The sequence below is a fragment of the Candidatus Nitrospira salsa genome (genome assembly GCF_965152625.1).
In genome coordinates this window covers 1,237,541-1,295,211 of the sequence record NZ_CBCUCO010000004.1, presented here as the reverse complement: position 1 = coordinate 1,295,211, position 57,671 = coordinate 1,237,541, and the positions used below count along the sequence as shown (strand labels likewise).

At 47.1% G+C, this 57,671-nt stretch carries 49 protein-coding genes, 1 tRNA gene and 1 pseudogene (1 of these 51 cut by a window edge); 17 read left to right on the top strand and 34 right to left on the bottom strand.

The features are described from left to right. Window positions 1–70 precede the first annotated feature (70 nt). Window positions 71–925, top strand: a complete 855-nt coding sequence (locus ACWQXP_RS20130) for an NAD(+)/NADH kinase (protein WP_454064628.1) — start codon at window positions 71–73, stop codon at window positions 923–925. Between the two features lie 52 nt (window positions 926–977). On the opposite strand, the gene ACWQXP_RS20125 is transcribed toward ACWQXP_RS20130, so the two are convergent. After that, complete coding sequence (locus tag ACWQXP_RS20125; protein WP_454064627.1) at window positions 978–2,483, bottom strand: class II fumarate hydratase; 1,506 nt, start codon at window positions 2,481–2,483, stop codon at window positions 978–980. Between the two features lie 264 nt (window positions 2,484–2,747). Next, the gene (locus tag ACWQXP_RS20120) at window positions 2,748–3,116 is read right to left on the bottom strand and encodes a hypothetical protein (protein WP_454064626.1); all 369 of its coding nucleotides are present in this window, start codon (window positions 3,114–3,116) and stop codon (window positions 2,748–2,750) included. A gap of 146 nt (window positions 3,117–3,262) precedes the next feature. On the opposite strand from ACWQXP_RS20120, the gene ACWQXP_RS20115 reads away from it, so the two are divergent. Next, complete coding sequence (locus ACWQXP_RS20115; RefSeq protein WP_454064625.1) at window positions 3,263–3,613, top strand: ArsC/Spx/MgsR family protein; 351 nt, start codon at window positions 3,263–3,265, stop codon at window positions 3,611–3,613. Between the two features lie 5 nt (window positions 3,614–3,618). On the opposite strand, the gene ACWQXP_RS20110 is transcribed toward ACWQXP_RS20115, so the two are convergent. Further along, window positions 3,619–4,284: a J domain-containing protein gene (locus ACWQXP_RS20110; RefSeq protein ID WP_454064624.1), complete on the bottom strand. Its 666-nt coding sequence runs from the start codon at window positions 4,282–4,284 to the stop codon at window positions 3,619–3,621. A 175-nt stretch (window positions 4,285–4,459) separates the two neighbouring features. Between ACWQXP_RS20110 and ACWQXP_RS20105 the strand changes: the two genes are divergently transcribed. Both ACWQXP_RS20105 and ACWQXP_RS20100 read left to right on the top strand, forming a co-directional pair. After that, complete coding sequence (locus ACWQXP_RS20105) at window positions 4,460–4,963, top strand: c-type cytochrome (protein ID WP_454064623.1); 504 nt, start codon at window positions 4,460–4,462, stop codon at window positions 4,961–4,963. 136 nt (window positions 4,964–5,099) lie between these two features. After that, window positions 5,100–8,795, top strand: a complete 3,696-nt coding sequence (locus ACWQXP_RS20100; RefSeq protein ID WP_454064622.1) for an aldo/keto reductase — start codon at window positions 5,100–5,102, stop codon at window positions 8,793–8,795. A 70-nt stretch (window positions 8,796–8,865) separates the two neighbouring features. Here the strand turns inward: ACWQXP_RS20100 and ACWQXP_RS20095 are convergent, their stop codons facing one another. The 13 genes from ACWQXP_RS20095 to ACWQXP_RS20035 all read right to left on the bottom strand — a co-directional run bounded on the left by ACWQXP_RS20095 (window position 8,866) and on the right by ACWQXP_RS20035 (window position 25,231). Further along, window positions 8,866–11,475, bottom strand: coding sequence for a DNA internalization-related competence protein ComEC/Rec2 (locus ACWQXP_RS20095; RefSeq protein WP_454064621.1), 2,610 nt, complete (start codon window positions 11,473–11,475; stop codon window positions 8,866–8,868). Beyond that, entirely contained in the window at window positions 11,450–12,799 is a 1,350-nt protein-coding gene (glmM, locus tag ACWQXP_RS20090; RefSeq protein ID WP_454064620.1) for a phosphoglucosamine mutase, read from the bottom strand. The genes ACWQXP_RS20095 and glmM overlap by 26 nt, the downstream gene beginning before the upstream one ends. Continuing rightward, window positions 12,796–13,749: a dihydropteroate synthase gene (folP, locus tag ACWQXP_RS20085; protein ID WP_454064619.1), complete on the bottom strand. Its 954-nt coding sequence runs from the start codon at window positions 13,747–13,749 to the stop codon at window positions 12,796–12,798. Before folP ends, glmM begins: the two co-directional genes overlap by 4 nt. A gap of 241 nt (window positions 13,750–13,990) precedes the next feature. Then, a complete protein-coding gene (gene ftsH / locus ACWQXP_RS20080; RefSeq protein ID WP_454064618.1) occupies window positions 13,991–15,805 on the bottom strand; it encodes an ATP-dependent zinc metalloprotease FtsH in 1,815 nt (604 codons plus the stop codon). 110 nt (window positions 15,806–15,915) lie between these two features. Further along, window positions 15,916–16,458 (bottom strand): hypoxanthine phosphoribosyltransferase, encoded by a 543-nt coding sequence (gene hpt / locus ACWQXP_RS20075; RefSeq protein ID WP_454064617.1) that lies wholly within the window; start codon window positions 16,456–16,458, stop codon window positions 15,916–15,918. After that, complete coding sequence (tilS, locus tag ACWQXP_RS20070; protein WP_454064616.1) at window positions 16,455–17,879, bottom strand: tRNA lysidine(34) synthetase TilS; 1,425 nt, start codon at window positions 17,877–17,879, stop codon at window positions 16,455–16,457. Before tilS ends, hpt begins: the two co-directional genes overlap by 4 nt. A 16-nt stretch (window positions 17,880–17,895) precedes the next feature. Next, window positions 17,896–18,879: a bifunctional riboflavin kinase/FAD synthetase gene (locus ACWQXP_RS20065; RefSeq protein WP_454064615.1), complete on the bottom strand. Its 984-nt coding sequence runs from the start codon at window positions 18,877–18,879 to the stop codon at window positions 17,896–17,898. After that, window positions 18,876–19,862, bottom strand: coding sequence for a porphobilinogen synthase (hemB, locus tag ACWQXP_RS20060; protein ID WP_454064614.1), 987 nt, complete (start codon window positions 19,860–19,862; stop codon window positions 18,876–18,878). Before hemB ends, ACWQXP_RS20065 begins: the two co-directional genes overlap by 4 nt. 102 nt (window positions 19,863–19,964) lie before the next feature. Then, entirely contained in the window at window positions 19,965–20,357 is a 393-nt protein-coding gene (locus tag ACWQXP_RS20055; RefSeq protein WP_454064613.1) for a CBS domain-containing protein, read from the bottom strand. Window positions 20,358–20,453: 96 nt separating this feature from the next. Beyond that, the gene (gene cobA, locus ACWQXP_RS20050; protein ID WP_454064612.1) at window positions 20,454–22,022 is read right to left on the bottom strand and encodes a uroporphyrinogen-III C-methyltransferase; all 1,569 of its coding nucleotides are present in this window, start codon (window positions 22,020–22,022) and stop codon (window positions 20,454–20,456) included. Continuing rightward, the gene (gene hemC, locus ACWQXP_RS20045; RefSeq protein ID WP_454064611.1) at window positions 22,019–22,966 is read right to left on the bottom strand and encodes a hydroxymethylbilane synthase; all 948 of its coding nucleotides are present in this window, start codon (window positions 22,964–22,966) and stop codon (window positions 22,019–22,021) included. The genes cobA and hemC overlap by 4 nt, the downstream gene beginning before the upstream one ends. A gap of 76 nt (window positions 22,967–23,042) precedes the next feature. Then, window positions 23,043–24,425, bottom strand: a complete 1,383-nt coding sequence (gene hemA / locus ACWQXP_RS20040) for a glutamyl-tRNA reductase (RefSeq protein ID WP_454064610.1) — start codon at window positions 24,423–24,425, stop codon at window positions 23,043–23,045. Then, window positions 24,422–25,231: a cytochrome C assembly family protein gene (locus ACWQXP_RS20035; protein WP_454064609.1), complete on the bottom strand. Its 810-nt coding sequence runs from the start codon at window positions 25,229–25,231 to the stop codon at window positions 24,422–24,424. The genes hemA and ACWQXP_RS20035 overlap by 4 nt, the downstream gene beginning before the upstream one ends. A gap of 665 nt (window positions 25,232–25,896) precedes the next feature. On the opposite strand from ACWQXP_RS20035, the gene rsmI reads away from it, so the two are divergent. Beyond that, on the top strand, window positions 25,897–26,595 hold the full coding sequence (rsmI, locus tag ACWQXP_RS20030) for a 16S rRNA (cytidine(1402)-2'-O)-methyltransferase (protein WP_454064608.1): 699 nt from the start codon (window positions 25,897–25,899) through the stop codon (window positions 26,593–26,595). Between the two features lie 13 nt (window positions 26,596–26,608). On the opposite strand, the gene ACWQXP_RS20025 is transcribed toward rsmI, so the two are convergent. From ACWQXP_RS20025 to recG, 4 genes are all read right to left on the bottom strand, one after another. Then, window positions 26,609–26,851 carry a sulfurtransferase TusA family protein gene (locus tag ACWQXP_RS20025; RefSeq protein WP_454064607.1) on the bottom strand — a complete coding sequence of 81 codons (243 nt, stop codon included), beginning with the start codon at window positions 26,849–26,851 and terminating at the stop codon, window positions 26,609–26,611. 427 nt (window positions 26,852–27,278) lie between these two features. Then, window positions 27,279–28,034 (bottom strand): hypothetical protein, encoded by a 756-nt coding sequence (locus ACWQXP_RS20020; RefSeq protein ID WP_454064606.1) that lies wholly within the window; start codon window positions 28,032–28,034, stop codon window positions 27,279–27,281. Between the two features lie 236 nt (window positions 28,035–28,270). Beyond that, window positions 28,271–28,357 (bottom strand) — tRNA-Leu (locus ACWQXP_RS20015). Between the two features lie 225 nt (window positions 28,358–28,582). After that, a complete protein-coding gene (gene recG, locus ACWQXP_RS20010) occupies window positions 28,583–31,213 on the bottom strand; it encodes an ATP-dependent DNA helicase RecG (protein WP_454064605.1) in 2,631 nt (876 codons plus the stop codon). A 132-nt stretch (window positions 31,214–31,345) separates the two neighbouring features. Here recG and rpmB point away from each other — a divergent pair, with 132 nt between their 5' ends. The 6 genes from rpmB to ACWQXP_RS19980 all read left to right on the top strand — a co-directional run bounded on the left by rpmB (window position 31,346) and on the right by ACWQXP_RS19980 (window position 38,078). After that, window positions 31,346–31,537: a 50S ribosomal protein L28 gene (rpmB, locus tag ACWQXP_RS20005; protein WP_454064604.1), complete on the top strand. Its 192-nt coding sequence runs from the start codon at window positions 31,346–31,348 to the stop codon at window positions 31,535–31,537. A gap of 263 nt (window positions 31,538–31,800) precedes the next feature. Continuing rightward, window positions 31,801–33,387, top strand: a complete 1,587-nt coding sequence (lnt, locus tag ACWQXP_RS20000) for an apolipoprotein N-acyltransferase (RefSeq protein WP_454064603.1) — start codon at window positions 31,801–31,803, stop codon at window positions 33,385–33,387. 28 nt (window positions 33,388–33,415) lie between these two features. Further along, window positions 33,416–34,523 (top strand): peptide chain release factor 2 gene (gene prfB / locus ACWQXP_RS19995; RefSeq protein WP_454064602.1). Its coding sequence is split into 2 segments (ribosomal slippage): window positions 33,416–33,484 and window positions 33,486–34,523, totalling 1,107 coding nucleotides; the frame shifts between segments, so codons are not numbered across the junction. Between the two features lie 75 nt (window positions 34,524–34,598). Beyond that, window positions 34,599–36,086 (top strand): lysine--tRNA ligase, encoded by a 1,488-nt coding sequence (gene lysS / locus ACWQXP_RS19990; RefSeq protein WP_454064601.1) that lies wholly within the window; start codon window positions 34,599–34,601, stop codon window positions 36,084–36,086. 2 nt (window positions 36,087–36,088) lie between these two features. Beyond that, window positions 36,089–37,366 (top strand): lipoprotein-releasing ABC transporter permease subunit, encoded by a 1,278-nt coding sequence (locus ACWQXP_RS19985; RefSeq protein ID WP_454064748.1) that lies wholly within the window; start codon window positions 36,089–36,091, stop codon window positions 37,364–37,366. After that, entirely contained in the window at window positions 37,359–38,078 is a 720-nt protein-coding gene (locus tag ACWQXP_RS19980) for an ABC transporter ATP-binding protein (protein WP_454064600.1), read from the top strand. Before ACWQXP_RS19985 ends, ACWQXP_RS19980 begins: the two co-directional genes overlap by 8 nt. Window positions 38,079–38,157: 79 nt before the next feature. Here the strand turns inward: ACWQXP_RS19980 and ACWQXP_RS19975 are convergent, their stop codons facing one another. The 6 genes from ACWQXP_RS19975 to ACWQXP_RS19950 form a co-directional block, all read right to left on the bottom strand. Continuing rightward, the gene (locus tag ACWQXP_RS19975; RefSeq protein WP_454064599.1) at window positions 38,158–38,886 is read right to left on the bottom strand and encodes a helix-hairpin-helix domain-containing protein; all 729 of its coding nucleotides are present in this window, start codon (window positions 38,884–38,886) and stop codon (window positions 38,158–38,160) included. Window positions 38,887–39,054: 168 nt separating this feature from the next. Then, window positions 39,055–39,846 (bottom strand): nitrilase-related carbon-nitrogen hydrolase, encoded by a 792-nt coding sequence (locus ACWQXP_RS19970; protein ID WP_454064598.1) that lies wholly within the window; start codon window positions 39,844–39,846, stop codon window positions 39,055–39,057. Between the two features lie 176 nt (window positions 39,847–40,022). Continuing rightward, window positions 40,023–40,379, bottom strand: coding sequence for a small metal-binding protein SmbP (smbP, locus tag ACWQXP_RS19965; RefSeq protein ID WP_454064597.1), 357 nt, complete (start codon window positions 40,377–40,379; stop codon window positions 40,023–40,025). A 76-nt stretch (window positions 40,380–40,455) separates the two neighbouring features. Next, window positions 40,456–41,325 carry a sulfurtransferase gene (locus tag ACWQXP_RS19960; RefSeq protein WP_454064596.1) on the bottom strand — a complete coding sequence of 290 codons (870 nt, stop codon included), beginning with the start codon at window positions 41,323–41,325 and terminating at the stop codon, window positions 40,456–40,458. Window positions 41,326–41,352: 27 nt separating this feature from the next. Continuing rightward, on the bottom strand, window positions 41,353–42,645 hold the full coding sequence (locus ACWQXP_RS19955; protein ID WP_454064595.1) for a hypothetical protein: 1,293 nt from the start codon (window positions 42,643–42,645) through the stop codon (window positions 41,353–41,355). 2 nt (window positions 42,646–42,647) lie between these two features. Beyond that, window positions 42,648–43,592 carry a histone deacetylase family protein gene (locus tag ACWQXP_RS19950; RefSeq protein WP_454064594.1) on the bottom strand — a complete coding sequence of 315 codons (945 nt, stop codon included), beginning with the start codon at window positions 43,590–43,592 and terminating at the stop codon, window positions 42,648–42,650. A 329-nt stretch (window positions 43,593–43,921) separates the two neighbouring features. Between ACWQXP_RS19950 and ACWQXP_RS19945 the strand changes: the two genes are divergently transcribed. Further along, window positions 43,922–44,236: a tetratricopeptide repeat protein gene (locus tag ACWQXP_RS19945; RefSeq protein WP_454064593.1), complete on the top strand. Its 315-nt coding sequence runs from the start codon at window positions 43,922–43,924 to the stop codon at window positions 44,234–44,236. A 33-nt stretch (window positions 44,237–44,269) separates the two neighbouring features. Here ACWQXP_RS19945 and ACWQXP_RS19940 read toward each other — a convergent pair whose 3' ends face one another. The 3 genes from ACWQXP_RS19940 to ACWQXP_RS19930 form a co-directional block, all read right to left on the bottom strand. Next, on the bottom strand, window positions 44,270–45,124 hold the full coding sequence (locus ACWQXP_RS19940) for a hypothetical protein (RefSeq protein WP_454064592.1): 855 nt from the start codon (window positions 45,122–45,124) through the stop codon (window positions 44,270–44,272). Window positions 45,125–45,450: 326 nt separating this feature from the next. Further along, the gene (locus tag ACWQXP_RS19935; protein WP_454064591.1) at window positions 45,451–46,122 is read right to left on the bottom strand and encodes a flavodoxin family protein; all 672 of its coding nucleotides are present in this window, start codon (window positions 46,120–46,122) and stop codon (window positions 45,451–45,453) included. An 84-nt stretch (window positions 46,123–46,206) separates the two neighbouring features. Further along, the gene (locus ACWQXP_RS19930; protein WP_454064590.1) at window positions 46,207–46,392 is read right to left on the bottom strand and encodes a hypothetical protein; all 186 of its coding nucleotides are present in this window, start codon (window positions 46,390–46,392) and stop codon (window positions 46,207–46,209) included. A 215-nt stretch (window positions 46,393–46,607) separates the two neighbouring features. On the opposite strand from ACWQXP_RS19930, the gene ACWQXP_RS19925 reads away from it, so the two are divergent. From ACWQXP_RS19925 to ACWQXP_RS19915, 3 genes and pseudogenes are all read left to right on the top strand, one after another. Beyond that, the gene (locus tag ACWQXP_RS19925) at window positions 46,608–47,558 is read left to right on the top strand and encodes a hypothetical protein (protein ID WP_454064589.1); all 951 of its coding nucleotides are present in this window, start codon (window positions 46,608–46,610) and stop codon (window positions 47,556–47,558) included. A gap of 231 nt (window positions 47,559–47,789) precedes the next feature. Then, window positions 47,790–48,002: a type II toxin-antitoxin system VapB family antitoxin gene (locus ACWQXP_RS19920; RefSeq protein WP_454064588.1), complete on the top strand. Its 213-nt coding sequence runs from the start codon at window positions 47,790–47,792 to the stop codon at window positions 48,000–48,002. An 83-nt stretch (window positions 48,003–48,085) separates the two neighbouring features. After that, a pseudogene (locus ACWQXP_RS19915) lies at window positions 48,086–48,403 on the top strand (PIN domain-containing protein); the annotation flags it as partial. 766 nt (window positions 48,404–49,169) lie between these two features. Here the strand turns inward: ACWQXP_RS19915 and ACWQXP_RS19910 are convergent. The 5 genes from ACWQXP_RS19910 to xerD form a co-directional block, all read right to left on the bottom strand. Next, complete coding sequence (locus tag ACWQXP_RS19910) at window positions 49,170–50,015, bottom strand: vWA domain-containing protein (protein ID WP_454064587.1); 846 nt, start codon at window positions 50,013–50,015, stop codon at window positions 49,170–49,172. 866 nt (window positions 50,016–50,881) lie between these two features. Further along, window positions 50,882–52,252, bottom strand: coding sequence for a M64 family metallopeptidase (locus ACWQXP_RS19905; RefSeq protein ID WP_454064586.1), 1,371 nt, complete (start codon window positions 52,250–52,252; stop codon window positions 50,882–50,884). 31 nt (window positions 52,253–52,283) lie between these two features. Then, window positions 52,284–52,778: a hypothetical protein gene (locus tag ACWQXP_RS19900; RefSeq protein WP_454064585.1), complete on the bottom strand. Its 495-nt coding sequence runs from the start codon at window positions 52,776–52,778 to the stop codon at window positions 52,284–52,286. A 340-nt stretch (window positions 52,779–53,118) separates the two neighbouring features. Next, entirely contained in the window at window positions 53,119–53,745 is a 627-nt protein-coding gene (locus ACWQXP_RS19895; protein ID WP_454064584.1) for a PEP-CTERM sorting domain-containing protein, read from the bottom strand. Window positions 53,746–54,492: 747 nt separating this feature from the next. Then, window positions 54,493–55,404: a site-specific tyrosine recombinase XerD gene (xerD, locus tag ACWQXP_RS19890; protein ID WP_454064583.1), complete on the bottom strand. Its 912-nt coding sequence runs from the start codon at window positions 55,402–55,404 to the stop codon at window positions 54,493–54,495. Between the two features lie 206 nt (window positions 55,405–55,610). Between xerD and ACWQXP_RS19885 the strand changes: the two genes are divergently transcribed. After that, window positions 55,611–57,542, top strand: coding sequence for a penicillin-binding protein activator (locus tag ACWQXP_RS19885; protein WP_454064582.1), 1,932 nt, complete (start codon window positions 55,611–55,613; stop codon window positions 57,540–57,542). Window positions 57,543–57,546: 4 nt separating this feature from the next. Then, window positions 57,547–57,671, top strand: the 5' portion of a protein-coding gene (locus ACWQXP_RS19880) for a site-2 protease family protein (protein WP_454064581.1). The gene runs 598 nt beyond the window's last position; 125 of the gene's 723 nt are visible here — the first part of the coding sequence; its start codon is at window positions 57,547–57,549; the stop codon falls past the right edge of the window.

Here is a 57,671-nt window from a genome sequence, read left to right as displayed (position 1 = left end):
CAACACAAATTACTACCATCACCGTCGATAGCACACCGACTATCAAACCATCTATATGTCAGGAAAATCTGTGAAGACAATCGGAATCCTCACGAAACCCCAATCGGACAATATCCAACCGGTCTTAAAAGATATTGTTGAATGGCTCAAAACTCACGACAAAAATGTCATACTTGATACACCCACCACAATAGAACTTCGGACCAACACACGAAACGCTCAACGAACTCAAATCGCCAATGAAGCCGACCTCTTAATCGTATTGGGAGGCGATGGCACGATGCTCCATGCCGCTCGCTTAGTCGAAAAGCGTGCTGTGCCCATTCTCGGCGTCAACATGGGCGGATTAGGGTTTCTAACGGAAACGACTGTCGATCATATTTATGACGCCCTGACCAAAATCTTTGCAGACGACTTCCTTATTGAAAAACGGGTCATGCTTCGGGCAAAGATCCATCGCGGACAACACGTGATAGGCGAAGGCCCAGCGTTAAATGATGTTGTAGTGAATAAAGGCCATCTCGCGAGAATGATCGCGATCAAAGTCTGCATCAACGGATCCTTTATGACCAATTTACGAGGCGATGGACTCATCATCGCCACACCGACTGGCTCGACAGGCTATTCGCTCTCAGCCAATGGTCCAATCCTTGATCCTTCGCTTGATGTGTTCACGCTAAATCCAATCTGCCCTCATACGCTCTCCCATCGTCCCTTTATTGTTCCAAGTCACGCTTCTATCTCTGTGACCCTGACCAGCCAAGAAAATGCCATGGCCACTCTGGATGGCCAAATTGGGTTTGAACTAACAGTTGATGACACCATCCAAATTTGTACCTCCAAACACCAAGCACACCTTATACGGTTTCCCGGAGGAAGCTATTACGATGTCCTTCGAAACAAGCTCAAATGGGGGGATGGGTGACGCATTGACCTCCCCTATATTCACGCCTTCGCCTCAATACCTACCTCCCCGCCTACTTCACTAACGTCGACGGTCCCGTCATACTCAATGAATCCAATGACTTTTGTAGTTGCTTGTCGGACAAGACTTGTCGTTGACGCGCAATCTCACGTACAGTTTTACCCGTTCGGTACGACTCTTTCGCAATGGCTGCTGCAGCTTCATACCCAATCATCGGCGCTAATGCCGTACACATTGCAAGACTATCCTCAATGTGTCGTTCACACGTCTTTTTATTGGCAACAATCCCCTCAATACAACGCACCGAAAAGTTTTTCGCTGCAGTACTCAAAAGTTCAATTGACTGTAAAAGGTTATAAGCCATAACCGGCAGCATCGCATTGAGTTCAAAATTTCCGGTTTGCCCAGCAATGGCAATCGTGGCATCATTGCCCATAACCTGTACCGCAACCATCGCGACCGATTCCGCAATCACCGGGTTGACCTTCCCAGGCATCATACTCGATCCAGGTTGAGTTTCTGGCAATGTAATTTCACCGAGTCCGCATCGTGGACCAGATCCCATCCACCGAACATCGTTCGCCACTTTCAGGAGACTCACTGCAATCGTCCGCAAACACCCGCTGGCCTCCAGTAATGAATCTTGAGCCGACTGCGCTTCAAAATGATTGACGGTCTCTCGTAGCGGACATCGAATTGTTTTGGAAACTTCCCGAATCACACGTTTAGCAAAAACGGGATGTGTATTGAGCCCAGTCCCTACGGCCGTCCCCCCCAACGCCAATTCAGTCAATACCTCTTGAGCCCGCTTGGCACGTGTAATACCCAACTCAATCTGCCTCGCATATCCCCCAAACTCCTGACCTAATCGAATAGGGGTCGCATCCTGTAGATGAGTGCGACCTATTTTGACTATCTTGTCAAATTGACGAGTTTTGTTCAGAAGTGAACGCTGGAGACGAATGAGTGCAGGAAGCAATTCTCGATGAATCTGTTCTATGGCCGCAATATGAATAGCTGAAGGGATCACATCATTACTCGATTGCCCGAGATTGACATGATCATGAGGATGAACCAGGTGACTTTCACGTGTGCCACCCAACAACTCTGACGCTCGACTCGCAAGCACTTCGTTGATATTCATGTTCGTTGAAGTCCCCGACCCTGTCTGGAAGATGTCAACCGGAAATTCGGAGTCCCATTTCCCTTGAATGACTTCTTCCGCTGCGTCTCGTATTGTAGATGCTAGCTTGCGGTCGAGCAGTCCTAACGAATGATTAATTTTGGCAGACGCCTGCTTAATGAGCCCGAGCGCACGAATAAATGATCGAGAAAACCGAAGTCCACTGATAGGAAAGTTTTGCATCGCTCGAGCAGTTTGCGCACCATAATAGACTTGAGCTGGCACCATGATCTCACCCAAGGAATCTCGCTCAACCCTGGTAAGCGTAGACTTCGCATAAGTTAAGCTCGCCTTTCGCTCAAGTGAAGAAGACTCATTCCTTTTAACACGTTGTTTCTTAATTGATTTATTTTTACTGGAGATAGACATCGGCATATTCGATTACCCCCATATTACAGATTAAACGAAGAAACCTTAGCACAGTGCCTTTAACAAGGATTGAAGAATGACCAAAGGAGAAATGAGCGGGATGGTAAGGAGAAAGACCGTGGACTCTTGCTAAGCTTTGGAGGGAAATCCAGAAATGGTTACGACTAACTTCTAGCGAAGAGACAGCCACGACCTGACAACAACGAAAGGGCCGTTTATCATAAATTCGGAATTACAGGATGACGACCATTATTGATTAATAGACCACGATTACAGCGCGCATTCCGGACAAGTTGTGGGTTCCTGTTCAGCCCAGAATTCCTTGGCAGTAAGAGGAAATACCTGGTCGCATTGTTCGCAATAACGAATTTCAAAGTACGCTTCACCATTTTCATGGATCTCACAGGGAAGCAGAAGATCCAATGGATCAAATCCTACAGACTTCCCATTAGCAAACTTGACGACCGCCAATCGGACATTAAAGGATTCGAAGACCCCTTCTTGCCCCTTGAACTGCTCATCATGCCCCAAAACATAGACCGGCTGCCCTTTACGTTTAACGCGTAAGTCTTTTAATGTACGCTGAGTTTCAGACGTACGGCCAAACTCACTATCTGAAACTGTTTCCGCAGTCGTCATAAATTACGCCAATGTATGAAGTTGATAATAAAGAACGAAAACACGTCATGCCTAAGTTTTGCTTGTAGCACGGTCTTTGAAAAGAGGTCAAGATTGATACCGGCTCATAAAGTGGTGAGAGTTTAACCCCTTAGTAAGGAGAAATAATGGAAAAAGTGATCATTTACCAAAAACCCACCTGTTCAACGTGTCGTCAAGTCATCAAACTTGCCGACGCAAGCGGCAAACCCTATGAAGCCATCAATTATTATGAAAAGCCGTTTTCCAAAACGAGGCTGAAAGAACTGTTAAAAAAGGGAGGAATCAAAGCCGCTGACATCCTGAGAACGAAAGAAGACGTCTACAGAACCCATAAGTCCAAAATTGCCAACATGAACAACGACGAGATTATCGACCTGATGATTCAACACCCTGACCTTATTCAACGGCCTCTCGTGGAAAAAGGCAAAACGGTCATACTCGCAAGACCACCAGAAACGGTGAATACGCTCCTTTAAGAAGACTACCCGCCCGACGTCGAAGGCTCTGATGGAAAAGCGGCATGGTCGTCTTTTAAAAACTGGTACGCCTCAATAATCTTACGCAGCTCAGGTTCAGAGCTGCGATCGCCCTTGCGCACATCAGGATGGATTTTCTTGATCTGCTGACGAAAAGCTCGTGTTACGGCTGACATAGGGCTCCCAAATTCTAAGCCTAAGGCCGAGTACGCTTCTCCGGCAGAGTTAATCTCGCCCTTTGCAGCCGTTGGATCCCCTCCCCCCCCTCCTGCCGCTTTAAAGAAATTAAAGAGATTGATTTTCTTGCGACGTCGACGGGGTCGCTGTCGAATTTCACTATCAAATTCATCAAACCGGTCTTCGATAAACTCCAAACGCGACTCCAAGCGTTCAGCCGCATGGAGTTCACGAGTTTCATCAATATCTTCCTCCACGACGTTTAACATTCGATCGACTTCGGCCAACCCTTCTTCTAACCGAAGATACGCCTCCACTCGTTCCTGAAACATCGTGTCGATCGCAAAATCCAAACTTTCCTCAGTTTTTACACGAAGTTCGGCTATCCGTCGATTCATGCCCGCTACAAACTTTTGACGATTTCTCTCATTTAAGGCCATACCGTGTTCACAGTCCCCAAGCTTTGACAGCTGAGATTCAGATTTGTTCAGCATCTTAACACATTCAATTTACGGCATTCTGCTTCAGGACAAAAAATCTTCCAGTATGTCAAGCCTTCAATTGCCCACGATCACATCACATGGTATTCTGCCGCGTCATAAAACAGCAGAGACATTCCTAAGTGATATTACCGTGACTTTTCCACACATGTGCTAAAAGGAGGGCTTCATGAAGACGGTCTTACTACTCTTTGGACTATGTGTTACAACTTCATTGATCAGCACTGATTTAGTCTTAGCCGTCAATCCAACTGGATACGGTCAAGCCGGAGGGGAATTTGATATTCGCGTGAAGCGTGTGCCAAAACCTGAACTCGCCGCAGCCAAAAAGATGAAATCACCCTTTGAGGCCACTCAAAAGATTCTCGACGAAGGGAAACAAATCTTCCTTGGCCGTGGAGGCTGCATTAGTTGCCATGGCGCAGAAGGAAAAGGTGATGGCGGAGCCGCAAATAATCTCCCCATCCAACCAAGAAATTTCACCAATCCCAAGTTCAAGAAGTATCGCACTGTGGGCGAACTCATGTGGGTGCTAAAGAATGGAAGCATGGGGCAGTCTGGGAAAGTTCCAGGAACTGGCATGCTCCCTGTCGTCCAACCCAAGGGATTCATTTCTGAAACAGATGGATGGAAAGTCCTCTTGTATGAACGAAGTTTAGGAGAGAAAAAATAATCACCTTATGCTGTCGGCGACGCTCCCTCTCCGCTACATGAAGGGGAAGCAAACACAACGCAAGCCGTTATTTCTCACCGCCTATTGAGCATCATGTCTTGTCTATCGTACTTTTTACAGAAGAAAGTCATTCCACATGAGTAATCCAACGTCAGAACGCAAGGCCAATCAGTTAATCCACGAAACCAGCCCCTATCTACTCCAACATGCGTATAACCCTGTCGACTGGCACCCATGGAATCCAGAGGCCTTGACTCGATCCAAGCAAGAAAACAAACCAATTCTTCTCTCCGTTGGCTATTCAGCATGCCATTGGTGTCATGTCATGGAGCATGAGTCGTTTGAAAACCATGACATCGCTAAACTCATGAATGACCACTTTATCAATATCAAGGTCGATCGCGAGGAACGACCTGACATCGATGAAATCTATATGCAAGCCACCGTGGCCATGAATCAGGGACATGGGGGATGGCCGATGACCGTCTTTTTGACCCCTGATCAAGAGCCAATCTTTGCGGGAACCTATTTCCCGCCAACCGACAAATGGGGTCGCCCTGGCTTTTCGACCGTACTCCAAAACATTGCGGCTGCTTGGGAAAAAGATCGTGAAAGCATTGTCAAACAAGCCACGCAGTTTACCAGTCGACTCCGTGAATCTATTAAAGTGACCTCTCCCATGGCCATTGGTCTATCAGAAATTCAGACGGCTGTTGAACAATATACTCAAGACTTTGACCCCACACACGGCGGGTTTGGGCAGGCTCCAAAATTTCCCCCGGCAACAGGACTCTCGTTTCTGCTCCGCCAGTATCATCAGACAAAAGATGACCCCACGCTCCGCATCGTTCGAAAAACCTTGGATGCCATGGCAGCCGGAGGAATCTACGACCACATCGGAGGAGGCTTCGCTCGCTATTCAACTGACGAGCGATGGCTCGTCCCGCATTTTGAGAAAATGCTGTACGACAACGCACTGTTAGCCCGAACCTATGTTGAAGCGTATCAAGTTACTCAGGATGAACACTATCGGCACATCGCCACAGAAACGCTCGATTACGTCATACGTGAAATGACCTCGGCAGAGGGAGGCTTCTACTCAGCCACCGATGCTGACTCCGAAGGGGTTGAGGGAAAATTCTTTGTCTGGACACCGCAACAGATTCGAACCATTGTTACTGACCAAGAAGAGGCCAAACGGTTTTGTGCATACTACGATATTACCGACGAAGGAAATTGGGAACATCACAGCATTCCCAATACTCCGAAAACATTAGAACAGGTCGCCGAAGACGTCGGCTGTTCCTCGGAAGAACTGTGGGCAACAATTGAACGAGTTCGCCCCCTCGTTTACCAAGCTCGCCTACAGCGCGTCCCGCCCAGCTTAGATGACAAAGTCATCACGGCATGGAATGGCATGATGATCGGGACGATGGCCGAAGCGGCACGGGTACTCGGAAACCAGCGGTATCTTGACGCAGCCCAGAGAGCGGCAGATTTCTTATTGACCACCCTTGCCCAGCCCGGTAATCGATTACTTCGAACGTATCGAGAAGGGAAAGCTCATCTTCAAGCTTGCCTAGAAGACTATGCGTACCTCGCTGAAGCTCTTATTGACTTGTATGAGGCTGGAGCATCAGAACGATACCTTCACGAAGCCGTGTCTCTGGCTGAACGGATTCTGGAAGATTTTTCAGATCGCGAGCACGGAGGATTTTTCACCACCGCCACCGACCACGAATCGCTCATTCTACGAAGTCGGGAAGGGCCAGATGGGGCGACACCTAGCGGGAATGCCGTAGCTTCGTCGGTACTGGCTCGACTGTCATTCCATTTCAATCGTGATGATTTTCGGGAGGCCGCCACCAACGCCATTCGCGCCTATGGCCACCAAATTTCCCAAATTCCTCGTGGGTACGCCAAAAGCTTGATGGCCGTTGACCTCTTACTCAATGGCCCAATTGAACTGGCACTGGTCGGTCAAGTTGGAGAATCACAGTATGAAGAGCTGCGCACAGAAGTTCATCAGCACTTCATTCCCAATCGAATCATCGCCCATCAGAATGACGAAGACGCCGAGACCACACATCCACTGCTCAGGGGGAAAACCCTGGTTGATGGGAAAGCGGCGCTGTATCTCTGCCGCAACTTTGCCTGTGAAGCTCCGATCACCTCCCCTCAATCTGTTGCTTCGGCCATCAATCAACAACTCACACCAGTAAAAAATGACGATGCTGAGACACTGCACACGCTCAAGTCTCGTGGGCTTTCCGGTCATGCAACTCCCGGTGGAACAGCCACCTATGTAGCCAGAATCCTGGCCAGTCCTTCTGCAACCCGCCCTATCGGCCAAGCCTACACCACCATGGGATCAACTGGACTGACCACCTCCCGGATCGGGTTTGGAGGATATCGTATAGATATCGCCGTTGATGAACATCGTCAGGCCTTAACCAAAGCCCTACGTGAAGGCTGCAACCTCATCGACACATCAACCAATTATGCCGATGGAGGCAGCGAACGGTTAGTGGGAAGCGTGCTTGGCGGATTAATCAACATGAACGAGCTGACGCGTGAAGAAGTCATCGTCGTTTCAAAAATTGGGTACGTGCAAGGCCAGAATCTGAAACGTGCCGAAGCCAGGGAGAAAGCCGGCCACCCATTTCCGGACATGGTGAAATACGGTGAAGGGATTTGGCACTGCCTACATCCTGAATTTCTTGAAGAGCAACTGACTCTCTCTCTCGATCGCTTAGGCTTAGCCACGCTGGATGTGTGTCTGCTGCACAATCCGGAATACTTCCTCTCAGATGTCAAAAATCGAAAGCTGTCCGTTGATGTCTCAGCCTTAAAAGACTTACGAATAACGTTTTACCAACGTCTTCAAGAGGCTTTTATTTACCTGGAAAAACAAGTGATGACAGGGAAGCTGCAATACTACGGGGTATCATCGAATACGTGTACCGCTCAAGCTGACGATCCTGAATCCACGTCTCTTTCACACATGCTTGAAGCCGCTCAAGCAGCAGCGAAAGCGCTTGGACAGTCCAATCATCATTTTCAAGTTCTGCAATTGCCAATGAATCTCTTTGAATCCGGCGCTCTGCTCACACCCAATACCGGAGCAGATGGCAAACACACAGTGTTGGAAGTTGCCCAAGAACACAACATGACCGTATTCATCAATCGGCCACTCAATGCCATACCAGCCAAACACGGGGGGATGATTCGCCTGGCAGATCCACAAGCCGAACCACCAGGGACGACATTTGACGAGCAACGACCAAAAGTCCGTGCCTTGGAAGAAGAATACGTGAAAGAGATCGCTCCACTCGTTCCTCATTCAAACAAAGGCATCTCCGCTCATGAGTTTTTCCAATGGGCTGATGAACTCGCACGACTTCGGCCTGATCTACAAAACCTGGAACATTGGGACCAAATCGAACATCAAATGATCGCTCCGCATGCCAATCAAGTCTTCCAAGTCCTGACCCGTCAATTGACGGGAGAAAAAGAAGCGGCTTGGGACGAATGGCGTCGACGGTATGTTCCAGAATTTCTGACGTTGTTACGTGTACTGAGAATGGAAGCAGCCGAAAAGAGTGCGAAAAAGATTCACGAATTGAAAGGAATCATCGACTCACTCCTCCCAGAAGCCCAACGCAGCGAACACTTTTCTCGCAAAGCCCTGTGGATTCCTGCCAGCACTCAGGGTGTCACCAGCGTGCTTACTGGCATGCGAAAACCCCAGTATGTCGAAGATTCTATGACCATCATGAGATGGGAACCGGCACCTGACCCTCGAAAGATCTTTGAGACGTTGTCGAATTAGATACGACAGAATAAGAGAGTTGATTCGCCCTGAAACTCAACTTCTTTGCTCGAGAATGACAATCAACCTATTACAGGATTCTCGCCCACATGCGCCATAGCCGCTGCCAGTTCTTCCATTCGTTTTCTAAAATATGTCCGTCAATTTGGATAGGCTGCAACCTCCGCTCCTCTGCGGTGTGAACAGTCAATTCCGAGGAATCCAGATTAGCGGTAATCCACACAGCCCCATCTTGATCCGTTCGATAGAATGGTATTCCCTTTTCCGAATACGCATTGACGACTGCTGGATAGGGGTGACCATATCGATTGTGTCTTCCGGCAGACACAACGGCGACCTCTGCATCTAGCCGATCAATCCACTCTCGGTATAACGAACTTTTGGCTCCATGATGCGGCACCTTTACCACACGGGCTGTGCGAACATCTGGCAAGTGATTGAGTTTCGAGAGCGCTCCCTTTTCAGCATCAGCCGTCAATAAAACAGAATGTTGTCCACAATCGAGCCGTGTGATAATCGAATAATTATTGAGCGCTGACCCACTGGCAGAAGAGACCTGGGCTTCAGGAGTATCTCCAGCCTTCAGTAATGGACTGATGGCTTTGAACGTACACGGACCAGCGCGTGTAATCTCCTGACCGTTCTCTTTCACGATTTGCTCCTTCAGACCAACTTCCTGAATCCTTTCTTGGAGTCGTTGATAGAATGCTTGCTCACGTGCAATCCCATTACTCCAATACTGCCCTACGTCAAAGGACTTGAGAACCCAAGGTAATCCCCCAACATGATCCCATTGCGGATGCGTCGCAATCACATGATCAATCCGTCGAATCCCTTGATCCCACAAATACGGCCCAATGACTGCTTGTCCCATATTCAGGCGTGTATACGCCGGCCCTCCATCAATTAGAATGGTTATTTCATCTGGAAGTTCGATCACGGTCGCATCGCCTTGCCCGACATCTAAGAAGGTGACCCGCATCGTATTTTGGTCAATATTCACGCGTGGGGACCATGCCCACCAGCAGAGAATCGCAAACACACTAACTCCGCAACTCACCTGTAATGTTGTCATGTGCGTACTGAGGACAATAGAGATGAGCAGACCATAAAACAGAAGGATCATCAATATACTCGGCGACGCGACATACCACTCCGCACCAGGGATATGAGCGAATATACTCACAATCTTCACTAAAGAATCTGCAATCGCTTGATGAAGAAACCCAAGCGGAAGCGTTTTTGATCCTGTCATCAAGACCCACACAACCGATACTAAACCGAGAGGAATGACCAAAAACCCAACAAACGGAACCACCACCAGGTTGCTGATTAATCCAAGCCAGGCTATTTGATTAAAGTAATACGCGACCAACGGCAACGTCGCAAGGGTCACGGCGAACGTCATCCACCATGCTTGCTTGGTCCGTTGCCATAGGCGCTCCACCAGTCCACTCGATTGCTCACCAACTTCTTGATCAATGTCAGCCTGACGTCGATTCATCTGAATGACTAAGGCTATCGCCAACACCGCGGAATAAGAAAGTTGAAACGAGGTGTCATATATCACCTCCGGATTTGCTAAAAGAGCCAAAATCGCGGCAATCCCCAATGCAGTTAAGAGATGTTTCTCACGTCCCGTCCACACGGCCAAAAGAAATAACAGAATCATCACCCACGATCGAACGGTCGCAATCTCAGCTCCGGCCAGCAGCGTGTAAAAGGAGACGACAGGAATCGTCATGAGCACAGCCAGACGTGTTACGGTGAGACGCAAGGAAAGCCACTCAAGCCAGTGCATGGGTAAACGTAATACGGCTTCTTTCACAAAAAAGAAGATGAGAAAGGCAATCAAGCCAAGGTGAGAGCCAGAAATTGAAATGATGTGTACGGTCCCCGTAGCCATAAACACGTCTCGAACTTCAGGGGTAATGAAGCTTTGTTCTCCAATAATCATACCCAGAAATAAGCCGAGAGTAGGTTCAGGTAATGTCCGAACCGCCGCATGATGAACTTCTTCCCGCCACTGATCAATCCGTTGCCAAAACAATGAGAAAATCCCTGCATCCGTCACCTGACGAACACGCACATGACCTGAACCAGAAACCGTGGCAACGGCATGTACGCCCTTTCGTTGAAGATACTCACCAAAGTGAAACCCTCCTGGATTGCGCGTTCCATAGGGTTTGCGCAATCGAGTCACAACTTCAATGTGATCGCCTTGATGAATCGAATGATCAGGCTCTCGCCATGTAAGGCGAAGGAGTCCAGTGGTAGCCCGAAGATCATTGCCCTGACCGATCTGATTCACATCAATCATCATGACAAGACGATCTGGAGTTCGCCTAACCGGATCAGCGACTTCCCCCACAATTTCCAGCGATCCAACATCAACCCACTGAAGTAAATCTGCGTTACCATGAGCAGAAGCCATCACAACCCACCAGACCATTCCTGTAACGGTACAAGCAAACACCAATCCGCTTTTGCGGATCGTCATTCTGCCAAGCCGCTCTAGCCAGACCAATACAAGACCTAGAGCCACGAGCGAAGAAAAGGTGAACAATGGAAGATAGAGCAGATATGAGCCGAGAAGAAGGCCAAGGAGGAACGCAACGATAAGAGGAAGGATCACAACATCAAGGAGCACACACTCAGGTAATACACGACTTGACAACACTCACTAAATCTTCAGCAATTTCTTGGATAATCGAATCACTTTGTCCTTCGACCATGACGCGAATCAGTGGCTCTGTTCCTGAATATCGGACTAAGATACGTCCTGTGCCATTTAACCGCTCCTGATTCACCGAGATTGCGTGTTGTAATTTCGGCAAAGACTGCAAGGCAGGTTTATGAGGTACTTTGACTCCAAGCAACACCTGAGGGAACGACGTCATGCATTGGGTGAGTTCAGACAATGGCTTTCCCGATCGCTTCATAAGCTTGAGCATTTGCAACCCTGAAATCATCCCATCTCCGCTTGAATGATAATTGAGAAAAATCATATGACCTGACTGTTCTCCACCAAGACTAAAGTCTTCCTTCACCATACGTTCCAAGATATAGCGGTCACCCACCGGAGTTCGTTCTACCTTGATGCCAGACTGCGTCATGGCCAATTCAAAGCCAAAGTTACTCATCACGGTCCCAACAACGGTATTATGCTTTAACCTTCCCCGTTCCTTGAGGTCAAGGGCAAACGCAGCCAAAGCATGGTCACCATTCACCACATGCCCCCCCTCACTCACAAACACACAGCGATCAGCATCTCCATCAAGAGCAATCCCAATATCCGCCTGATGAGTACGGACAGCTTCCTGAAGTTGCTCCGGATGGACCGCCCCACACTCGTGATTAATATTTATTCCATCTGGGTGAGCGCAAATCACCCAAACTTTCGCTCCCAATTCTTGCACGACTTTCGGGAACACATGATACCCCGCTCCATTCGCACAATCGAGAACTACACGCAATCCTTGAAAATCCATATCTCGTGGGAGAGATCGTTTCACAAATTCAATGTACCGTCCTTCTGCATCATCAATACGAAACGCCTTCCCAATTTCTCCTGCCGTTGGCCGGATATGCTCAATTTCATTTGAAAGAATGAGCTCTTCAATACGGAGTTCCATTTCATCAGGCAATTTGAAGCCATCGTTCGAAAAAAACTTAATGCCATTGTCTTGATACGGATTGTGTGATGCGGAAATCATAACCCCAGCATCCGCCCTAAGGCTCCGAGTGAGAAATGCAATGGCAGGCGTTGGCAAAGGTCCAACTAATTGTACATCCACCCCCAGAGAACAAATTCCTGACACGAGTGCTGATTCCAACATATACCCAGAGAGTCTGGTATCTTTTCCAATAACGATTTGGTGACGGCCTTCCCTTCGCTTAAATACATGCGCTACAGCTCGCCCAAGTTTCATGGCCGTTTCACTAGTCATCGGTTCAAGATTCGCTACGCCACGAACGCCATCAGTACCAAATAATTTTTTCATATGTACTCCTGTCGAGACCCCTGGCTCCAGGTGTTGGATTCTCTGAGCGCTTTAGCAATTTTCATCGCTTCGCGCATGACCCCAACTTCATGAACTCGAATAATATTGGCACCTTGGAAAATGGCAATCGCGACGGCCGCGACCGAACCAATCATTCGCTCACCAATTGGCTTACCTATGATCTTACCAATAAAACCCTTATTTGACAGCCCTACCAAAATTGGCCGACCTAAGGCTAATAAATGAGCACATTGACTGAGTAATATCAAATTATGGTCAACGGTTTTCCCAAACCCGATACCTGGATCCAACAAAATAGATTCCTCCGCGATACCAGCCTTCACGGCAACGGCAAGACGCTTGGCTAAAAAGTCTTTGACCTCTCCTACGACGTCTCGATATTCAGGACATTTTTGCATGGTCTCTGGGGTACCCTGCATGTGCATAAGCACCAGTCCGGCTCGTGCCTCTTTCACCACCTTGGCCATCTTCAGATCATGACGCAACGCACTCACATCATTGATGATAACCGCCCCTAAATCAAGAGCCATTTTTGCGACAGAAGACTTTTGAGTATCTATCGAAAGCGGGACCGAACTGCGATGTCCTACAGCCTGCAGCACTGGCTTCAAACGTCGTATTTCTTCTTGTTCATCAACCATGTGAGCCCCTGGCCTTGTCGACTCTCCCCCAATGTCAATCATGTCGGCCCCCTCTTCGATCATCAACGCCACACGATCGACGGCTTTCATGGGATCGAGGTACGTTCCCCCATCTGAGAACGAATCAGGGGTTACATTTAAGACTCCCATGATCAGGACACGTGACTCAAATTCGAAATGATAGTGACAGGCCTTGAAAATTTTTGTGCCGTGTTCGTTCGTCAGCATGGGCAGATAAATGACTATAGCGAATCTAATTAATTTCCAGCTAATTATTAAGACTGCCACAGCGTAATGATACGCCTCAGACATCGGATGTTATTGGAAGCGGCTATAGGGAAATGAAAAGACCTCGCGCTATTTATTCTGAGTAGGAAACGTTATCCGATAGAAAAACTATGAAATGTAGTTCGTCAAATATTAGGGAATCGGATATGGGATGTTGTGTCAGGTTCGAACATCCTGGTCAGACACTTAAGGAACATCACCATTAACAGAAAGGTGAATGTGTGAGTCTGACCAGGATTCGTTACACAGCGGCAGGTTGTATGGAGGATGCTTGCTGAACAATTTCCTCTACTTCCATAGCATCAAGGACTTCTTTCTCTAACAACGCTTCAGCCAGAGCTCTAAGCGTATGAATATTTTCGGTCAGCATTTGTTTTGTCCGCTCATAGGATTCGAGAATCAGTCGTTTGACTTCTCGATCAATTTCTAGCGCGACTTGATCACTGAAATCTCGTCGTGTGTTAATTTCGCGACCAAGAAAGATTTCTTCATCTTTTTTGCCAAAGGTCAATGGGCCAAGTGTGTCACTCATACCCCACTCACAGACCATCTTTCGAGCAAGCTCAGTGGCCCGCTCAATATCATTTCCAGCTCCCGTCGTGACGTTCTTAAAAATGAGCTCTTCAGCGACTCGACCACCAAAGAGAATTGCAAGGGTATTGTACAGAAAGTCTTTTGAATAGCTATGGCGATCGTCAATAGGTAACTGCATCGTCATGCCAAGAGCACGACCTCTGGGAATAATCGTGACCTTATGAACAGGATCTGTCCCTGGCAGTAACTTGGCCATCAGAGCATGGCCAGCTTCATGATAGGCGGTGGTCCGTTTCTCCTCGTCACTCAAGACCATGCTCTTTCGCTCAGCCCCCATCATGACCTTATCCTTGGCGTTTTCAAAGTCCACTAATTCAACGGACTTTTTATCAAGCCGAGCCGCCCATAACGCAGCCTCATTGACAAGGTTTTCAAGGTCTGCTCCAGAAAAACCTGGGGTCCCTCTTGCAATTTGCTCAAGATCGACATCTTCATTGACTGGAACTTTTTTGGTGTGGACTTTTAGAATCTCTATCCGACCTCGGACATCAGGCCGGTTCACAATAACCTGTCGATCAAAACGACCAGGTCGAAGCAAGGCAGGATCAAGCACATCAGGTCTGTTAGTCGCGGCAATGAGAATGACGCCTTCTGTGGTATCAAAACCGTCCATTTCAACTAAGAGCTGATTGAGGGTTTGCTCCCGTTCATCATGACCGCCACCTAAGCCAGCCCCTCGCAGGCGGCCTACAGCATCGATTTCATCAATAAAAATTATGCAGGGGGCATGCTTTTTCCCTTGTTCAAAAAGGTCTCGAACCCGCGAAGCCCCCACGCCCACGAACATTTCGACAAAGTCAGATCCACTAATGCTAAAGAAAGGCACTCCAGCCTCTCCGGCAATGGCCTTGGCTAATAAGGTTTTTCCGGTGCCTGGCGGTCCAACGACCAACACGCCTTTCGGTATCCGACCACCCAACTTTTGAAATTTTTGTGGATCCTTCAAAAACTCAATAATTTCAACCACATCTTGTTTTGCTTCATCAACCCCCGCCACATCAGCAAATGTCACTTTCTTTTTGTCTTCAGTCAGTAAGCGAGCCCGACTTTTGCCAAAGGACAAGGCTCGATTTCCCCCAATTTGCATTTGACGCATGAGAAAAAACCACAGCCCTAAGAACAAGATGAACGGTCCCCACGTGACCAAGAATGTAATGTACCAAGGATTTTCATCCGGCGGCTTCGCTTCAATCTGAACTGACCGCTCTCTAAGAACCTTCACCAAATCCGGATATTCAACAGAATAGGTTCGTACTCTCGTCCCATCCTTTAAAATGGCACTAATATTGTTATGCTTAATGATCACCTTTTCTATTTCATTCCGATCCAAATGTGCCATAAAGTCACTAAAAATAATGTTTTCTTCTGGCGGATTGGTGGGAACGGTAAAGAGGTTGAAGAGCAAGATCATAAACAAGCAGACAACAACCCAAAATAGTAAATTCTTCACCCGTGAATTCATGCTAAAACCTCCTGAACCTCCTACCAATTGATTGACTTACCTCAAATAACAGAGGAAAGCTGTTAGATTCTATCATGCAAATTGAGATACTGACAACTAAGAACTGGATTCTACGGCGATTCGACGCTCTTGGGGTCAAGGACGGCTAAATATGGAAGATTGCGGTATTGTTGCTGATGATCCAACCCATACCCAACAACATAATGATTAGGAATTTCAAAGCCGACATAATGAACGTTCACATCAATTTGCCGTCGCGCGGGCTTACTCAACAAGGCACAAATCTGAAGACTCTTTGGTTTTCGTTTGGCGAATAGTTTGGTTAAATATTGAACAGTCAGTCCGGAATCGATGATATCTTCCACCAACAACACGTCTCGCCCTCTTATCTCCTCGGTCAAATCTGTGAGAACTTTGACCTTCCCAGATGTTTTCCCTTGATACTGCTGACTTTTCACGATCATAAAATCAACAGTGATGGGCAATCGTATCGCACGGGCCAAATCGGCATAGAACATAAACGCTCCCTTTAAGATACCAACCAGGACAAGGTCCTTGTGCTCATAATGAAGCGTAATATCCCGGCCAAGTTCTTTAATTCTCGTGCGCATGGCCTCTTGCGTCACTAAGGGCTTACCAAAGAGTTGTGTCATACAGACTTCAACTCCTGACTCAATTGTGCGACAAGAACACGTTGAGTGGTCTCAGTCACACGAAAACGATGGTCCATTCGATATCCGCCAACCCAGACAATACCTTCAGGTGCCACCAGCAACGGAACCATAGAGCGCTGAGAGCGTGGTAATTTGATATCCGAAAAAAAATCTTGGAGTTTTTTTCTTTTTCCACTCATGCCAAGAGGATAAAATCGATCTCCCTCCTGCCAACTCCTTAGGGTTAATGAGTGATCAAACGTATCTGCATCAAACCTTGCCATATGAGGAGACAATTCATTCTTTCTATCTGGTTGGATACCGGTTTCTTGAGAAACCTCAAGTGTTTGCCCAGTCAGTGGCCACAGGACTCGAGCGGGAATTGAGAGTACTTGGCTAAAACCATGATCATCGCCGGTTGAAGCAAGATCTCTCTGAATCAAAGAGAAATGAATAGTTTCATACTCTCGAATGATCGACACTCCATGAGCAATCACCGCAGAACCAGACCGACTTTTGCTGATATGTCGTAAAATCGTATCAACGGCATCAAACCCCGGAACCACAGACATCTCCGTGACAGACTGAATGACAAGTCTAATGACGCGTCGCCGCATGGCTAACGGTAAGTTACAGCAACCGGTCCGACATACGCTCAGAGTATTGCTCGTTTGACGTTTTTGAATATTAGCCAGTGCAGCCAAAGCTAATTGATTCAGATAGACTTCCTCTTCACAGACAATTTCAGCTTGACGAGCCAGGGTTTGCGTCACATTCGGATTGTACTGTTTCAGCAGAGGCATGATCTCGTGACGGATTCGATTCCGCAAATACATGAATTTTTGATTGCTTGAGTCAACACGATAGGGCAACCCTTGTTCCTTCAAATAGGCCAATAGCGTCTCTCGACGTGTCTTGAGCAACGGTCGGATGATATGTGATTCTCGAATGGCTGGAATCCCACAAAGCCCCGCTGCGCCTGCTCCACGAACCATCCGCATGACCACCGTTTCAGCTTGGTCATCAAGAGTATGCCCCGTCGCGATCTTTGTCGCACCGGTTTCCACTACAATACGAGATAAGTGCTGATACCGCATATTTCGAGCATAATCCTGGAGGCCACGGCCCAATGTCTGAACAGCAGCCATCTGCACATGTAACTTCTCGACGAAACAGGGGATTTCAAGTCCCTGGCACAAGCAAGCAACAAATCTCGCATCTTCCTCAGATTCTCGCCCACGCAATCCATGGTCGAAATGCACAACACTTAACGTTAAATTCCATTTTTCTCTCAGCGTATGCAGCAATGAAAGCAGAGCGACCGAGTCTGGACCACCAGATACTGAAATAAGGACATGATCGTCCCTCTCAAGCATCTGCTTCATGTTCATGAACTTTTCTACATGGGGGATGAAGGTCATGAGTATCCTGGAGACTTTAGAGACACGAAGTCGAATGAAAGGCTGTTAAACGAGTAGATTGAGAACAATCTTTATTCCATTCCTCTAAAAGACGGCGGGCTTGAATGCCATCACGTTCCATTTGACGAACGAGTTCATCACTGTTGAGAAATTCCTGATCCCCTCGAATATAGTCAATGAAACTGACGTGAATGCGTTGACCATACAATGAACGACGTTGATCAAACAGGTGAACCTCAAGTAATCGCTCGCCTTCGGTAAAAGTCGGCCGACGACCAATGTACGAAATTGAAGGCATCCACTCACCTTGGACATACGACATGGTGGCATAAATACCATCGGCTGGAACAACACGATCAGACGGAATACGAAGATTTCCAGTCGGCCAACCCAATTGTTCTCCTCGATGCTCGCCATGAATCACTTGCTCGGAGAGACAATACGGACGCCCAAGACAGGCTGCCGCCTCCATCACCTTCCCAGCCTGAAGCAGTTTCCGGGTTCGCGTCGAACTCACGATTTCCCCTTTGACCATCACAGGAGGAACTGGATGCACGTGAAAACCAGAATCTGAGCCTAGGTTGCTTAAATCTTGAACATTACCACTGCGCCCTGCTCCAAATACGAAGTTTTCACCAACTAACACCTCGCGAACGCCTAATCCATCACGCAAGACATTGCACGTGAACGCTTGAGGGGTCAAACTGGCCAACTGCTGAGTAAATTCCAAGATCACAAGTTCTGTAATGCCAAGCTTTTCAAAAAAATCAAACTTCTCATCTTGAGAGGTCAGGTATTGCAGAGTAATACCAGGCGAAAGGACCTTGGCAGGATGCGGATCAAACGTGAGAACCATCGGCGAACCGTTGTGACGCCTCGCAATCTCGACCACCTCAGAAATTAAGGCCTGATGGCCAACATGCTGCCCATCAAAATTCCCTATCGTTAAGACAGGATGAGGTACGTGGGGAAAGGATCGAAGGTCTCGAATAACCCTCATAACAACCTATGTTGATTGAGTAGTCGAGCAGCATCTTTGGCAAAGTAGGTCAAAATCATGTCTGCACCAGCTCGCTTGATGGACAAGAGCGACTCCATTATCACATTCTGTTCATCAATCCACCCAAGTTGGGCTCCGGCCTTGATCATGCTGTATTCTCCACTCACTTGATACGCAGCCAGTGGAACCGTGACTGCCTCACGAAGCACTCGAACGATATCAAGATAAAAGGATGCGGGCTTCACCATCACAATATCAGCGCCTTCATCAATATCTAACTGAACCTCACGAATGGCTTCGCGGGCATTCGCCGGATCCATTTGATACGACCGTCGATCACCAAATGACGGACTTGATAAGGCCGCATCACGGAAGGGAGCATAGAGACTCGAGGCATATTTGGCCGAGTAGGCCATGATGGGCAAGTCTTGAAATCCCAGTTGGTCCAATTCATCGCGAATCGAACCAATCCGGCCATCCATCATGTCGGACGGCGCAACAAGATCGACTCCAGCCTCAGCATGGGACCGTGCCATCAAGCGAAGACAGTCTAAGGTTTCATCATTGACGATTCGCCCATCTCGAACGATACCACAATGGCCATGTGACGTATATTCATCAATACACACATCTGTCATTACCAACAAATCAGGCAATTGCGTCTTCAGGACTCGAACCGCCTGTTGGACCACTCCATCCTTATCATAGGCACTCGTCCCACGTTCGTCTTTCTGTTCAGGGATTCCAAAGAGAATCACAGAGGGTATTCCAAGTGCTTTCGCCTCAGCCGCCTCCTTCACCAACAGATCAACCGACCAGCGATACTGACCCGGCATTGAGGCAATCGGTTCTTGACGCTCTTTTCCAAAGGTTACAAATAGTGGATAGACAAAGTCGGAAGGTGTAAGATTCGTCTCCTGAACCATTTCTCGTAGAATCTGATGCTGTCGCAACCGTCGCAACCGTTGCCGTGGAAATCCCATACAACCCTCTCACGTATTCAACAATATGATGATGTAGAGGTGAAGATCAGAACAATACCGTCCAACTCCAGGTCATACTGCATTGTTTGTTCACGACCGTATTTATTTTCTTGGAAGATTGGTCAAAAAAACGACTAAGTCTCGAACGGAAATCATACCAACCAATTCTTCATTTTTGGTCACGCCTAAATGACGGATATGTTCCTTAGCCATGAGATCGTTGGCATCCAGTAATGTTTTCTCTCCGTCAATTGTCAAAATAGGAGCAGACATCACTTTCTCAACTTCTGTTTCTGAAGGCTCCAACCCCGCAGCCACGATACGTCTCACTAAATCTGTATCCGTGAGAATTCCAATGATCTTATCTCCAGCCGTGACAAATACACTCCCCACGCCATTCGCACGCATCATTTCCGCAGCCTGACGAACGTTGACATCTCTATCAACTTTGATAAATTTTTCAATTGGCACCATAAATGATTTGACTGGAACCATAAGATCACTCCTCCGTAGTCATAAGACCCTTCACGCAAAGATCAATAAAAATAACAACAGAAGATGACATTATTCATCACCTTCATCTCATGAGTTCTACACCGAACACATCCCTTCAACCGGTTCGTCGCGTTGAACATACTCAACAATAGCCTCAGCCAGTGCGGGAATGGTATTTTCTTTCGCTATGAGACCAACTGACAATCCACATTCTTCAACAGTTTTTGCTGTAATCGGCCCAATACAGGCAATGGTCGTATGCGTGGCCAGTTGCTTAAGTTCTTCCTGACTCTCAAACAATTGACAAAAATTTCGTACAGTCGAGGAACTCGCAAACGTCATAAAGTGGATTGCCCGTTCTTGCAACTGTTGTTTCAATTGCTCAAACTCAACCGAAGGTGGAATGGCACGATAGGCAGTCACCACATCGACGGTTGCCCCCATCGCCCGTAATTGCTGAGGCAATATCTCCCGAGCCACTTCAGCTCGTGGAATTAAAACTCGCTGACCTGCAACGCCCGCCTGTTTCATTGTTTCTATCACGCCCTCAGCCTGATACTCATCGGGAATACAATCAGCATGAATTCCAAACATGTCGGCTTCCTCTGCCGTCCGAGGACCGATACAACACAAACGAAGCCCTGACAGACTGCGAATGTCTCGACGATGAAACTTCAATCGTTCCATGAATGCTCGAACCCCATTGACACTGGTCAATACCAGCCATTGATACGTGGACAATGCCTCGATGGCTTCATCCATATCCTTCCAACTCTCAGGTGGAATAATCTCTAGCGTCGCACATTCAACAGGCTCGGCACCGAAGCCCTCAAGCAAACGAGAAAACGCAGCAGATTGATGCTTGGGCCTTGTCACAAGAATCCGCTTCCCAAAGAGAGGACGATGCTCAAACCAATTCAGTCGGTCACGTAATCCAACCACAGCCCCGATGACAATAACCGTTGGCGGATGCAAATTAACGGACTTCGCCTTTCCAACAATATCAACTAACGTTCCGGTCAGGCTCTGCTGTCGCATATACGTACCCCAGCGAATCAGTGCAACAGGCGTCTGAGGTTCTTTGCCTTCAGCTAACAGCTTCTCGACAATCGTCGGTAAGTTATTGACTCCCATAAGAAAAACAAGCGTACCATTAACCGTCGCCAGTCGAGGCCATTCCAACACACTTTCAGCCTTCATGGGATCTTCGTGACCAGTCACAAAGGTGACCGTTGAAGCTAACGTCCGATGGGTCACAGGAATTCCAGCATAGGCAGGAACAGCCACAGCAGAAGTCACACCCGGAACGACTTCATACGAGAGTCCAGCTTCGGCGGCAACTTCGGCTTCTTCTCCTCCACGTCCAAAGACAAACGGATCCCCCCCTTTTAGCCGAACCACACATTTACCTTCACGCCCTTTGTTGACTAAAAGTTGGTTTATCTCATCCTGACTTCGATAAGTCCCCCTCCCACGTCGTCCCACATAGATTTTCTCCGATTCGGGAGGCGAAAAATCCAACAATGCCGGATTTGCCAAATAGTCGAACAACACTACATCAGCCTGCTCCAAACAGGCTTTGCCTTTCAGAGTTAGTAACCCAGGATCGCCAGGTCCAGCACCGACAATAAATACTTTCCCCGTGGTTTTAGATCCGTGCGTCATGCTGTCCCATAGATTTCCTGCAAAATCGGTTGACCACCTGCGGCTAATAAACGTTCAGCTAATTCCACCCCCAACGCCTCTGCATCACCCAAAGAGCCGACAATCGTCTCCCGAATGTATTGTTTTCCATCCACACTCGCAATCAATCCGTCAAGCAACAGATGGCTATCATTAATAACGGCATAGCCCCCGATTGGGACCTGGCACCCGCCTTCCAATCTCGTCAAAAATGCTCGCTCAGCATTGACTCTCGCACGGCTTGGACCATCCTCCAACTGAACGACCAAGTCCTTGAGGAATGTATCGTCGACACGGCCCTCTAAGCCCAATGCTCCCTGCCCAATAGCGGGGAGACAGAAGTCGGTTGAAAGATATTCTGAAATTTCTTGGCTCCAACCCAATCGGCGTAGACCTGCGGCAGCGAGGACAATCGCATCGTACTGGCCTTGCTGAAGCTTCTTGAGCCGTGTGTCCAAATTGCCTCGCAACATATGAATCTCAAGATCTGGTCGATGGTGGAGAAGCTGAGATTGCCGTCGCAAGCTACTAGTCCCAATTGTGGCACCCCGTCGCAAATTTTGAAAGGATGTTCCATCACGACACACCCAAGCATCTCGAGGATCTTCCCGCTCTGGTACACAGACAATTTCTAATTGATCCGGCAACATGGACGGAACATCTTTCATACTATGAACAGCAAGATCGATCTCGCCCTTGAGTAACGCTTCTTCTATTTCTTTGACGAACAGCCCCTTGCCACCAATCTTGGCCAACGGGACATCAAGAATCTTATCTCCGCTCGTGTGTATTCGTTCAAGACGTACGGAGACATCTGGCGCGATCTTCTGTAATTGTGACTTCACCCACTCGGCTTGCCAAAGCGCCAATCGACTACCACGAGTCCCAATCACTAATGATGCACGACGCCCATTTGGTTCCTTCACGACCACTCCTTATCACCATCAAAATCCCTGTCGTCACAACAGTTACGTCTCATAATCTTTGACTTTCCCTTTTTCCTTACATACCCCCTTGAGAGTCCTGGCTTGAGGAAGGCAATCGATCATCAATCTCATCTGCATCTGACATTGAGGGCTCGGCAACATCCGAACGATGTTGCGCTTGATTCATTTCAGACTCAGTGAGATCAAAAAATCGTCTGGCTGCCTCGATAAAAACAAACCCGTTTTTTGACTGAGCTTCAGACTTCAGGGTCACTAAAGAACCGTGAAGAAGTTTATTCACAATAGCTGATGCTAACCCTTCAATCGCATGCTGTTCTTTTGGAGAAACATGTTCTAACCGACTGAGGACTTTCTCAACTTCAATACGCTTGATTTCCTCAGCTCGTTTCCGCAAGGCCACAATCGTCGGAGTGGCTTCTAATCCGCGTAACCATGAAAGCATGACCTCGACTTCATTTTTGACTAACCCTTCAGCTTTATCAGCCTCTTTGCGTCGTTCTTCTTGATTCTGGCCGACATGCGTTTTGAGATCATCAATATCAAACACAAACGCATTATCAATATCCTTTCCCGATGGATCGATATTTCGTGGAACGGAAATATCAATAAGGAACATCGGACGATTCATCCGTTGACGAATGGCCCATTGGATGTCTTCGGCATTGATGACATAGTACGGAGCCCCCGTTGCGCAAAGCACGATATCCGCCTTGGGCAACGCTGAACGAAAGTCTTCGAATGGAATAACGGTCCCGTTAAATTGTTCGGCAAGATTCAAGGCACGATGTGTATTTCTTGTCGTGACCAGTATCTGCTTCACACCAGCATTCACGAGATGACGGGCAGCTAACTTCCCCATTTCCCCGGCACCCACCAATAATACGGTTTGATCCTTTAAACTTGAAAAAATTTTCTTCGCGAGCTCAACTCCGGCATAGCTCACCGAAACCGCATATTCGGCAATCTTCGTCTGTGTTCGAACGCCCTTGCCAACAGAGATCGCCTTTTTGACAAACTTATTGAGTATCACACCACTCGTTCGATGGGAGAGTGTCAGTTCAAACGCATCTTTCACTTGCCCAAGGATTTGGGGTTCCCCAATCACCATTGAATCAAGGCTGGCGGTTACTCGAAACAGATGTTTAATCGTGGATTCATCAGTGTACCGATACATGTGAGGGAATAATTCATCCGCCGATAACGAAAAATGTGTCGAAACCAAAAAGTCTTGAACCTGTGAAAATCCGTCCTCCATATCTTTGACCACTGCATAGACTTCCACGCGATTGCAGGTTGACAGAAACATACCTTCTTTGACACTTGGGTACGCCAGCAATCGAGCTAAAGCTTCTCCCATACGACTTTCCGGTATGGCCAGACGCTCGCGAAGTTCGACAGGAGCGGTTTTATGACTCAGACCCACGACAATAATATTCATAGGGTACCCAAAGGACTCTGATTCTTTAACACCACTCCAACGAACGTCAGAATCACCGCTGCAAATCCTACGATTGTAAGATAGGCTGCCTTCTTTGCCCGCCATCCAACCGTTACCCGACCAAGCAGGACGGCAAAATAAAAAATCCACGTGACTAACGCCCACACTTGTTCAGGATTCCAACTCATATATGATCCAAGTGTGACATGGGCTGAGAGTGAGCCTGTTAAAATGCCCAGGGTCAGAAAAGGAAACCCTAACAAAATCGAACGTTGATTTAACGAATCCAAGAAGTCTAATGGCGGAAGCTTCACGTACAGGGTATTAAACTGTTTTGATTTGAGCATGCGATCCTGCATGAGGTACATAATTCCGGCGACAAACGCGACGGCAAACCCAACAGTCCCTAACATACTCAAGGTCACATGCACCCAAACTGTTTCAAATACCGGCTGGAACCCTTGAGTGCCAGTCGGAGCAATGCTCGCCGAGATTAAGGAAAGAAAGGCCAGAGGCAAAATAAACGCTCCGAGCACATGCAATCCTCGTTTCAACGCAACGCTCAAAAAGACTAAGACCAAGGTCCAAGCAAAAAAGGACATAGCCTCTTGAAATGTCATGATCGGAATCTGCCCAAGACTCACGGATTTAGCCAAAAGCGCGGCGGTGTGTGACAAAAACCCAAGCCAGGCAAAAGCTGAGGCCCACTTCGACAAAAATTCAGATCGTCGTAAGAGATAAATTAAAAAGACAATCGTCCCTAAAAAATAGAGGACCATTGTGACTCCGATAAGAGTCTCAGCCATAATGCCTTCGTTTTAAAGGAAAAATACAGAAAACCTTGTCAATCCAACTTTTGAGTATAGACTTGGGCCTAATGGAGGTCAAGGAAGGTAGAGAGAGGGATCCCCCTGCATTTTGACCACTTTGTAGTAAACCTGAGAACACAACGATTCTGCATCACTTACGCAAGACAATATGAGCTGGTCAAAAGAAAAATGTTACCAACGCAGTGCCTCATTACGATCTATACTAGGTAGCTTCATCAACATCGACAAAGGAGGTTAGCACACAAGGACGAGGACAGAGCGATATATTCCCTAAAAATTCCTCCTCCTGTATCTACAGTCCTCTCTTTCATGACCAATCGAACCATACTGGACCCTTGCTATTCAATCAGTTGTCCTCGGGAAATCATCGACAAAAGATGTCTTTTCCGCTTCGTCTATGGTATCCAACATATCAATGAGTAAAACCCCAATATCAGAGGATATGAGCCATCACTATCCGACTTGGATATGTACAATAAAAAACCATACTACGGCTATAAAAATGAATTAAACAACCTCCGACAGCAAAATTGACATCCAGTACATATACGTATCAGACATTGGCACTGTTCATGGTCATAATGATTAACTATATCCTAAACTATCTGCCTCTCTCGATGGCAATCAGCGAATAAATAATCATGGCTGGAACACTTTTCATTGTCAGTACACCAATTGGAAACTTGGAAGATATGACATTCCGAGCCATTCGAACCTTAAAGGAAGTTTCAATTATTGCAGCAGAAGACACACGACGAACTCAAAAACTCTGTACCTATTACGACATTCAAACACCCCTTACCAGCTACCACGACTTCAACAAAGAAGAGAAAACCCCGATCCTCCTTCAGCGACTAGCAGAAGGCTCTGATATTGCGATAGTTTCTGATGCCGGAACTCCGTTAATTTCAGATCCAGGCTATTATCTCGCACGGGCAACAATCACACACCAAATCGCTGTCGTCCCGATACCAGGTGCGTCGGCTATTCTCGCCGCATTGACTGCCTCGGGTCTTCCACCTGATGCATTTGTATATCAAGGATTCTTGCCGAAAAAATCAGGAGCGAGAACGCAAGTGCTCACCCAACTTGTTGAAGAACCTCGAACCATTATTCTTTTTGAAACACCCTATCGAATCCGAATAACACTCGAGTCCATTCAACAGGTCTTCGGCTCACGACAAGTCGTGGTCGCACGAGAATTAACCAAACTCAATGAGGAATTTCTGAGAGGGTCAGCGGAAGATCTACTAAAAACTGGCTTGGCACAACGGGTCAAAGGTGAGATTACAGTCTTGATTGAAGGACTTCGTACAAAAAAAATTAAAAGACTTGATTAGCAACGATTATTTGTTAACCAGACTTTTTCTGAATAAAAACTCGAAAGGCCTGCTCAACCGCCTCCTGATGAAGCACCATGTGCCCTTCATTTTGAACACTCTGAGGAACATTCCGAATAGGGTCACCGGCATCCAATAAAACAGCTAAAACAGATCCTGGGTTCATGTCTTCAAGTTTCAATTTCGTCTTAACAAAGTTATAGGGGCAGATCACTCCTCGTAGGTCTAGTTCATCTTCTGCTTCATTCAGTTTCACAACAAATTGGCCTCCAAGTTCTCAAAAACTATACGTCGAAGACGATAACGAATCCAATTAATTTCTAATTGTGCCTAGAGCACGATGCTTCAACATTCCAATAGCTTATGGAAAATGCTTTCTTCTCAAGCCCTTGTTCAACATGAAGATGATATTGTCAGGTGTCCTGGACACAAAGGCATAACATGCCTTTGCTCATTGTCAGTCAAACTCTTATTGAGACAGACCATAGGATGAGAGGTATCGACTTATGGCATTTTAACAAAAAAAATTTACTTCAAGCTACAATGGGCTGCAACAAAGAATTGTCAGGAGAGACTTAAGGTTAGCAATGGTTAATCAAAAAAAAGAGCGTGTCGACCTTGAAGGCCGCCACGCTCTTTCAAACACACAAGCAGAGGTAGGTTAGCTGATCCTTATGGGATTGTTACTGAACCGTGCCTTTGTTGTAATTTTTTCCGTCAGATCCGTAGTCACTTGCGATATTCTTCGCAGTCTTCTCGTTTACCGTGTCTGGCTGTGGGGCACATTGCCAACAAGGTGCAGCACCAGTCATTTTTCCAACCGGCGTTGAAATACCAGTGTTGATCGAACCCATTTGAATTCCACCTTCCGGAACACCAGTGTAGCTTCCACCTGTCGCGGCAATTCCTGTTGCATGAACAGGATCTGGTCGCTGACCAAGCCCTCCACCAAAATTCGGGTTGTCTTCGCCAGCAAGGAGTTGACTTCCCTCTACAACATAAACTTCACGAACAAGCTTCCGACCGGTGCTGAACTGATGAGCTGAATCGGTCTCTTGAATAGCAGAGACAGCTACGAGATCTCCACTACCAACCATCTTAATACTTTCAATGTTGGTTTTATCGTCAAAATAGAGTGTCTGGATGTTCTTTCCACCACGACCCATTTCACGATGATCTCTTGAACTACCGCCCATCTCTAAATAGAGAGCTCCTGCAGCATAATTGACTCCAAGCACTTCTCCATGAATGGTCTCTGGAGCAGAAAGATATCGCAGCATGTCATCTTCATTCATGACGCGAGATCGTGTTCCAGAACCTTGAGATTCCCCTACTCCTGAACCGAACCCAGAATGTTGAGGCGCACGCTCTTGCGCCACTGCCACGCTCACTGAGCTTGCAAGAATAATTGCTGCTCCAAAGTAACCTAACTTCCGCATGTGGCTCCTCCTTGGAAGTGTAAGTGAATAATCGGTCAAATAATAATGGATTGAAACCAACTCAACATCTTACTCTTTACTTTTTTGCGCTATTTTTATTTCCAGTTTTAAGGGGACAAACTATAGTCAACTGTCAAAGCCCTGTCAAGTAAAATCATCAATCAACACCAATATTTCAAAAGAGGATAATGAAAACACTTTAAAAACGTCAATGACCCTTGTTTTTGAGTAATTAATGGTGCCCGGAGGGAGGGTCGAACTCCCACTCTCTTGCGAGAACCGGATTTTGAGTCCGGCGCGTCTGCCAGTTCCGCCATCCGGGCCAAATGAACTCGATTTTTAGCATGAACCTTTGAGGAGGTCAAACCTTAAAATAAATCAAAAAACGCTGAAATTTCAAAAATTTGTGAATAATTTGTGAATATTATAGCGAATTCAAATAAATTCCAGTTTAACAGTGAGGACTTTCAACGCGGTATCAATGCGTCGAGGATACAGAAATTCATTGAATCGGCTATATTTTCTGAATTATTTTCGCATCCATCCGTCTACCCAATGGCACCCAATTCAAAAGTTTTACCCCATTTCCGCAACATCGCCGCTTTCAGATCCTGATATTTGGCCGACTTAAGGTATGGGTCTTTGGTAAGACACTCGCCGGCAACTCGCTTTGCCTGAATGAGCAATTGATGATCTCGAAGAGGCTGTGCCACTCGAAAGTCAACAGCTCCCCACTGCTGCACTCCTAATACATTACCTGGTCCACGAAGCTTCAAATCCTCCTCAGCCAAGGCAAACCCATCAGCACAACGAGCAAAGACTTGAAGACGATGACTCTCCGACTGAGTATGCTTCTCACTTAAGCTTTTTCCGCTATTCGAGGACTGAGACATTGGCGGAAAGGGTAATTCCAAACTTGTAGAAGAAGAGGCGTTTTGCTCCGCAGACTTAGTAACAGAACGGAGCAATACGCACAGTGCTTGTTCAGCTCCACGTCCCACCCTCCCCCGTAATTGATGTAACTGGGCTAAGCCAAATCGCTCGGCATGTTCAATCAAGATGATGGTCGCATTTGATACATCAACGCCAACTTCAATGACCGTGGTGGTCACGAGAACATGGATCTGGCCTTTTTTAAATGCCGCCATCGTCGCCTGCTTATCTTTTGATTTCATTCTCCCATGGAGTAATCCAACATTCCACTCTCGAAATTCTTCTCGCTGCAACCGTTCTGCCGCCTCAACCGCTGCTTGCAGATCCAGTTTCTCAGAAGGTTCCACGAGCGGATAGACAATATACGCTTGTCGCCCGGCACAAACTTCTCGTTGAACGAAGTTATAGGCTCGTTCTCGCTCCTGAGCATCAAACAACAGTGTCCGTACTGGCTTTCTCCCCGGTGGAAGCCTATCAATGACTGAAACATCTAAGTCGCCGTACACCGTCATCGCCAACGTGCGAGGAATCGGCGTGGCCGTCATGACTAAGACATCCGGAGGATAGGCCCCTTTCTTCCGAAGCTGAGCTCGCTGTACGACTCCAAACTTGTGTTGTTCGTCCACAATGACTAGGCCAAGATTTTTAAAACCAACTTCAGGTTGAAGCAGAGCATGTGTTCCCACTGCTACTTGAGCTTCACCTACAGCAAGCTGCCGAAGAGCTCTCTTCCGCGCTTGAGCAGACTGTCCTCCCTTGACTCGGACAATCGTGATTCCTAATTGATTGAAATACGGCTTAATAGTCAAAAAATGTTGCTCACTTAACACTTCAGTAGGAGCCATCAACGCCGCCTGATATCCAGACCCGCAAGCCGTCACAATCGCATGAAGGGCAACTATTGTCTTTCCTGACCCAACATCTCCTTGAAGAAGGCGGTTCATTGATGTGGAACCAGCCATATCCGCATGGATTTCTTGGATTACTCGTTCCTGTGAATCCGTGAGTGTAAATGGCAAAAGAGCTTGAAAATCGTTAACCACTTGATTATTCAAGGAAAATTTAATTCCACGAGATTCGGATTTGATCACTCTTCGACGGACAGCCAACGCAAGCTGAAGAAGAAGCAACTCTTCGAAAGCCAAACGTTGATGTGCAGACGTTGTGCCATGAGTCAGTAACTCCACATTGTCAGAGTGTTCCGGAAAATGTAGTGCGGTCATTGAGGCTTTCAGTGTGGGCAATTTCAACTTCCCCAAAAGTTCAGATGGGAGAATCTCTTCAATGGCATCGCCATAGCGTTCATAAAGCCCTATCAGAATATGCCGAAACTGCCGCGTGGTCATCCCTTTCGTTTCGTGATAGACCGGCACAAGACGACCAATCCCGTTACTCGCCTCTCCTTCATACCGGACAAGTTCATGCTGAGGGGCCCGCATAAGAAGAAAAGTGCCTATTTTTTTTCCCGAAGAGACCTCGCCGTGTAAAAGCAGAATCGTTCCTGACACAAACAGTTGTTTTAAAAAAGGTTGATTGAAAAACACGGCATTGAGGAATCCAGTTCCATCATCAATCGTAACGGTCACAATCACCAACCCCTTTCTTGAGGTTCGTCGTAATTGACAATCCGTCACGCGGCCGCTCACCGTCACGTGCATCTCAGGTCGAAGCCGATGAATGGGTACAATGTTTGACCAATCCTCATACCGCCACGGGAGGAACCAAAACGCATCTTCAACCGTGACAATGCCTAATTTTTCCAATAGTCGTGCTCGACTTGGCCCGACTCCTTTTCCAAATCGAACAGGAAGATCCCACAAATCTTCTTGCGAAGTTCCAGACAACTGATTCAATTTTTCTGTTTTGAAGGAAACTCTAGCTCGTAAGAGCTTTCTGTCCCCTGTAACGCCGCCATGTTGGACGGAAGAATGCAATCCGCTCAAAATTTTCTGAGCCTGAGAGATACGAATATTTCGCTCTTGCTGCGTTTGAAGCATGTCGTAATCAACCAATAATTGCCTCAGACACATCAATTCAGCTTCAAGGTGTGTTGGAAAGATACTCCGGCCTAATATTTCAAAGATTTGATGGGAGATTTCAGTCCCAACCTGCCGGTTCCCAGGGAAAGGTTGGATTATTTGAGGAGCGAGAGGAGAATGCGGAAGTGAATCTGTCAATTGCTTGAGCAACGTCTGCCAAGCCTGATACAAGTCTATTAGCCCTACCGCTTCCCCTTGTCTCACCATGGCAATTGTATGATAATCATCTGAAGTATCAAAATAGACCGACGGTTCCCTTGTGACTTGTCTTCGACCGGCAACCTATGGTAACAAGGACGTTTGTTCCTCACAACTATTACCAGAGTAGGAGAGTTCGCCATGGCCTTTGCCTGTGAAATATGCGGAAAACTTCGGCAAGTTGGAAACAACGTGAGTCACGCCAATAATCGGACCAAACGGGTCTTTCGACCTAACCTTCAGACGGTTAAAGCCCTTATTAAGGGAGGGGCTCGAAGAATAAGGGTCTGTACCCGATGCCTTCGATCCGGACTCGTGCAAAAGGCCGTATAATGATTCTGCAGAATCAAGTTTCTCCCTTCATCCGCCCACCAGATTCGAATTGATCGTCTCTGAGAAACTTTAACAAGCAATCCTTCCAGCCTTCTGAAAATTGAATACCACTGAGAATACTGATGCCTCTCAATTCAGAGTAGATCTGGAGAGTTTCTGGTTCTCTCACGTTCTGATTACGAAAAATCAAGGTATTGGACCGAAGATGACGGCAACCAATTAAGACTCGATACGTCTAACACTTTAACCTCGACCCTCATCTTGTGAAGATTCCTACCACACCACGACTTCTTGCGGTGTTTCTTACAGGGATACTCTATCCCCTGTGTTTTCCCAATTTAGACTTTGGATGGCTAGCCTGGATCATGCTGATCCCGCTTCATTTGGCAGTTGATGGCCTATCGCCGAAACAATCGTTCTGGTGGGGATGGTTTGCAGGAACCCTAGGGTTCGCGGGTACCGTGAGTTGGGTCATTACTGCCATGCATTCGTATGGCCAGGTACCCTTGGTGATTAGTATTTTCCTCATGATCTTGCTGGCCAGTTACCTCGGTCTCTATGTAGGGATTTACACCTTGGGAATCTCTTGGTTCAAGCCATCTCCACATATCATATGGCTCGCTGCCCCTAGCCTGTGGGTAGCCCTTGAACTCCTTCGGACCTATTTGTTCAGTGGATTTCCCTGGGCGCTCCTCGGTTATTCACAATATCAATGGCTCTTGGTCATTCAGATTGCAGACATCACGAGCGTCTACGGAATTTCATTCATTATTGTGCTAGCAAATGTGATGATCTTTCAGTGTATTTGCTGGGTAAAGAATAAACTGGATCAAGACTTGGCGCCTTTTCCCTGGCCGACTGTTACTGCCACCATCGGGGTTCTCGGACTCACTCTCGCCTATGGGACCTGGCAACTTGACCGACATTCCGACGCCCACTCCTCGGCTCGCTCGCTCAGAGTAGGTGTCGTCCAAGGAAATATTGATCAGGCTCGAAAATGGGATAAAACCTACCGTCAAGAAACAGTCAACCGCTACAACACCCTGAGTCGCCAAGCCGCTAAAAATACCGATCTGTTGATCTGGCCTGAATCGGCTACCCCGTTTTTCTTTGAACGAGAACCGAATTACCAGCAACAAGTTGCCGCTGTCGTTCAAGAGACGAATACCCCCTTGCTATTTGGCAGCCCGACCCTACGTCGACACCAAGATGGAAGTCCCTACCTGATGAACAGCGCCTACCTGTTAATGCCACAAGGACAAATTGCCGGACGGTATGACAAGCGCCACCTTGTTCCATTTGGGGAATATATTCCTCTCCAATCAATTTTATTTTTTCTCGACAAACTTGTCGTAGGAATCGGAGACTTTCGGTCTGGCGTCGGTCCTATGACCGTCACCTTGCCTCAGCAAGATGATCGCCCGCCTCTAAATTTTGGCGTTGCGATATGCTTTGAGGTCATCTTTCCAGATTTAGTCAGACACATGGCAAAGGAAGGTGCGGATTTCCTCGTCACGATTACGAACGACGCCTGGTTTGGTGATTCCGTTGCCCCCTATCAACATTTTGGTATGGTCGTCTTTCGAGCCGTAGAGAATCGCCTGGCATTTGCTCGATCTGCGAATACCGGCATTTCTGGATTTATTGCACCCACGGGTCACATTCTCGCCACCACACCGGTTTTCACACAAGAAGCCCTGACTGGGACCATACCGCTTCGTACAACCACAACATTTTATTCGCAAAATGGCGATGTGTTTGCCTGGAGTTGTGTTATACTGGCCACGGTATGCGCGTTGACTCAACGTCGTCGAACTCGTCAGACTAATAGCACAATACCGCATTCCTAACGACATGACTTAAAGAAAAGGAGATCAAATGCTGGAAGACATTCGGACCCGCATGACCAATATTGCCAATCATATTACCGACCTACGGAGGTCTCTTTGACCTCCCTCGCCTAAAGACTGAACTCGACGAGCTCGAACAAGAAACCGCTCAACCAGACTTCTGGAAAGACGCGAGCAACGCGGCGAAAGTCGGTCGCCGACAAGCGACGATTGAACGTGACATTCAGCGAGTCACAGATTTCGAGCGGCAGTACAGCGACTTAGAGGCTCTCGTTGAGTTGACAAAGGAAGAAGAGGATGCGGAACTCCAACGTGAACTGGACTCGGGATTAGAGCAGATCGAAGCGACACTCGAAGCCTGGCAGCTTGAACGTCTCCTTTCTGGTCCACACGATCATCGCCCGGCAATCTTGAGTCTATATCCAGGCGCCGGCGGGACAGAATCGCAAGATTGGGGTCAAATGCTCATGCGAATGTATGTACGCTGGGCAGAAGAAAAGGGATATACCGTCGAAACGATTGACTTGCAACCCGGGGACGAAGCCGGTATCAAGAGCGTCACACTCGGCATATCAGGGCTCAATGCCTACGGCTACTTAAAAGCCGAGGCGGGGGTTCATCGGTTAGTCAGAATTTCCCCTTTTGATGCCAATAAACGCCGGCATACTTCATTTGTTGCAGTTGGAGTTTATCCAGAACTTGATGACGATGTGGAAGTCACAATTGATGACAAAGACCTCAAAATCGATACGTTTCGAGCTGGCGGAGCTGGAGGTCAGAACGTCAACAAAGTAGAAACCGCAATCCGTATGACCCATATACCCACAGGCATCGTCGTCCAATGCCAAAATGAACGATCCCAGCTACAAAATCGCATGGGGGCCATGCGAGTGCTGAAAGGCAAACTGTTTGAATTGGAGCAAAAAAAGAAGGAAGCTGAATTTCAAAATATCGTGGGAGAAAAAAAGGACATTGCCTGGGGAAGTCAGATTCGTTCCTATGTGTTTCAACCCTATCAGATGGTGAAAGACCATCGAACTAATCACGAATCAGGTAATGTCCCTGCCGTGATGGACGGAGCATTGACCCCTTTTATTGAAGCATACCTGAAACAAACCGCCTCTCTTCAGTCATAAATCATTTCGACCAAGGTTGTGACAAGAGACGTTCTTTATTGAAAGGTAAGCCGTGATACACAATGGGTTTGACTGATGGATGAATTAAACGACCAACAAGTTCAGCGATTAGACAAACTTAACATCTTAAAAGAACTTGGGGTTTCACCCTACGGCCTTCGCTATGACACGACTCATACCGTTGCCGAAATCATTGCATCGTATAGCACCAAACATAAAGAGGAACTAGATACTGATCACATTCCCTGTAAAGTTGCGGGCCGCATTGTCGCGCTGAGACGATTTGGCAAAGCGGCGTTTGCGACATTGCAAGACGGAGGCGATCGGCTTCAAGTTTATCTCAAGCAAGATTTGATCGGCGTAGAATCGTATACCGTCTCCAAAGAATTCGACCTAGGAGATTGGATCGGTACAGAAGGACGATTGTTTCGAACAAAAACAGATGAACTGACGGTTGAGGTCAAAACATTTACGTTTCTCGCCAAAGGACTACAACCCCTTCCAGAAAAGTGGCACGGACTTACGGATATCGAGACACGTTACCGTCAACGGTACGTCGACCTTATCGCGAATCCTGATATTCATCAGATCTTTCGAATGCGGAGTCAGATTGTTTCGCAGATTCGAACGTTTCTTACCGAACGCGGGTTTTTGGAAGTCGAAACACCCATGATGCAGCCGATTCCCGGTGGAGCTGCTGCTCGTCCCTTTGTGACTCACCACAACACACTAGACATCGATCTCTACTTGAGAATTGCACCAGAACTCTATCTCAAGCGTTTAATTGTCGGCGGACTTCGTCGCGTCTTTGAGATAAACCGAAATTTTCGAAATGAAGGCATTTCAACCATTCATAACCCTGAATTCACGATGTTGGAATTTTATCAAGCGTACGCAGACTATCAGGATCTCATGGATCTCACAGAGACACTGATTTCCAGCCTCGCGACCACCGTATGCGGCCGTACCACCATTGACTATCAGGGGCAGTCTATCGATCTGACACCTCCCTGGCGTCGGTTACCCTATTTAGATGCTGTCGTGGAAGTGAATCAAGTTGATCCAGCTATTTTAACGGACCTGGGAAAAGCTGTTGAAGTTGCCAAATTACTCAATGTCCATGTTGAGCCTGAGAAGGGTTTGATTCCCGTCCTCACACAACTTTTTGAGGCTACGGTTGAGCCCACACTCATACAGCCGACATTCATTACAGATTTCCCAATCGAAATCTCCCCGTTAGCCCGACGGAAGGACGCCAATCCTGCCTTGTCTGATCGCTTTGAGTTATTTATAGGCGGTCGGGAACTCGCCAACGGATTTTCAGAGTTAAACGATCCCATTGACCAACGACAACGCTTTGAAGCACAAGTGGAACAGCGCGCCGCAGGCGACGATGAAGCCCACTATCTTGATGAAGATTTTCTTCGCGCCTTGGAATACGGTATGCCCCCAACAGCAGGTGAAGGCATCGGAATCGACCGCTTGGTGATGCTGCTGACCAACCAAACCTCAATACGAGACGTCATCCTATTCCCTCAACTCCGTCCGGACAAATCCTTGTGAGCATGCCCTACGAAATATTCGTCGGACTTCGTTATCTTCGAGCCAAACGACGCCAGCGAACAATTTCCCTTAATACGTTTATTTCTATTGCAGGAATTACCCTTGGCGTGGCTGCGCTCATTGGCACATTGGGGATCATGACGGGATTCAAAGAAGATCTTCAATCGAAAATTCTTGGAACGACCGCACACATCATTGTCCAAGAGCGTGGGATCCCGAATATGAGTAACTATACAACCGTGCTCAAACAAGTGGAAAAAGTCCCTCATACACTCGCCGCAGCACCATTTATTTATAAACAAGTTCTCCTCTCATCAAAATCTGGAGTACAAGGGATTATTCTACGAGGCATTCACCCGGAAAAAGAATCTCAAGTGACAGAATTAGCTGCTAATCTGAAATTTGGCACACTGCCTGATCTTGAACACCCTCCGGACACGTTACAATCACCGCATTCCCAAAAGACTCCAACTCCTCAAACACCGGCGAAGGTCAAACCGGGGATTTTCCTTGGCAAAGAATTGGCCGCCCGTCTGGGACTCTTCCTCGGGGATCCCGTCAACGTTGTTTCACCCGTTGGACCGATTAATGCTCTGTCCATGACTCCCAAAATTAGACCGTTTGTGGTTGTGGGAATTTTCGAGTCCGGCATGTACGAATATGATTCGTCATTAGCCTATATTTCACTTGCCCAAGCGCAGGAGTTTTTCAACTTGGGAGACACGGTGACTGGCATTCAAATTAAAGTGGATGACGTGTTCCAAGCCGGTTCCATCGCTCGAGATATTGAAATGACTCTTGGTCCAGCCGTATCTGCAAAAGATTGGATGCATCTCAATCGCAACTTATTTTCCGCCCTTAAGCTTGAAAAAACCATGATGTTCCTTCTCCTGGTCCTCATCACACTCGTGGCCTCCTTCAATATTGTCGGGACGTTAACCATGATTGTGAATGAAAAGCAGCGGGAAATTGCCATTTTGAAAGCCATGGGTTCCACCCCAAAATCCATCATGCGGATTTTCATGCTTAATGGACTCGTGATTGGATTGACCGGAACAGCAATTGGAATTCCTCTCGGCTATACGTTTTTATGGATGATTCAAAACTATTGGACGTTTGACGCATCAGTGTATTACATCTCCAAGATTCCAGTTCATGTGCTTGGTCTGGATGTGGCGCTCGTCGCCATTTCGGCCATCATCATTAGCTTCGCGGCTACACTGTACCCCTCATGGCAAGCGGCCAAACTCAATCCCGTGAGCGCACTTCGCTATGAATAAGCCTACCCCCCAACCACGTTCAACGGGTTCACCGTTACTTGAGATTCACAACCTCCACAAAACGTTTTACTTAGAACAACAACGGGTCGACATTTTAAAAGGGATTAACTTGACCATTCATCGTCAAGAAATGATCTCAATCATCGGAGCATCCGGGGCGGGGAAAAGCACCTTACTACACATCATGGGAACGTTGGACAAACCAACTCAAGGCATGCTGGCCTATGAAGGACAGCAACTTCTGAACATGACGGAATCCGCACTAGCGGACTTTCGTAACCGCCGTCTCGGTTTTGTCTTTCAATTCCATCATCTCCTACCTGAATTTACAGCACTAGAAAACATCTACCTGCCGGCACTCATCCAACGACAACCCCAAAACCAAGCCAGTGAAGCAGCCAAGGCTCTGTTGGAGGAAGTCGGGCTTTCCCATAGAATGCATCACAAGCCAGGGGAACTCTCTGGTGGGGAGCAACAACGGATTGCTGTCGCCAGGGCCTTGATTCGAAATCCTGATCTGGTGCTGGCAGATGAACCGACAGGGAATTTAGACAGTCATACCGGGGATTCGTTATTTACCATGTTACGAAACCTCAATCAACGGCGAGGGACCGCATTTGTGATTGTCACACACAATGAAAAACTCTCCACGCAATCTGATCGATTAATTCATCTGGAAGATGGTATCATTACAGAAGATCGAGCCCTCTAACTGAACGAATCTTCGATCATCTCCACACGACAAATTCATCGGGACGAAAGTCCCAAGACTTCATTCAGTAGTAAGATGCCTATCGAGCCGCAGTAATCCGATCTTTTATCACATCAAACGTGGCCTTCGGTACCACTTGTTTTGCCACGAGTTCCCCACGTAGCCGGTATGGTCGATTCGCTACCACCTCATCAGCCACTTCTTTCGTCAACCCAAGAAACAAAATGAGATCGCTTGATGACGCTTTGTTGATATTGACCAACTGCACTTTTTTCTCTGGTGCGGATGACCGAACATCTGCCATTGAATTTGACTTTGAGCCAGGCACGGCCCTCGATCCGAGAGACTTCTGAGAAAAAGAGGAAGGCGGAACTTCCGCGACTTTTTTTTCTCTATTGGCCTTGAGTTCCTTTTGATACCGAACCACCGTATCTTTTAACGCTTTATTCTGACTCTTCACCTTTTGATATTCTTGAGCCAACCGTTTGTGCTTGGCAACCAACTGCTGTTGTTTCCGTTCCAAGCCTTTTTGACGATTTTGTAAGAGTGCTTGCTCGCCTTTTCGCCCTTCTTTGATTCGCTGAACTTCAGCCGTCATCATCTCCAGGTCGGTCGAAACCGCTTCATTTGAACTTTTGAGGGTTTTCATTTGCTGATCAAGTGCATCTCGATGCATCCGCATCTTTTCTAATTCGGCCTTCGCCGATTCCATATCAGAAACGGCCGCATCATACGTCGACTTAGAAACCATACAACCTGACAAGGCAAAGGCCATCATCATGATGATACCGATCAACCACATTCTCATGAACTTCCCCCCTTGTTTATGGATAGGCGCCCGTGCAGACAATCGTTATTCCACCGTTGGACCCATTCCAGCAGTCCCAACACATGCGACTTCCAGAATATCGAGGATACGCCCTACAACTATAGAATAGCCTCAACCACGGCAATTGGCAAAGCATACGAACAAAGATTATTCATAATATTGAGGACGACGATCTCGCAACAGGTCATTATAGGGATTGAGGTTTTTATCTCGCGCTTGCATCGGATCGATATCCATCAAGGTCAGTTCCGATTCATTCTCAGGCGCGCGATGTAAAATATTCCCCGACGGAGAGATAATTTCACTTTTTCCAATAAATCGCAAGGACGGCTTCCCTCCTCGCGTTTCTTCACCAATTCGATTGGCCGTAATACAAAATACTCGATTTTCCAAACAACGAGTCACCATGGCATCCGGACAATGGGGAAGAACAAGATTCGATGGATGACAAAGAATATCTGCCCCCTTCAGCGCTAACGTTCTTGCAGCTTCAGGGTAAAACCAATCAAAGCAAATCAGCAGACCGAAGTGTACGGTCCCGATGTCCCAGACTTGAAACCCTAAATCTCCTGGTGAAAAAAATAACGTCTCTTCAAAGAATAAATGAACTTTTCGATAGACCCCGATAAACCCTGAAGGTCCCACTAATATGGCAGAATTATAAAACTTCCCGGCATGGCGTTCCGGCAGCCCTGCGACGATATAGCATTGACGCTGTTTCGCGAATTCCGCTAATCGACGGGTCGTCAGTCCATCAGGTACAGATTCAGCTAATTGTCCCACCTCTTCACCCGAGCAGAACTGATAGCCGGACATCGCTAATTCGGGCAAAACCAGCAACTCACAGTCAATTGTCTCCAGTCGACCAATGACCGCATCTAAATTTTGCTTGATTTCTCCAAATTGAGGAGCGTATTGATAAAATCCGACTCTCATCATTTCACCCTAAATTGCATCCGGCTCAATTCCTAATAATTACCACACCAAAAGCTCTCTTCAGTCCTAAAAATTTCTCTCTCTATTCTGCTCAGTATATATATTTTTTGACATAACCAGACAAAAAAGGCGGGTAGGGATTTCCCCTACCCGCCTGTTTGCTCACCTCTATCAATGAATCAGTGAACCTCTTTCATATGCATCACTGCACTTTTGGCATGCTTCGTTCCGACGTCAGCATGACCTTGCTTTCCATGTTCAATCGCTGCCTCTAATTCACTGACTCCCTCATCCAAATGCGGATTCTGGACATCTTTCTGTGCCGCTTGAGCATGAGTAAGCGCTTCTTCAGCGTGAGTCACCAACGCATCAGCATGCCCCTCTCCACCATGCTTCGCTGCGCCTTCAGCATGAGCGATCGCTTCAGTGACATGCGGGTTCATATCAGCCACCGCAGAAGATGAAAATGCTCCTAAAGATAAGAGCGCCATGACACTACCAACAACCATTGCCTTTCGGCCAATCATTCGGATCATCTGCAACCTCCTTAGATTATAAAAAAGTCAGCAATGAGGAAACTTCATTACATCCTCGCACGCCTCTGCGCGAAGATCAAGATGGCTTCACTTCTGCGGGGTTGGACACTTTATGCAACAACCTCACATCTTTTTCTACGGGAGCGGCAAAGTCTCGACTCCACTCCCACCACGATCCTGGGTAGCACTTGACATGCTCGAAATCAATAAGACGCATGATAAAATACAGCCAAGCGGCACGAACGCCACCTAAGCAATAGGTAATAACTTCTTTTTGGGGATCAAGCCCTCGATCTTCAAAGACTTTCTTAATCGAATCCAAATCTCTCACAGTCGCATCTGGATTGAGAAAGCCACTCCATGGCATATTGACGGCCATGGGAATATGACCAGCCCGTGGCAAACCATCAACTTCTTTCCCAGCATATTCCTCAACACTCCGTGCATCCACAATTTCTACACCTGGATTGGATTGCTTCACCAATTTTTTGAGCTGCTCTTTAGAGATAATCAACTCAGGTCGAACCGTCGCTTGAAAATCGCCTTTTGGCAGTCTCTCCATTTGATGTTCATAGGGTCGTTGCTCAGCCACCCATTTGACCCATCCCCCATCGAGAATACGAACACTCTGATGCCCCAAATATTGCAGCATCCAATACATTCGACCTTCATCACCCCAATTATCGAATGGATTAGAGTAGATGACGATATCACTATTCTGACAAATACCTAAGGTTTGCAATCGCTGTTCAATGGCGTTGACATCTGGATTTAACAAACCTTTCGCCACCGCCTGCGGATCACTATACTCGTGCCACGTACTGTGCACAGCACCAGGAATATGAGATGAATAGGCAGCCTGACCACGGACATCAATAATCACCAGACCCTCTCGGCCCAGGTTTTGCGCCAAGGTTTCTGTGTCAATTAAAAAATCTTCAATCATGGGGTCTCCTTCATGAACACGACACGATTATCCCACTCCCTCAGCTTCCGCTGGCTTGGCACATCCCAACCGAGGATCGGCAGGCTGAGCATCCAACTCGACAGACAAGGTTTCATCCAATGGGAAATCTCGCTCATAAATTGTAAACACATAGGGGTCATTTCCAGTTAAGCCATAGCTTTCGCGCAGCATTTCATGCTGACCATCTGTCAGAATATGGTAGCGAATCTTTACCTGAACCTTCCAGTCCGTTGCGGTTTTGGGTAAATCATAGTCAAATTGATAGTCTCGGCTGGCCAGCGGTAAAAGACGATTATCATAGACTTCCCAAATTACCGGTTGCCAGAGTATCCAGCGCCCCATTGTCTCAGCTTGATGTTGAACAACATTGCCTTCACCATCGAGAATTAAAAATTCGACGGAAAAATGTCTATCTGGGTCTCCAGTTGGAATTTTGTGTCCCGCTCCGGCATTTATAAGGGTTAAGGTAAAATCAATGCTCTCTCCAGGAACCGGTTGCGGCGGATCAGCCACCACCTGCACCGCAATCGCCCGCTTAATCATTTCAGGGTCATGTCCTCCTCGCCACAGATGACGTCGCCCATGCCGTATGGGACCACCTTTTGCGACAGGTCTCGTAACCTCAGGCATATGACAACTCTGGCAGATCAACCCTTTTTCCTTCATAAAGAATTCACCCTCAAATTCAGTATACGTCCCACATGGACCGCCATTGTAGAACTGAAAGGGCCCCGAAACGACACTATGACATCGATGGCACATTTCAGTCGTACGAAATGCGGGGTCAAATTTTGTAGGATGGGGAGCGACTGAATCTCCAAACGGACCATGGATTACCCCGTCACGAACGTGACAGGCCGCACAAGTCACCCCTTCACGCTCAAACCCCTTATCATAACGGTAATTTGGAATTTTCGTCGCCTGTTCAACCCGATTATTCGGAATATCTTGAATCAACATCGGCTGCTGATTTTCCAGAGGCGCATGGCAATTCAAACACACAAAGACATGATCATCTTTATTCCAATATGCCTGAAAAAATGAATCGTCATAGGCATGCGCATGAATACTGGTCTTCCATTCTTCATAAATTTCCTTATGGCACGATCCACAATCTTTCGCTTTTAAACTATTTAACCCGACAGGCACTTTTTGAAACGGAATGGCTCGTGCGTAATCATCACGAAGACCAAAAATAACAGTTGGACGAAATTCGGTATAAAAGACATACACCAGCACCCCAATAAAGATGGTGAGAAGGAAAAAGACTGGTCTACGCCATGTACGCCGTCGATTCATATTCACGCCTCTAACATCGTGAGTAGATGTTGGTCAACCGATTGTGCCAGTGCCTGCAAATGATATCCACCTTCTAAACACGAAATGACCCGGCCCGACGCATGTTGAGCGGCAATATCAAGCACAATCCGGGTGAGGGAAGCATATCCGTCCTCGGTCAGATTCATACTCGCCAACGGATCATCGCGATGAGCATCAAATCCCGCAGAAATTAGGATGAAATCGGGTTTAAACTGATCAGCAGCTGGAACGAGCACCTGTTGAAATACCTCACGGTACTCTTCATCACCTTGACCACCCGACATCGGAACGTTCACCGTTAGTCCATTCCCATCACCCTTGCCAGTCTCAGTCGATCTGCCGGTGCCTGGATAATGAGGAAATTGATGCGTGCTGAAGAATAACACTGTGGGATCGTCATAAAAGGTATGTTGTGTGCCGTTACCATGATGAACGTCCCAATCCACAATCAACACACGCTCAAGACCATGATGCTTCTGAAGATATTTTGCGACTATTGCCACATTATTCAACAAACAAAAGCCCATAGCCCGGTCAGCTTCAGCATGATGTCCAGGCGGTCGAACGGCACAAAACACATGATCGACCTGTTGAGACATGACTGAATCGGCGGCAGCCAGCGCTCCGCCTGCGGCCAAGTAGGCGGCAGAAAGTGAGCCTGGACAGAGCGTGGTATCGGCATCCAGCGACGCATATCCTGAACTCGGCGATTTCGACTCAAGTTTTTGCACATACGACGGTTCATGTACCTGCTCAACCCACTCTTTTTGCGCCGGTCTTGCCTCAATCGGTATTAACTGATCAATCGTTCCTGTAGACGAAAGACGAGCTTGTATGGCTCGCAGTCGATCGGGTGACTCCGGATGGCCATGCCCCATTTCATGCTCCAAATACGCTGTAGCAGAAACAAACCCTACTCGCCCCATCTCAAGACCCTATCCGTTAGAGTACAAACCAATACATACCTCTATTTCATCACGAAAAAATACACTCGCACAAGACCTCGTATTGGATAAATCGTGTGGAGAAAAGTGACGTAAATCAGGAAGGATTATAGCGAATCCAAATACGTTCCACATAAGAACATACAACTAACTCCGCGCGGTACAAGGTTTGAATCAGCGGAAGTTATTTGAAACGGCTATAATCAACCGATCGTACCATAGGCATATATGTTAGACAACGAGAACGATCCCATGATACGTTTCCAATCATCTCCCTAAATAGACAAATAAATTTTTAGCGAATACACCTTATGCCCAATCCTAAAATCGAGCAGTTTAAAAAAGTTCTCAAAATGGACCCCAAAGATGAAACTCTCTGGTTTGGTCTCGGGAAAGCCTATATGGGAGATGAAAATTGGCCCGAAGCCATTTCGGCTCTCGAGGGCTGTATCGAGGTGAAACCGACGTATTCTGCAGCCTATATGGCCCTCGCACAAGCTCTTCAAAAAGCACAGGATTTCGAGCGATGCCGTGAAGTTTGCACGAAGGGAATTAGTGTGGCGACAGAAAACGGCGACCTCATGGTTATCAAAAGTCTAGAAGAACTTCAAGCCTCCCTCACATAAATGGATTCTGACTGCACGAAATCACTCCGCTAACTAAAGCACAGTCTTTAACGCCACAACCTCTTTTTCTCCCAGACGATAGGCCCCAGAGGTATTCGTTACCAACAAGCGAAGTCGAGGCAAAGCCATCTCTGCTTCAGACCGAGCGACCCAGACAGCATTGCTCAATCGAATATTGGATCGAGCAGGCTTGGCCGAGAGATTCCAGCATGTGAGTAACACGGCACTTAGTTGCGGAATCGTCACGAGCGCAGTACTCAATAACCCGGCTAGCCGTTGAAGATCGACGTGTTCCTGACCGTACTTCTCCTCGCCCAACCATTCAATCGTCGGAACGGTAATGGCGAGAAGCACTGGGGCACAATACCGATTGAGCTGTCGGGACTTTTCTGTCATGCGGGCAATGAGTCGGCGTACCAAGACATCTTGATGCAAATCATCATGAAGCCGTACTTCATCGATTTCTCGAGAGACCGCCATCCACGAATCACGTCGGCTCGAAGGATTCGGCACAATCGCCGTGATTTCAACAAATAACCGGTCGTCACCGAGATAACATTCTAAGTCTGCTGTGCGGGTTTGAGACTCTTCAAGAAAGGCCACCGAAAATCCAGCTTCTTTCATGAAAAGGGCAACCTCTGTTTCGACCTGAGCAGGCTCTGAGACACCACGCTTCTGACGATCGAACTGTTCACGCAATGCGAGCAAACGGATACGGCTTCCCGAATCAAGGCACTGGTCATAGAGGTGTTGCCACTGAGCATGGAACACGTCTCGTCGCTTTGCTTGTTTCTTCGCCTGTTCTTTGACCAAACGCCTGTCTTCTATCGCTCCAGACAGATTCGCTTGGGTTCCCACACGCCCTTTTCCCCGAAATCGTTTTCTCATTTCTCTGTGCTCCTATATACGCACAGCCCACAAACAACAACATGGAGTCATGATACCAAATTTACTATCTGGGCATGTCAGAAATACAGCGAAAATGCCGTACGGGAACTCAAGTACAAACATTTCAAAACTTTAATTGGATTGTTCTAAAGACGGATCGTGACGAAATATGTCGAGAAGGCGAAAGAAAAGGAAAAAAACAATCGGTTCGTGAAATAATCGCTGAGGCTGGCAATTCAATTTGAGAGGGTACGGAGCAACTGCGGTTCAATAATCTGACGCATCTCACCATCGTCCACTTGTTGCCGGGCAAGCATAAAGGCGCATCATTCCTCGGCGGATCCTGACGTGCCGCGCTTTATCATCCATGCAACTTCGGCCACTCGTTGCCCTAACGTCTTTGCATCAGCCAACTCCTGCTGATCAATTCCAGGGCTGTCGCCTTCCGTTGTCGCTGAGGCACCAAATGCCCCTCCCTCACTCACCACAATCATCTTGTTTCCCAACATCGCAGCCAGAATAGTCAGCATCGTCACTTCCTTGCCGCTTGATACTTGTCCGCCTGTCGCAAAGGCTGCGCCAACTTTATTTTGCATTTTAAACTCAGGAAACACCCCAAACTTGAGTTGCCAGTTATCAATAAACGTTTTCACTTCTCCTGACATATTAGACCAATAAACCGGCGATCCGACAATGAGCGCATCACTTCCGAATAATTCCTCGGCTGTCACCTCGCCAACCCTCTTCACAATCACCTCTGTGTCAGGAACAGCCTTGGCCCCGTTCACCACTCCTTTCGCCATTTTCTCGGTATTTCCTGTTAGTGAGTGATAGGTCACCAGGACCCTGACAACTTTCTGTTTTTCTGTGGACTCCCCGACCTGGGCAAACCCGACCGATACCCAGGCCAGAATCCCAACGCAGAGACAACACCAACTTCGCAGACTTTTAAATATTGAAGGAAAGTACAGCAGGCGATTCAAAGAAGCATGGGACATAGCGGCCCTTCCAGGGAGGAGGGTGTGGGAAAAATCTCTATAAGAAGACACCAATTGTCACCATGAATATCCCTCCTCATACTCTCAGCGACGTTCGATTTCTTCATCCATATGCTCTTCAACCGAGACATGCGTGAGCGTCCCCCGGTAATCGCACTTGTGACAACGTACCCGCCATTCCTCAAGCCATTTCTCTTGCACAAAGGTTTGATGGCATTTCGGGCATGTGAAGACCCCTTTCACATAATGAACCTGTTTTCTGTATCTCATAATGATCGACCCCTCTTAAAATAAATTCTGAAATGGGTATTAAGCCTGCCACAAGCCTTTTTGGAATTGCAACTCGGTTGATAATCTCAAGGATCTCAGCCAGTTCTCTCTGCCTGCGTTGTCGAGGAGCACCTTGACTCTCAGACATGATTTGTTATGGTCACCATGCGTCTTCGGAGAGTCCTGATGAAGCCTTACATGGAAATGGAGTCAACATGAATATGTTCCGAGTAACCATGATTCCGGCAATGATATTCCTCCTCACCACCTCGGGATGCGGAATCTTTATCTACCAGCCTCCTCCGCCACTCAAAGCGCCAATTGTGGAGTTTTCAGATCTCTGCCAACAACCGACCACCATTTTCTGTCAGGACTTTAATGATCCGATACCAACTGACAACAGCGATTTACGAGAGGCGATCACCTCCAATGATGGGAAATGCGAGAAACTCAAGAGTGACCCGACCAAGAGCTGTCCTGAGATTGTCGATGGCACCTTACAATTTACGGTGCCATCAAACAGTGGAAGCGGCGGGTCGGGGCAGTATCATGTTCGCTTTGCCGACTTTCTTGATGGCCAATCAATCGGTCCTGGCCAAAAAGTGTTTATTCAGTGGAAGCAACGCTTTTCTGCAAGCTTCTTAAACACGAAGTTTAAGCCAGGTGCCGGCTGGAAGCAGGGCATGATCGGAGCTGCGAATGAATCTTCATGCTCCAGTAACGAAATCGTGATCGTCAATACCGATCAACATGGCTATCCCAACATGTACCATGCCTGTGGCTTTAACGAAGGATTCGTCCAAAAAGCCGGACGCTATGACTTTGACTATCAACCGGGAGGAGATAGCTATTGCCTCAGGTCTGCGTGGCCAGACAATTCCTCATCATGCGTCCAGTATGTGCCAGATGAATGGATGACCTTTCAGATCGGTCTCACGCATGGACAACCAGGCGAGAAAAGCCGAGTTCGCTTATGGGTGTCTCGCGAAGGGCATCAGAGCGCGCTGGCCATTGATTACGATAAAAAGCTTCGTAACAACAAAGGGTACGGGAAACTCTGGTTCTTACCGTATCAAACCAGAAAAAACAAAAACCATACCCACCCGGTTGGGTATATCTGGTACGACGAACTCATTATCAGTCACAAGCAATTACCCGATCGCTAATCATCAATTTTGAACCTCATGAGTACCACAACGCTTGACAACTCCTATGTGGCACTGCCGTAATTACGTAAAGCACTATTAACTATACCGAATCAGTTTTTCTTCTCCTCGTTCTCCAAGCAACTACGATTCTCGTCAAAACTCTGCCTTAAATTTTTTGTTTTGTCTTTCACCTTCACCTTGATAGATGCATGTAGCATGCATACCATAAATGCATATAAAGGAGGGAGCATGCGGACAACCCTAGACCTTGATGAGAAACTCGTCTCGGAACTGAAAGCCACAGAGGCCAAGACGAAAACCAAAGCGATTCACCTAGCCATGTCCGATCTTATTCGCCACAAAAAACTTGATCGGCTGAAAGGCCTGATCGGCAAAGTCAACATTGCGTATGTCCGACCCGCTCAAAGGAAGGCAGAGCAACGTCGACGGGCAAAGTCATAGCACCTACACGATGATCATCGTAGACACTTCAGTATGGATAGCCTTACTTTAATCGTCCCGCTTCGCAAGAGAAAGAAGAGGTTGATCACTTAATTGACACCGAAGAAGTCGTCATGGTGGGAGTAGTATTGGCAGAACTCGTTCAAGGCACGAGATCCATAAAGGAGAAACGCCTCATCAAAGAGGCCCTTTTAGCATTGCCATATTTCGAAACATCTCAATCAACCTGGCTTCTAGCAATAGAAATCTCCTCGAAGCTCCTCCAAGCAGGCATCACTCTTGGCATGCCAGATCTTGTTATTGCGGCCCTGGCACAAGAGCACAAGAGTAGCGTCTACAGCCTGGATACAGACTTCAAGAAAATTTCCGGCGTTCAACTCTACACATCCGCCAACTCCTAATTACGGCTCTGTTGATGAGTTTAGTTAGGAATTCGTCTGACCACAAGTCAGGGTACAACGCAAACTCGCCACAATTCCTACTTAGCTCTTAGAAATGAAGATGTCGAAGTCGCATCCATTAATACCATCTTCCCCACATTTGCTAGAAAAGTAGCATGTTTCCTTTTCCGGTCACCGCCACCGTCTGCCCGGCCGTGGCCACAAAGGTATACAGATCCATTTCGCCTGCCTTCTCGATACTACCCATCGCCGGCGTGTGCGTTCAACTGAGCCCGACAGTTTTTTATCCAGACTCACGCCATTTTTAAGCGAATGATTTCTTGTAGAGTTTCGCTAGAATCGCTTCGGTTCCTTGGTCGAACTTCTCATGACCATCCACAACTAATTCTTTCCCCGTTCGTGCACCTGCCGTTTCCATTGGCTGCTCTTGGTCAGGAGAGGGAAAACGTCAAGGCAAGGCAACCCGAACTTAAAGAAAGCTCACCCCCTCGAATCCGCAAATATCACTATCAGATCAAAGAAGCGAAAAAATTTGGTTGCATTCAAGAAGACCCCTTGACTGAGTCCAGGCTTTTCTTTAAACGTTCCTTCCACGGAAATTATTCAGGGTAACTTTCTTGAAGTGGCCTTTTCCAAAATGGATATAGATGTTGGTCGTGCTGCAACGGCTTATAGCCTCTCAATAGAAAAGCCGCGCTTTCCTTCGTAACTGAGGAAGGCGCGGCTTCAATTATTTCAGACGTTTTCTGTGAAAACGGAGCCTTACCTACTGAATGCCATTCGCCTTTTTATACTTCCAAACGACAAGTCCAACAAGGCCAGTACCCAAAAGAAAAATGGTCCCTGGTTCCGGAACAGGTGCTGGACCTGGGCCTGGACTGGGGCCTGGACCAGGACCTGGGCCCGGACCGGGGCCTGGGCCGGGATTAACAATTTGCTGAATTTTGGCCGAAAAGACCGCTTCAAAATCGGTGAAATCATTCGCAAGAACAACAAAACCTTGTGACCTTGGGTCTGGAATATTTCCAGATGAAACGATTCCGGCATTTGGATTGGGGTGAATAATGCTGAGGAGTTCGGCTGTATCCACTCCGCTGCCTATACCTTCTGCACTAATACCATCCACCCCCAACGCTCGTGCATTTGCCACTGAAGTCGGAAGAAGTGCAGGATTCGTATTATTTTGCCCATCGGTAATCACGTTATAAAGAACGTCGTCATTAGGATCGACAAACCACCCTGCAATATCTGCCGTATCATTCATGAGCTGAATCCCGTCTCCGATTGAGGTCGTCCCGCTAAACGCCCGAACCTGTAAAGCATCTGTCACACTTGTCAATGTCGCTGCAGAATTGATAACGGTTGGCGCTACGGTTTGAGCCGCACTGCTTGAAAATTGCACAACACCAACAGAAAAACTCCCATCCGTTGGGAGTAAACTGTTAAGGGCACTCGAGATCCCACCCGCCATGAGTCCAAATTCACTGTTACTGATACTTCCTGATGAATCCATAATAATGCCCAACATCGTATCGGCTTTGGCCTGGCCATGAGCTCCTATCATCATCACAAATATTGTGACAAAGACTTTGCACTTTAGTTTGTTAAACATTTCTACTCCTCCTTAGAGTGTAATAATAGATCTATAAGTCCATCTCATCACCTAAATCCATATGATAATTATTCAATCCTATTGGCGAGCCGCGAGTAATGGACAAAAAAAAACCACTCCTCCTGAATCAGGAAGAATGGCCCATGGGCGCTCTCGATGGCGCAAGCAGGCACTTATATAATTATTTTTCACCAACAGGAGGGAGCTTACGAAACACTAGACTCCCTTCTGTATTCACAACTTGAAAACGCAATTTACATTTTTCACATTTAATTTGCAAGAGAGAAAATTGACCAAGACATTGATACCGACCGCACTCTGGACAACGTACGTGCTGTTCTTCTAATACCATTCTTTCTTCTCCCCCCGCACTGGGAATTGAAAAAAATCCTTTAGAATATGACTATAAAAGTTTCGCAAACTTCACCGTCTTACCACACACGCCTTGGTCAGACGAAAATGAGCATACACCTTTTACCTTATTTGTCAATATAGAATTTTTTCACTCAAAATCATAAAATATGCTCAGGGTCAATCAAAGTATACAGGCTAAAACGATCCAGTTAACTCACAAAAAGCATTGATTCAGATGCGTCTTCGTTCTTTTCTCGGAAACAATTCGGTGTAAATTTTCTTTATGCGGGCTTTTTCGATGTGGGTGCAAATTTGATTGGCTGCGAAACGACAGCGAATCAAAAAATAAATTTTGACCGATCCATTTAAACTCGCAGAGTACACAGTACGATATTGCGCTATAACCCTTTCTCGTTAAATGAATCGACTATTTCTTGGCTCAACACCTCTGCCCTTATTGACTTCGGTCAGACTGCAAGAAATGTATCAGCCCAAACAAATAACTCTGCCTCTTATTGATCACATGGTGCACCTCGCGGATTTGTGAATAGACCAACGAGTGTTCGAGCATCAGCCACATTGACGCGGCCATCTTGATTAAGATCAAATGCAATATCATGGGGCTGAGGGCCACGAATGTCGCCCAGAAGAATGGCAAGGTCATGACGATCGATACACCCGTCAGCATTGAAATCTCCGGCAACCTTCACGGCAGGATTTATCTCAACATCCCAAATCCTTTCTTCCATTAGCACTCGAGCGGGATCGTGGCGGACTTTCGAAGTGGGGTCCTGAATCACTACTCTGACCTTGTGTAACCCTTGGTCAAGGGTACTGGAATCTAGAATATATTGAGAGCCTGTCCTCTGAGTCTGATCGTTAAGAAACCATGTGGCAGTTAACGAGTGCGTACGCGGTTGTGGCAGTTCTACTCGAAAATCCAAACTCTCTCCATTGGTGATTTGTACGTTTGAATTTGTAGGAATACTCAAATCGAGAGGTGATACGAAATTATATATTCGCTTCACCAGCTGCTCTTCATTGATCTGCTCAAAGGGAAAACCTAACATACGCATTTTCGAATTGAAGGTTGGCCGATATAAACCCTTTAGACAGTATCGAGCCCCTTCATACAACCCCGGCATTCCGGGAGACGAACCGGTGGTGGGAATTGGGGTGCTAAGATCAATCCACCCGGTCGGTGGGCCTCCTCCAGTATTCCACTTCGTGAGACTGGGCTGTGTCTGCATAGTCACATTTGGTTCAGACGGCTCAATGGTATTGCTACAAGCTGGAGGACTGTCTTGATATTCATCTGCTAGCAGACCAAAGCTATGTCCTAATTCATGTAACACCAGTTCGATTACTGCAATATTCGTTGACGCGACCCCGACCGCACCGCCCGACCCACCATATTCTGCATCGTTCACAATCACGAGCGGAATATCTCTCTGGTTGGGAAGCAAGTTGTTTTGCAGGACGATATCCACTTTTGCTGTATTCACACAAACGAGCCGTCGAATACCTTCACAATCAAATGTCCCATCTAATTCCGTGTTTCTAAAGGAATTCCGTTCAGGATGATCTACACCTGACTCCTTGCTCACGATGTCTACTCGATGGACATTGAAGTATCGCTGGTATTCGTAAAATGGTTCCTGACTAAAAAATCCTGAAATCACTCTCTCGACATCTTGCGCATACTTGTCTAATTCTCCCGAAGTGTACCCATCACCCATAATCACCATATCCACACGATTCGCTGAATCCCCGTGAGACCTTATTAACGTCACAGGTTCCGCATTGACTATCTGAACAGAAAAGATAAATATACTTATTAGGCCGATAACCCATCCACTCTGAGACACGTGTTTCATACGCATTGATAGACCTCAAGAAATAAGAATAGTTCCTTCACGGAACGTAGGTTTCTCCTAGTGGCTCCAAGACAAACTCGGTACCTGTCCACGTTGGATGAAAGATTTTAAGACTATAAATATCCGAGTCATTTGGCAAAACAATCGTGTATTCGCCACTGGCCTTAAGAAATAGCCTGGATTCAATTTCTCCTGTTGGTTCTACGGTTTCTGCTCGAATCATTCGTGGATCAGGAATCAAAACTCGTGTCACTTCCTCACCCTGGACATTGAGAGCGACCACGACAAGTTGTTGCTCCGAGAGTTCAGGGTTTCGTTGTTTAGGAGGAGCGCCCTGAACGCGACGGTGCGTCATGATCGTTACGTGTTGTAAGGCAGAAGCTTGTTCCTCTGCGGATTTTAGAGAGCGAGTATTGTTTAACGAACGCAATTGTAACGTAACTTCCAATGATCCTTGGCTATCCGCCATAACAAGAGATTGGCCGCTGGTCATCAATAAGAGAGCTATTGCTATGGCGAGAAGTTGCTTCATTGATGAGCTCCTATTCTTCAATGTTCCACGCACAATGCAAAATTCAATTCTCTTTCGTGAACTGAAGATCAAGACCATTTTTTGTTTTCACGAACTATTGAAAGTGAGTTGCAGGCAACATGCCATTGGAATTTTGCAAGCAATCAAAATTGAGAACACTACAAAAAAATGTGTTTCACAAGAACTTAGCTATGAAAAAGGCTAGAGAAAACCCCAGACCATGAAGGTTATGGTTCATGGTCTCAGTATCCCACTAGATACACGAATATATCTAAATAGATAACTTGTGGAGGAGTGACGAAAGCGAGGGTTGAATCGTAAAGAGGATGGCGAACGTTCCTCAGTAACGAAACGGCCGGCGTCGCCAAGCCACTAATCCAGCCAAACCGGTGGCCAACAGAAGCAGTGTCGAGGGTTCAGGAATCGGGTTACTCGGTGGATGCGTGGATGATTCGACTGTGACCGAGGCTGTATTAAACGTATCGATGAAAAGGGTATTAGCCGGGAAACCCGCATCACTGAGATCCACAAGACCAAATCCTAGAAGTGTTGTCCCCATGTTATTTCCCGAAAAAGACAGCGTCGCTAATGTGAAGCTATCAGGCTGAAGCGTATCGAGTTCAACATCTAATAGAAACGATACTTCATCTAGACTCACCGAACCGGCTGCCACTGTTGTCAAAATATCCGTCTCAAATGCTAATGCGTCCGTGTCCCCTAACAACGAACCATACGTCTCCGAGTTAAAGGTCAACACACTGGGATCAAAAGCCACTTCAACCAAAAACGCCCCTAAGGAAGGCGGAGCACCATTGCCAAGCTCTCCAACATTTACATCTACGGTGACAGGATCACTGGAGTTGATCGTTGTTGCAGTAGGAACAAGGGAAAGGGATATCGCAAAAGCAAAGCCCCCTGGCAAGACGTTTCCAAGAATGAAAGCAAATAAAAGAAAAATTTTCTTCATGAATATCTCCTTAAGTAAGAGGAATTAAAGCGATACCTAGTTCCTTCGTTGGAAACTCTCGAAAACAAACAATATGTTATTGCTAATTCATTCACATGACATCTCTCTTGGGTTGGTTAACAGACCAACAAGGGTTCGGGTACCGGCCCGGGTTACGACGTTACCTACGTGACGGCCCTGAAGGTCATTTTTTGTCAACTAAATTACCCACCCGGTTCTTTGCCTATGACCAGAGAAATGCAAGACAGACGCAAGGCTGAAAACGTGAGCTCTACTTCATAAGACGTATGCCAAGAAGCACAAAGCTCTACAAAAAATTTGAACTTTTTGAGTCAGTAAAGAAAAGTAATATATGGATGAAGATGGAAAAAGGACGGAACCTTATTTGTTTAAAAAATATGGGGAATCTATTCGAACCTTATAAAGAAGTGCCCACACCGTCCTCTTAGCACTGCCACCTTCTTTTTTTAATAAAATTTTACCTAAGCTTATACTTTTCGCCCTACTTGTCAAATATATATTTCGCTCTCTCGTGTCATTGAGATCAATACGAAGGAGGACAGGTATTGCACCGGACTATTGTCATTCATGGGAACGACAACGGATGCGCTCACTCACCTTCCATTCTATCGTTTTTTAGATAACCATTCGGATTGAACGCGATTAAAGCAGGATTGCTGAGATCGGTGTAGATTTGAGAAGTGTTAGAGTTGGCAATTAGAGAAGCTTGGAGAGCTCACCCCTGCGTTACTTACTAATTTTTTTTTGACGTTGTTTTCTTGGGAATAGGTCGGTGTGAATTTTCTTAAGGCGAGTTTCTTCGACGTGGGTGTAGATTTGCGTCGTGGCGATGCTTGCGTGGCCTAACATCATTTGAACCGATCGTAGGTCGGCCCCATGCTCTAGGAGGTGGGTCGCAAATGAGTGGCGAAGCATGTGAGGTGAAATCGCCTTCGTAATGCCTGCGCGCTTGGCACGCGCCTGTAACATTTTCCAGAATCCTTGCCTGGTAAAAGACTCTCCTCTCCGCGTGGGAAAGAGAGCTTGAGATATTCGTTTCTTCAATAACTTTGGCCGGGCTTGATTCAAATACTCCGCGAGAATCTGATTCGCTTTTTCTCCGAGCGGCACCACCCGTTGTTTATCGCGTTTCCCTGTCGCAAGCACATATCCGACATCCCGGTTCACATGGGACAACTCTAAATGGATCAGCTCCGAGACTCGAAGACCTGTGGCATATAACAACTCCACCATTGCCGCATCTCGTAGATCTTCTGGACTTCGCTGTAGCGGGAGTTCCAAGAGAAGCGTGACTTCAGTCTCACTCAAAACCTTGGGCAATCGCGACCATTGCTTGGGCGACCTCACCAGAGGAGCCAACAAGGCAGGCTGCGAACTCGCCACTCCGAGAAACCGATACAACCCACGAACGGCCGCTAGGCAACGGGCAATGGACGATGCTGCCAGCTGCTGATCTCTCAGATTTCGACGGAACTCTTGAATGACCTCTTTCGAAGCATGTAAAAATTGCGCAATTTCTTTTGTTGCGAGAAAATCCCTTAATTTTTGCAGATCACGCCGATACGCGGCTACTGTGTTGGAAGCCAAGCCACCTTCTATTCGCAAAGATGTCAGATACTCTTCAATGACCGTATCCATTATCTGACCTTGCGCAGTTTCACTCTTAACAGGCTGCATTACATTCGTATATTAGCGCTTACGCGGCTCTTTTGGTACACTCATAGAATAGAGAGTTGATACAGTAGTAAAAACACCGTTATCGTCATTATCTCTCACATTCACCATACCCAGCCACTCACTCTGTAGACTAAATAGAACAAACCAAACAGACTCACTCCTTATTCATGCGCGTCACCGTTCTTCTCCTTTCGAGCCTTCTTCTTTTCAGTGACCTGTGGCTTCCATGGTTGGTTAGAGCCAATTCTTCTGATGTCCCGGCTCCCATTATGGTTGCCCAACAACAGAGGTACTCCGACCAAACCCTGCTCGATAAAGCGAAAACCAACTTCGAGATCCAAGAATTCGACGAGGCCCTGTCTACACTGGAATCGTTAATTGACCGGCAACCACCCCCATCCATTTTGCAAGAAGCCTACTTCCTGCAGGCTGCGATATTACGGACGACCAATCAAGAGCAAAGCGCCGCCTCGATTATGGAGCAATTGCTCGATGAATTCCCCATGTCCCCATTGGCTAATGAAACCCGCCTCCTTCTTGGTCAACTCTATCTCACACTCGAACAGCCCGAACGCGCCATAACCGTTCTTCAACAAGTCTTTAACTTTTCAGCGAGCCCCGCCCTTCGACAAGATGCCCTGAGTCAAATGCGAGACGCACATATCAAGCAAGGGCAGAACGTCGAGGCCATCAAAGCGGCCTTGGAAGAGATCGCCTTGGTGGATTACGAACAACGCGCCGCACTCAAGACCATCATTCAAGACCTGATCCTTCAATCCATGGATGAAGTCTCACTACAAAATCTTATTGAGGCCTACTCCGATCGCTACCCAGGTGATCTCGCCACCATCCGATTAATCGAATTGCACACCTCTCATGGCGATGAAGTCTTGGCTGAACGTGATATTCGAACGTTCCTTCAACATTTCCCCGATCACCCCTACGCGCAAACAGCTATGGCTCTGCTGCAGTCGTTCATGCATAAAATCAAAATTAATAGATTTGTCATCGCGGCATTTCTGCCTTCTTCTGGGCCGCTCAAAAGTTTTGGTACAGACTCATTGAATGGCATTCGACTTGCCCTTGAGGACGGCAAAGAACAATTGGGATTAACGTCTGTTGGACTTGTGGTAAAAGACACCGCCTCTGCGAACAATCCATTACACGATGAGCTTGAACAGGTCTTGAATGACTTCACGCCAATTGCCGCCATCGGGCCATTGCTCTCGCGTGAAATCCAGAGTATTGCTGATTTAGCTGATGACTATGACGTGCCGATGTTGACGCCATCGGCCACCTTGCTCGACGTCCGAAGATTTGGATCCTATTGGTTTAGCACGGCCCTAACCGCTACGCTGCAAGTTCGACAATTGGTGGACTATGCGATGAACCAACTTGGCCATACTCGATTCTGCATTATTGCGCCAGAAACGGCCTACGGACGTGAAATGAGTCAATTATTCACCCAAGCCGTCGAATATTTCGGGGGAGAATTGATTGCGGTAGAACATTACTCTGAGCAACAAACCGATGTCGCTGAACAGATAGTTCGATTAAAGGACACGGACCTCGCCATGTACGGTACCATCGAAGAAGAAAAAATATCCAAGAAAAAAAAGCGCACAGTATATACTCCAGGATTCGATGCCATTTTCGTACCTGGGAAGCCAGTCAATCTCGCACTCATCTCATCTCAACTAGCCTTTTACGATATTAATACCCCACTCTTGGGCGGGAACAGTTGGCATAACTCAGAAATTTTTCGTTGGGCGAGACATGGGATTGAACATGGCATTTTTACTGATGGATTTTTCCTTAATAGTCCCGATCCATCGGTTCATGCCTTTATCGAACGCTACCGCACGCGTTTCGGGTCTGACCCTTCATTGTTTGCCGTACAAGCCTACGATGCCGCCTGGCTCGTCCTTGATGCCATTCGCAATGGCGCCACTTCTGGCGACGAGGTTCGGAAACAATTTCTCCTCCGCCATGACCTCCCCACGTTAAATAGTTTCGCCTCATTTGGCTCGACTGGCGTCCTCAATCGAAAGATCTATATACTGCAAGTTGACAAAGGTCGATTCGTTCAAATCAACTAGATACATGGATGACATTGCACCAATTATTCATGCCATTTCGTACCGGGCATTACCGCTCATCTTTGCGATTGTCCTCCATGAGTACGCCCATGGCCGGGTCGCCCATTTTTTTGGCGATCCGACAGCGCA

Excerpts from the sequence above, each read along its gene's own strand:
- ACWQXP_RS20115 (WP_454064625.1), top strand. The coding sequence starts at position 3,263 with ATGGAAAAAGTGATCATTTACCAAAAACCCACCTGTTCAACGTGTCGT.
- ACWQXP_RS19905 (WP_454064586.1), bottom strand. The coding sequence starts at position 52,252 with ATGCGTATGAAACACGTGTCTCAGAGTGGATGGGTTATCGGCCTAATA.
- glmM (WP_454064620.1), bottom strand. The coding sequence starts at position 12,799 with ATGAAAAAATTATTTGGTACTGATGGCGTTCGTGGCGTAGCGAATCTT.
- ACWQXP_RS19885 (WP_454064582.1), top strand. The coding sequence starts at position 55,611 with ATGCGCGTCACCGTTCTTCTCCTTTCGAGCCTTCTTCTTTTCAGTGAC.
- xerD (WP_454064583.1), bottom strand. The coding sequence starts at position 55,404 with ATGGATACGGTCATTGAAGAGTATCTGACATCTTTGCGAATAGAAGGT.
- ACWQXP_RS19910 (WP_454064587.1), bottom strand. The coding sequence starts at position 50,015 with ATGTTTAACAAACTAAAGTGCAAAGTCTTTGTCACAATATTTGTGATG.
- cobA (WP_454064612.1), bottom strand. The coding sequence starts at position 22,022 with ATGACGCACGGATCTAAAACCACGGGGAAAGTATTTATTGTCGGTGCT.
- ACWQXP_RS20100 (WP_454064622.1), top strand. The coding sequence starts at position 5,100 with ATGAGTAATCCAACGTCAGAACGCAAGGCCAATCAGTTAATCCACGAA.
- ACWQXP_RS19985 (WP_454064748.1), top strand. The coding sequence starts at position 36,089 with ATGCCCTACGAAATATTCGTCGGACTTCGTTATCTTCGAGCCAAACGA.
- lysS (WP_454064601.1), top strand. The coding sequence starts at position 34,599 with ATGGATGAATTAAACGACCAACAAGTTCAGCGATTAGACAAACTTAAC.
- ftsH (WP_454064618.1), bottom strand. The coding sequence starts at position 15,805 with ATGAATTCACGGGTGAAGAATTTACTATTTTGGGTTGTTGTCTGCTTG.
- ACWQXP_RS19975 (WP_454064599.1), bottom strand. The coding sequence starts at position 38,886 with ATGAGAATGTGGTTGATCGGTATCATCATGATGATGGCCTTTGCCTTG.
- rsmI (WP_454064608.1), top strand. The coding sequence starts at position 25,897 with ATGGCTGGAACACTTTTCATTGTCAGTACACCAATTGGAAACTTGGAA.
- ACWQXP_RS20065 (WP_454064615.1), bottom strand. The coding sequence starts at position 18,879 with ATGAGGGTTATTCGAGACCTTCGATCCTTTCCCCACGTACCTCATCCT.
- ACWQXP_RS19925 (WP_454064589.1), top strand. The coding sequence starts at position 46,608 with ATGAATATGTTCCGAGTAACCATGATTCCGGCAATGATATTCCTCCTC.
- ACWQXP_RS20120 (WP_454064626.1), bottom strand. The coding sequence starts at position 3,116 with ATGACGACTGCGGAAACAGTTTCAGATAGTGAGTTTGGCCGTACGTCT.
- ACWQXP_RS20035 (WP_454064609.1), bottom strand. The coding sequence starts at position 25,231 with ATGGCTGAGACTCTTATCGGAGTCACAATGGTCCTCTATTTTTTAGGG.
- ACWQXP_RS19960 (WP_454064596.1), bottom strand. The coding sequence starts at position 41,325 with ATGATTGAAGATTTTTTAATTGACACAGAAACCTTGGCGCAAAACCTG.
- rpmB (WP_454064604.1), top strand. The coding sequence starts at position 31,346 with ATGGCCTTTGCCTGTGAAATATGCGGAAAACTTCGGCAAGTTGGAAAC.
- ACWQXP_RS20125 (WP_454064627.1), bottom strand. The coding sequence starts at position 2,483 with ATGCCGATGTCTATCTCCAGTAAAAATAAATCAATTAAGAAACAACGT.
- ACWQXP_RS19970 (WP_454064598.1), bottom strand. The coding sequence starts at position 39,846 with ATGATGAGAGTCGGATTTTATCAATACGCTCCTCAATTTGGAGAAATC.
- ACWQXP_RS19980 (WP_454064600.1), top strand. The coding sequence starts at position 37,359 with ATGAATAAGCCTACCCCCCAACCACGTTCAACGGGTTCACCGTTACTT.
- ACWQXP_RS19945 (WP_454064593.1), top strand. The coding sequence starts at position 43,922 with ATGCCCAATCCTAAAATCGAGCAGTTTAAAAAAGTTCTCAAAATGGAC.
- ACWQXP_RS19940 (WP_454064592.1), bottom strand. The coding sequence starts at position 45,124 with ATGAGAAAACGATTTCGGGGAAAAGGGCGTGTGGGAACCCAAGCGAAT.
- ACWQXP_RS19920 (WP_454064588.1), top strand. The coding sequence starts at position 47,790 with ATGCGGACAACCCTAGACCTTGATGAGAAACTCGTCTCGGAACTGAAA.
- hemB (WP_454064614.1), bottom strand. The coding sequence starts at position 19,862 with ATGGGATTTCCACGGCAACGGTTGCGACGGTTGCGACAGCATCAGATT.
- smbP (WP_454064597.1), bottom strand. The coding sequence starts at position 40,379 with ATGATCCGAATGATTGGCCGAAAGGCAATGGTTGTTGGTAGTGTCATG.
- ACWQXP_RS19950 (WP_454064594.1), bottom strand. The coding sequence starts at position 43,592 with ATGGGGCGAGTAGGGTTTGTTTCTGCTACAGCGTATTTGGAGCATGAA.
- ACWQXP_RS20110 (WP_454064624.1), bottom strand. The coding sequence starts at position 4,284 with ATGCTGAACAAATCTGAATCTCAGCTGTCAAAGCTTGGGGACTGTGAA.
- ACWQXP_RS19955 (WP_454064595.1), bottom strand. The coding sequence starts at position 42,645 with ATGAATCGACGGCGTACATGGCGTAGACCAGTCTTTTTCCTTCTCACC.
- ACWQXP_RS19900 (WP_454064585.1), bottom strand. The coding sequence starts at position 52,778 with ATGAAGCAACTTCTCGCCATAGCAATAGCTCTCTTATTGATGACCAGC.
- ACWQXP_RS19935 (WP_454064591.1), bottom strand. The coding sequence starts at position 46,122 with ATGTCCCATGCTTCTTTGAATCGCCTGCTGTACTTTCCTTCAATATTT.
- ACWQXP_RS20105 (WP_454064623.1), top strand. The coding sequence starts at position 4,460 with ATGAAGACGGTCTTACTACTCTTTGGACTATGTGTTACAACTTCATTG.
- recG (WP_454064605.1), bottom strand. The coding sequence starts at position 31,213 with ATGGTGAGACAAGGGGAAGCGGTAGGGCTAATAGACTTGTATCAGGCT.
- hemA (WP_454064610.1), bottom strand. The coding sequence starts at position 24,425 with ATGAATATTATTGTCGTGGGTCTGAGTCATAAAACCGCTCCTGTCGAA.
- ACWQXP_RS19930 (WP_454064590.1), bottom strand. The coding sequence starts at position 46,392 with ATGAGATACAGAAAACAGGTTCATTATGTGAAAGGGGTCTTCACATGC.
- ACWQXP_RS20055 (WP_454064613.1), bottom strand. The coding sequence starts at position 20,357 with ATGGTTCCAGTCAAATCATTTATGGTGCCAATTGAAAAATTTATCAAA.
- tilS (WP_454064616.1), bottom strand. The coding sequence starts at position 17,879 with ATGACCTTCATCCCCCATGTAGAAAAGTTCATGAACATGAAGCAGATG.
- ACWQXP_RS20020 (WP_454064606.1), bottom strand. The coding sequence starts at position 28,034 with ATGCGGAAGTTAGGTTACTTTGGAGCAGCAATTATTCTTGCAAGCTCA.
- hpt (WP_454064617.1), bottom strand. The coding sequence starts at position 16,458 with ATGACACAACTCTTTGGTAAGCCCTTAGTGACGCAAGAGGCCATGCGC.
- ACWQXP_RS19895 (WP_454064584.1), bottom strand. The coding sequence starts at position 53,745 with ATGAAGAAAATTTTTCTTTTATTTGCTTTCATTCTTGGAAACGTCTTG.